Consider the following 57671-nt stretch of genomic DNA (forward strand, 5'->3'; position numbering starts at 1 on the left):
ATCGGGGTAGATGTCCTTGAGGTTCTTCATCACCTGGTCCTTGTCGGGGCTGACGATCACCTGGCCGTTACGGTCGGCGAGGAAGGCGTGGCCGATGCCGCCGAAGTCCACGGCATTGATGATGTCCACCAGGGTATTGAGGCTCAGGTCGCCGCCGACCACGCCGAGCAGTTCGCCGCTGGCCTTGGCCTTGACCGGGATGGCGATGGTCACCACCAGGCCGCCCACCGACGCCTGGTAGGGCGGGGTCAGCAGGGTCTTGTTGGCCGTTACGGCGGCGGTGTACCACGGCCGCTGGCGCGGGTCATAGCCGTCGGGCATCTTGGCGTCCGGCCGCTGGGTGAACACGCCGTTGTTCTGGCCGAAATAGGTGAACTGGAAGTTGTTGGTGTACGACGGCTGGTCGACCAGCCCGGACAGGGTTTCACCGGTACCTTGCTGGGCGATGTCCTGGGCAAGGTTCTCAAGCACCAGGATGCGCCCGCTCATCCAGTTCTGCACGCTGCCGGCGGTCTGCGCCCCGGCCTGGCGTACGGAGGATTCGATGTTCTGGCGGATGGTGTTGCGCTGCAGGTAGTCGTTGTAGAGGGTGAACAAGGCAAATGCCAGGACAACGACGCCGCAGGCACTGAGCAGGATCTTGTGGCGGAATTTCAGGTTCATGTTTCGAGACCTTGGGCCGGTGAAGGGAGGACGCCGCGCGCTCGTGGCACGCATGGCGATACCTGTCACCAGGCTATCGGCCGGTCTTGAAAAATATTGAAAAAACTAGGCTCTGTCTGAAAAGTCTTGAGACGCCGGTCAGGCAAGGCGAAAACAGCCGAGGAAGCGGAGTTTACGGGTTGTAAATGAGCATTCCGAGGCTGTTTTCAACGCGGCATGACCAAGTATCAAGGCTTTTCAGACAGAGCCTAGGGATGACGGGCCAACAGTTCCACCAGGGTCCGAGCTGCCAGGTGCAGCGGCTGCTGCTTGAGCCAGAAGGCGTGCACCGGCAGCTCCAGGGCATTCTGGGTATTGCGAAAGTCCAGGCGCACCAGGCGACCGGCCTCGATCAGTGGCGCCACTCGGGACAAGGGGAAGTTGCCCCAGCCCAGGCCCGCCTCGACCATTTGCAAAGCCAGGTCCAGGCTGTTGCTGCGCCAATGGGTCGCCGCGACCAGCGGGCGCGGGTCGGACAGCGGCACGTCGATGCTGCGGACCAGGACCTGGCGCACGTTGAACAGGTCTTCCAGATAATGGATACGCCCGTTGCCCAGCGCAGGGTGGTGCGGTGAAAGGGTGGCCACCAGCGACTCTATGGCGATGTGCTGGAAACTGCGCCGAGGGTCCACGTGCAGGCCGGCGAAGGCCAGGCACAGGCTGACCCGACCGTCGTCGAGCAATTGCAGGGCTTCCTCCTGGGGCGCGCTGAGCAGTTCGATGTCCAGCAGTGGGTGCCGTTCGCCGAGCACGGCAATGGCCGCGAGCAAGGGGCTTTGGTCGATGTCGGGCACCACGGCGATGGCCAGGCGGCTCTCGAGGCCTCGGGAGAGCTCCAACGCATGGACTTGCAACAGACCCAGCTGTTCGGCGATCAGTCGGGCATGGGGCTCCAGAGCTCGGGCCTGGGCCGTTGGGCGTGCCTCGCGCGCGCCGCGTTCGAACAGTGGGTAGCCCAGTTCCGCCTCGAGATTGCCGATGGCCATGCTCACGGCCGAAGGCACGCGGGACAACGCCCGTGCGGCGGCGGAAAAGGACCCGCGGTCGAGCACGGCGAGAAACAGCTGGATATTGTCGCTGGAAAAATTCATGGATCGGCCTCCTTTCAATAAATCTGAAAGGTGCTGACTTTTTCTGTCAAGAAGATTGATTCATTCTGGCTGCCTTCGTGAAACATCCAGAGATTGAAAGCTGTGCAAGGACTCAAACGCAAACTGGTCTATGTGACCTTCTATGAACTGATCGGCCTGTGCATGTCGACCCTGGGGCTGGCGTACCTGTCCGACACCCAAGCGTCCCATACCGGGCCGCTGGCGGTGATGATCACCACCATCGCCATGCTCTGGAACCTGATCTACAACAGCCTGTTCGAATGGTGGGAAAGCCGCCAGGCCAAGCGTGGCCGTAGCGTGGCTCGGCGTGTTGGGCATGCCATCGGTTTCCAGTTGACCTTGGTGGTCTACTTGATCCCGCTGATCGCCTGGTGGCTGGACATGACCCTGGTGGAAGCGTTCCTGGTGGACCTGGCGTTCATCATCCTGGTGCCGTGCTACACCTTCGTCTACAACTGGGCGTTCGACCGCATCTTCGGCTTGCCGACGTCGGCGATGGCGACTGCCTGAAATGAAGGGGGCGGGTCGGGTGCTATCGCGGGGCAAGCCCGCTCCCACAGAAAAACGCATCACTATTTGAGTTTGCACGCCCTTTGTGGGAGCGGGCTTGCCCCGCGATGGCGTCAGGGCGGCAAACGGATCAACAGCGGCTCCTGCACCTGCTCCTCCGGCTTCGGCTGGCTGCCCAGCAGGCTGTCCTCGACTTGCCCCGACAGGTAGTAGACACCCGACATCGCGCCGCTCTGGCGGTTCTCCATCAGGTCCTGCCATTCTTCGTTCAGTGCCACATTCAGGATCACCCGCAATTGTTCGACCATCTGCGGGTGTTCCTGATCATGGGTGACCATGCCGTACCCCGCCACAGCGACCGAGATCAGCGTCCCGGCGGCCTTGCCCACGGCCGCTGCGACGGCACTGGCGATGCCGCGGGGCGCCAAGGTGGAGCCGAGCTTTTCACTGGCCCGGTTGGCCACCGACGATAGCCCGGCCTGGGTCTGTCCGGGGGCTTTGGCGGCCTGCCGGTGCAGGTGTTGGCGCAGGGCCTGCCAAGCCGGTTGCTGGTCCAGGGACTTGGCCCTGAGCAATTGATAGAGCGTGGCGTCCCGTGCCGCTGGCGGGCCCAGGGCGATGATTCTGATGCGGTTGAGCCGCTGGCTGACCTGGTCGGGTGGGGCGTTGTAGCGCTGGATGATGGTGGGCAATTGCTGGCCGAACAGTTGCAGGTACAGTTCGCTGGCGCGGTCACGGATCCCTTCGGGGTTGATCTGCTCGGCCACAGGTTCGATCACCCGACGGTGATACTGTTCCTGCAGGTACAGCGCCAGGCGCCGTTCGGGCGGCTCGGCGCCATCGCCGCTGTTCATCTTGTACCAGGCCACCTTGAGCGTCAGCCACTGCTGGGTCCAGTAGCCAGTGAACCATGGGATGAAGTCGCTTTCGGTGCGCTGTTGCACCTGGTCCTTCCATACCCGCATGGAGCGCCGGGCATAGTCGTTGGCCGAACCGGTGGCGGCTACCGATGCCTCGATCAGGTCTTGATCGATGCGTTGCCAGATAGCTGGCGTAAGGACCGCCGGTGGCGGCGGGGCAGGCGGGCGCTTGCCGGCGCACCCGGCCAGGGCCAGCGACAGGCAGAACAGCAGAAGCAGGATGCGCCGGTTCACGCGGCTGGCCTTCCTGGGTAGAGAGGGAGCGGTTATCCGAGTATAGGCACGATGTTCCCGCTCCCACAGGGCCTATGCACCTGTACCCTGATCCAGGTCCAGCTTGGCCTCCAGATGATCCAGATGGTCATGCATCAGCGCCAGCGCGGCATCCACGTCGCCGTTTTCCACGGCATCGATGATCGCCGCGTGTTCCTGCCAGGCGCAATGGTCGCAGCAGGGGGATTCGTAGCGGGCGATGATGAGCGACGTCATCGGCACCAGGCCATTGAGAAAGCGGGCCAGGGGCGCGTTGGCGGCCATCTGCGCGAGCTTGAGGTGGAACTCGCCACCCAGGCGGATTGCCGTGCAGCGCTCGCCGCGTTCATGGTGAAGGCGCTCGCGCTCGACCAATTGGCGTAATTGACGGATCTGCGCCGGGCGTGCGCGTTGGGTGGCCAGGCTGATCAGCGTGGTCTCGGCCAGGCGTCGGGCGCTGAGTACCTGGCGGGCCTGTTGCGGGTCAGGGGTGGCCAGGTGCGCGGTGTGGCTGGGACGCTGGACCACCACCTGCTGGTCCGACAGGCGTCCCAACACCCGGCGGATCACCGTGCGGCTGACGCCGAAGGCATTGCCCAGGGCCTGCTCGGGCAGGGCGCTGCCCGGAGGCAGGCGTTGCTCGAGAATGGCATCGAACAGGCGGGGGTAGATCTGCTCGGCCGAAAGGCGGGTCTCGCCGCTGGCGAGCAGGGCAGGCAGGCGAGGGGAGGCGTGGGCACAGGCGGTCATGGTCGCGCTCCTTGGGTCATTGACCCGAATGCTCATCGGGAATGTTCAGTTCGATGCCCATGCGCTGGCCTTCCTCGAGGATATGCCGGCGCATCTGGGCACTGGCCTGGGCGCTGTTCTTGTCGCGGATGGCACGCACCACCGCTTCGTTTTCCTTCAGCCGAGCGGCCAGGTGTTCGGGCGAATTGCGCAGCATCTCGGTGCTCTGCTTGAGGGCATTGCCGGTCTGTTGCACCACGCTCTGGAAGATCGGGTTGGTGGTCAGGCCGAACAGCGCCTCGTGGAAGGCGATATAGGCATTGACCCCGGCCTCGCTGTCGCCGGCCTCCAGCGCTTCGCGCATGTCCATCAGGGTCAGGCGCAGTTGGCCGATGTCCTGGCTGTTGGCCGATTGGGCGACCAGCCCGACGATGAACGGCTCGAGGGTATAGCGCAGCTCCAGCACGTCGGCCAGGCTGGCTGTGGCGACGGTCTCGACGGCCGGTTCCTGGGCAGCGGCCTCCATGTCGAGCACCAGCACGCCCTTGCCCGGCATCGAGCGCACCAGGCCCAGGGTTTCCAGCACGGTCACCGCTTCGCGCAGGCTGGGACGGCTGATCCCCAGTTGTTCTGCCAGCTCACGCTGGCCGGGCAGCATTTCGCCGCTGCGCCACTGGCCGCTGGCCAGGGCCTGGCGGAGTTTTTCCACCACTGAGTTGACGACGGTTGATGAGCTGATCACGGTTCGCTCCATGGTTACAAATTACAGCGTGTGCAGTGCAGCCGACGCATCGCGCCGGCTGCGGATATTTCAGAATTCCTGTTGATGGGCCTGGGGCGGTTGTTTGCGAGGCGTGGTGGTGAAGCCCGGCTTGCCGGACAGCACGTTGTTCGCCCGCTCCATGTCGATGTCCTTTTCCCAGCGGGCGATCGCCACGGTGGCCACGCAGTTGCCGATCAGGTTGGTCAGCGCCCGGCCGATGCCCATGAACCAGTCCACGGCCAGCACCAGCACCAGGCCTACCACCGGAATAGCCGGTACCGCGGTCAGGGTGGCGGCCAGGATCACCAGGGCCGAGCCTGGGATGCCATGGGCACCCTTGGAAGTCACCAGCGACACCAGCAGGATAGTCAGCAGGTCGGTCATGGCCAGCGGCGTACCGGTGGCGTTGGCGATGAAGACGATGGCCAGGGTCAGGTAGATCGAGAAGCCATCGAGGTTGAACGAGTAACCGGTAGGGATCACCAGGCCCACGGTGGAGCTGCCGATGCCCAGGTGTTCGAGCTTGCGCATGATCTGCGGCAACACGGCGTCGGAGGAGGCGGTGCCCAGGACGATGGTCAGTTCTTCACGCAGGTACTTGATGAACGGCAGCAGCTTCAAGCCCGACAGACGCATCACGGTACCCAGGATGATCAGCACGAAGCCTGCGCAGGTCAGATAGAAGAGCGCCACCAGGCCGCCCAAGTGCTGCAGCGACTCCAGGCCGTACTTGCTGGTGGTGAAGGCAATGGCGCCGAATACGCCCAGCGGTGCCAGGCGCACGATCATGCCCATGATGCGGAACACCACATGGCTGAGCTCGTTGATAAGCCGCGAGATGCCGGACGCCGATTCACCCACCAGGTTCAGGGCACTGCCGAACAGCACCGAGAACAGCAGGACCTGGAGAATATTGTTGTCAGCGAAGGCGCCGATCACGGAGGTGGGGATCAGGTCCATGAAGAACGCCGTGGCGCCGTGGATGTGCTGGCCGCGTTCGGCCAGGCTGCTGGCGTCGGCGCTGGAGAGTTGGTCCAGATGGATATTGGCGCCGCTGCCGATGCCGCTGGTGAAGGCGAACACCAGGCCGATCACCAGGGCGATGGTGGTCAGTACTTCGAAGTAGATCACCGATTTCAGGCCGATGCGCCCGACCTTCTTCAGGTCGCCAGCGCCGGAAATGCCACTGACCACCACACAGAACACGATCAGGCCGATGAGCATCTTGATCAGCTTGATGAACCCGTCACCCAGGGGTTTGAGCTGCAAGGACACTTCGGGGAAGCTGAGGCCGCAGGCGATGCCGAGGGCAAGGCCCAGCACCACTTGGAGGAAGATCGAACGCGAGCACCATTTGAGCATGGGAGGGATCTCTGGTCGGTGTCCTTGCTTCGGTGCCGGCGAGGGCGAAAGAGCGCAGGACTTAATTATTGTGGTCTTACCGGTTTGTTCAGCGCCCGTTCATAAAACGCCGATTTTTTACATTTTGCAAGCAATTTTGGCCTTACCGGTCTGACCAGTTGGGTCGCGTCCAGGGAACGGCAGGTTGGCCCTGCCATTGCGGGGGGTGATGGCAAAGGCTTCTCCTTTGATGGCGGGACAAGTCGGGCCGCCGCTTCCCCAGTGATCGTGCTGGATCACAGGGGCGAGCGTGGGCAGGCTTGCCCTGCGAGGGGGGGGCGCGCAACGCCGGGGCGTCACTGGCGCGGCAGATAAGCCTCGGCCATGGCCTCGGTGAGTTGGCGAAGCAAGGCCGCATCGGCTTCATGGCGCGTCGCCAGGAGCAGTTCACCGGCCCGACGATAAAGGGCATCTTCGTTGCGATAGCGGTTCGAGACCAGGTCGATGCGCTGCAGGATGCCGTCGCGCCGCCAGGGGACATCGGGACGTTCCCGTTGCAGGGCTTCGATGAAGGCGTCCGGTACCGCAGGGCCTTCATAGGCGCTGACTTCGCCTGCTTCACTCAGTGCATCGAAATACACACTGGCGCCGTTCCAGGCATCGCCCAGGCGCCTGAAATCCTCGGGATGCAGGCGCTGCAGCCAGGCTTGCCAGAATGGCTGTTCGCCGGCCCATTGAACGATGGCTTGAGCGGTGGCTTGCGCTTCTATCCCTTGGGCCAGGCGCTCCAGGGTGGCCGGGCTCAGGCGCGCCAGGTAATCGAAGCTGATTTCGCTGGGTTGGGGGGGCAGCCCCAGGCGTTGCAGTAGTCGCATCCTGGCATGCAAGGCCATTTCCAGTTCATCGAGCAGGAAGGTCGGTTCGCTCAGCTGCGCGTCGCTGATGTCATCCTCGGCCTGCAGCGGCGGGGCTTCGTCCGCGGCGGTGCCTTCGAGCAGCGCCCTGCGCCTGGCGACGCGGGCGTCATAGACCTTGCCAATGCGCTCATCGAGCAGGCGCTGGCGCAGCAGGGAACTGACGATGACCACGGCCATCGATTCGCTGGCCTCGTCCGGGGCCGCCTGCAGGACTTGCTGCCATACCAGCACTTCGGTCTCGACCTGCTGGAACAAAAGCGTAGCCTGGTCGACGCAACCTTGGGCGGCTTCGTTGATCAGCCCGATCACATGTTCCTGCACTTGGGCCTGGCCCCAGCGTTCGTTACCCACTGCTTGCTCTCGGGCGGTCAGTTGTTCGAGGATCGTTTGCATGCGCCGGCGCATGGTGCCTGGGCTGTTGTGGTAGTCCTGGGTGTCTTCTAGGCGATGGAACAGGTCGTACAGAGGCTGCCATTCAGGCGCTTCGAATGTATCGGAAATATGCGCGCGCAGAGGTTCTGGAAAATCGGTCAGCCAGCCAAGCACATTGGCTTGGGGCGCCGTGGGCAGGCCTGCGTCATTCAAACGCTGCAGGGCAAGGGCATCGAACGGGTTGCTCTGGAACGAATGGTACATGCCGGCTTCGCGCGCCCTTATCGCCGCCGCGAAGGTCGTGTGTTGTAGTGCGGGGGCGTCGTGCAGTTGGTTGTTGCTGAGGTCCACGGCGCGCAGTACCAGGGGCTGTTGGTTCATCAGCTCTGGCAGCCCGACCGGCCAATGGGCGATGCCGGTGCGTTCCAGGTCGAGCCGTTGCAGGTGGGTCCAGCCGGTGAGGTCGGGCTCAAGGTCCAAGGGGTTATCGTGGAGAAACAGGATGCGCAGTCGGTCGAGGCCGGCCAGTGCGGCGCGAGAGGCCGGGGTCAGGGTGATGTCGTTCTGGCCCAGGCTCAACTCCTCCAGGGCTGGCCAGCGCTGCAGCGCCCGGAAGTGTTGCTCCTCGAACAACAGTTCATTCATTTCCGCTTGCAGCGCGCGTAGCTGCGTAAGTTGCGCCAGACGCTCCAGGGCGGTTGCCGGCAGGTCAGCGACCGCAGCGGTGAGGTTCAGGGCGTGCAGGCGCGTCAGGCGGCACAAGATCGCCAGGTTGGACTCGCTGTTCATGTCCAGGTTGTTTTCCGACAGGTCCAACGACCTCAGCTGCTCCAGTTCGCCCAGCTGTGTCGGCAGCAGGGTCAGGCCATTTTCGGTGAGTTCCAGTTCTCGCACCCCGGGGAACGCTGTCAGAAATGCACCGAGGCTTTCATTGCCTGCGCGCCACAGGCCGGTGATGGTGAGTTGGTGCACGTAAGGCAATTGCACGCCAAGGGTTGGCAGGGCGCCGACATGTTCGCCATCGAGACTCAGACTCACCTGGTCCAGGCCGCCGTTGGGATGGTTGTTTTCCCGCCGCCATGCCTGGCGGACCCGTTCTGCCAGGGCCTGACGTGCGGCGCGCTGCTGCTCGACCCGGTCAGCGGCCACCGCTTGCGTATCCTGGACCCAGGCTTGCAATGCCCCGTCGAGCTGGCGGTACTGTTGCTGGAGCTCGTGCATCAGTTGGCTGAAGGCGACAGGGTCGTTACCAGCCTGCTGGCGCAGGCGGGTACGCAGGTTTTCCCGGTCATTGTCCAGATTGGCGGGAAACAGTTGGTCGAACACTTCATCCGGCGTCTGCAAACCCTGGCCTCGACCGCTCAGCCGATAGCCGATGCGTTGGTCGCCGGGCAGGCGTGTCGGCAGGCGGTACATCGGGCGAACTGGAGATAGGCCCAAATCGCGCGCGGCCTGCTGGCGATCCTCGGTCAACCGCTCGAGCAACCGGTCGCGCAGGGCATCGGGTTCATGGATGTTAATGCCGAGCGCATCACGTTCGCTGTCGGGCAAGGCCTGGAGGATGGCCTGGAACAGGTTTGTAGGGCCGGATAGCGCCTCTGCGTTCTGATCCAAGGGCTGATAGCCGCTGTCCAGACGCACCAGGGTCCTGGTCGAAGTACCCGCTTGGCCTGTCTCGCCCAGCAACTGGCCGTTGACACGCTCGGCGTGCAATTGCAGGTGGATTTCTCCGGTCCAGCCAGACAGGCGCTGGAGTGCTGCCAAGACCAACATGTCGCGGTCGGCCATGGCGCCGTTGGCGCGGTAGAAACCCACCAAGGCGCGATTGATGCGAGCCTCACGCAAGTACAGCCGTGCCGTTTCGCTCAAGGACAGCGGCAGGCGGCCGGTGCGTTGCAGCGCTCGCAGGTCTCGAGATTGCGCCCGGTCGAGGATTTCGCGACGCGCATGGCGGCCCAGTGCAGGGAAATCCCGCATCAGCAGTGCCTCGCCAGGGCGACCAGCAGGCACGGCGTGGTCAGCGCCAAATGCTTCGAGGCTGTCGAGCAGCAAGGCGGGCAACGGCAGACGATCGGTGAACACCTGGCGCAAGGTGGCATCGTCGTAGCCGCTGCAACGCAAGGCCTGGGCGAGGGCACTTGTATCCAGGTCGGCAGCGATCGGGCCCAGGCGTCGGAGCAATTGATCCCTCGACCAGGACAGGGGGCGTTCATGGTCCAGTACCCAGGGCCCTTCCATGGTGCCTCGTAGCATGGGTTGATGGCGATGCCCGGCCGCCCGGGCCAATCGCCATTGACCATCCGGCGCAGGTTCGACCGGATAGCTGTGGCCCTCCCGCGCCAGCCATTGGCGCGACCGCCATGCATAGAGGCCGTCGCGCGGTGCGGCCTGCGTCGGGCGGGGCCTGGCAAAGGGTTCAAGGCCGCCATGCCAGAGTCGTTGCTCGTCGCCGTGTCCGATCCTGTGCCAATCGTGCAAGGCGCCTTCGGGCAGGCTGAAATGGACTGCCGCACTCAGCGCCGCCACTTGGGCGAGGTTCTCGAACACCTCGAACAGGTGTCCGATCGCCGCATCTGCATCACCCTCATTGGCGGCATGCACACCTTCGAGGAACTCATCGACCAACTGAGCGCCGCCCACCACCAACATGAGTTCACCCAGCCCCGGCACGAAGAAACCGGCCACATTCAGCACCGACAGGCCCACGCTGAGCCACTGTTCGAGGTGTTCGAGCTGGGCCGCGGCATCCCGTTGCGCGACCGGCACGGCGATGGCGGCCGCATCGGCGAGCATACGTTGGACCTGGATACGTGCGCGTGCCGTGAAACAGTCATCCGACCAGCGCGTGGCCGCCAAAGGTAAGCGTGCATTCTTGTCCAGCGTCGCCTGCCAGAGGTCGCGAGGGCTGGGGAACATGCGCTTGAGCCAGCTGAAGGTGTCGCCTTCCTCGATCACGGGGGGAATGGTCTGCACGCTGGCGTAGGGGTAGTAGGGGTACAGCGCCTTGCGCAGCCGGAAGGCGAGCGCCGGGCGTTGGGTATGGCTTGTGTAACGGCTGAAGAACGCCCGCTCGCTGTCTTTCCAGAGCAATCGTGTCAGGGCTTTACCGGCAGCCTTCAGCGAAGGGTATTGACGCAACGGCTGACGCGGGTGCCCAGGCAGGTAGAGAAGGCAGGGCTCGATGTCCTCCAGTGGCTCCCGGCGGATCAGCAGCGGGCCATTGAGCGGTATTTCGAAGAGGGTCAGGTAGCTGCACGCCAACGGGGCAGGTTTGCCTTCCTCATCGAGCAGAAAACGATCGCCCGCCCGGGCGGCATCGGCCAGCGCACGCCCATGGGCGTCGATATGCCCCTGCAATTGGGCGTGGAGCGTATCGGCAGCGAAGGCTGCGCGGTCCTGCTCGCGCAACAGCCTGTGAAAGTCCGCTGTGGCGACATGGTCGCAGAGGTGATTGCGGTATCGCTGCCCCAGGTCGAGGTTGCGCACGCCTTTCACGAACCGGGTGCTGTCCAGTTGCATTGGGGCCTGGTCAGTGCTGGAAAAGTACAGTTCGACCTGGGCGTCGCTGTCGAAATTCTGCAAGGCCGCCTCTAGCCAGGATTGGCCGCCTTTGTCACGGCTGGTACGCAGCCACCCTTTTTCGACGGTGGGCAGCTCACGGTCGTCGAACCAATGACCCATCGCATCGTCCAGCAGCGGGCGGCAGAAAGCCTCGATCGGCTGCACCTGCGCCAATACTCGTTGGACGTGTCGGGTGGCGCGATGGCTGTCGCGGACCACTTGTTCCAGTTGCTGGCGCTGCGCCGGTGTGGCGGCTTTCAGCCAACGGGGCATGCGGGTGTCGATGAATGCGAGATGGGAAGTGCTCATGGCTGGACCTCGGAGGAAGGAACAGCGAGCCTAGTGAGAGGGAGGAGGGCGGTTGGGTTAGATAGATACCGCAGGGATTGTTGGGGCTACTGTACAGCCCTTTCGCGGCACAAGTCCGCTCCGACATAGGGCGCGTAAGCCCATGCGGGAGCGGCCTTGTGCCGCGTAACAAGGCCGGCAAGCGGCCAATCGCCTTACTTGTGCAGCTCTTCGGCTGCGTAGAGCGTGTTTTCCAGCAGGCAGGCCCGGGTCATCGGGCCGACACCGCCTGGGACCGGCGTGATCCAGCCCGCGCGGGGCAGGGCGGTCTCGAAGACCACATCGCCGACCAGCTTGCCATCTTCCTGGCGGTTGATGCCGACGTCGATGACGATCGCACCTTCCTTGATCCACTCACCCTTGACCAGGCCCGGCTTGCCGGCAGCGACCACCACCAGGTCGGCACGGCCCACATGGCCGGCCAGGTCCTGGGTGAAGCGGTGGCAGACGGTGACCGTGCAACCGCCCAGCAGCAACTCCATGGCCATGGGACGGCCGACGATATTGGAGGCGCCGACGATCACTGCGTTCATGCCGTACAGGTCCTGGCCGGTGCTCTCGAGCAGGGTCATGATGCCCTTCGGGGTGCACGGGCGCAGCAACGGGATGCGCTGGGCCAGGCGGCCGATATTGTAGGGGTGGAAGCCGTCGACGTCCTTGTCCGGACGAATGCGCTCGAGCAACAGCGAGGCATCCAGGTGTTCCGGCAGGGGGAGCTGCAAGAGGATGCCGTCGACGGCCGGGTCGTCGTTGAGGCGGTCGATCAGGTCGGTCAGGGCTTGCTGCGTGGTCTCGCTGGGCAGGTCGTAGGCCTGGGAAATGAAGCCGACCTCTTCGCAGTCCTTGCGCTTGTGCGAGACATAGACTTGGGAGGCGGGGTCGGTGCCGACCAGGATCACCGCCAGGCCCGGCGTACGCAGGCCTTGCTGGCGACGCTCCACGACACGTTGAGCGATCTGCTGGCGCAGGTTGGCGGCGATCGCCTTGCCATCGATTAGGTGTGCAGTCATAGACGCGTGATTAACCATCGAGAAGGGAACATAAATGAGGGCGCATTCTCGCACGACACGGCCCGAGGGCAAAGGCGGGTGGTCGGCCAAATCCTCTAACCCCTTAAATAAACTAAATTTTTTTGAAAAAAGTGTTGACGACCTGCCGGCTCGTCTATAACATTCGTCGCACTTGTCGGGCAGAGCCTAGCACTGGTTAGCAAGGTCAGGCAGAATAAGCGGATTTGTTAGCTTGTTCGGTACGGCTGAAAAGTTGATTTGCAATCGTAACAGAAAGCAGATTGAATATGCGCCCGTAGCTCAGCTGGATAGAGCATCCGCCTTCTAAGCGGATGGTCGCAGGTTCGAGTCCTGCCGGGTGCGCCATTAGGCAGCTTTGGCACAGCAAGTAACGCAATACCGCAATATGGTGGGCGTAGCTCAGTTGGTAGAGCGCTGGATTGTGATTCCAGTTGTCGTGGGTTCGATTCCCATCGTCCACCCCATATTCTCGAAGGCGCCTTGATTGTATAATCTGGCGCCTTTGCTTTAAGTGCTCCACGCGGACGTGGTGAAATTGGTAGACACACTGGATTTAGGTTCCAGCGGCGCAAGCTGTAAGAGTTCGAGTCTCTTCGTCCGCACCATCCATAGTTTCGCCCATTGCGCGAAACGCCCAGAAAAAGCCGCCTAGAGCGGCTTTTTTTGTGCGCGCGTATCGGCGACGCCCCCTCGCTCTGCCAGCTAGCTTGCAATCCACTGGTGGCGCCCCAATAAAAGCTGATAGATTTCAGTCGGTTGAAACACCGGCCAAGGGGTCGGCAGAGGAATCGCCATGATTGCAAAAGAAGCCCGCCAGGCCCTGGCATTGCAACGCTTTGCGCAAGCCAACCCGCAGTTGCTCGAGGAGATCCGCGGGCTGGATGAGCGCGAGCAGGCCCAGCAGATCCAGTGGGCGTTCGAAGATGCGGCCGATGAGCAGGGGGTCGAACCCTGGGAGCTGGCCTTGCAGCTGATCGCTGAGAACCCCGAGCAATTGCAGGCCATGCGCCTTGAGGTGCACCGTGAGGTTGCCGAGGCACTGGGCATGAGCTGGGAGGAGTACTGCCAGTTCAACGAGATCGATGACCAATAAGTGCCGGCTTTTATATAGCTGCATTTGTTTAACAAGTTTTTACAGCCTGCGCGAGGTGCGATTACCGCCGCGCAGTACCGAACCGCAAAGCGCCCGACGGCACGCCGCCTGGGCCTTTCAAGGAAATCGACCGGCGTGCTTTCCCGTCGTCCAGGGTGGGGTGACTTCTGGTGCGTGAGTCACTAGAATGCTTGCCCTTGATTCTGGAGTCGGGCAATCGCCGGCTAACGTCTGTGCAACGAGGAATATCCATGCAAGTTTCTGTTGAAAACACTTCCGCTCTCGAGCGTCGCATGACCATCGCCGTTCCGGCCGAGCGCGTCGAGAACGAAGTCAACAAGCGTCTGCAACAGACTGCCCGTCGCGCCAAGGTTCCAGGCTTCCGTCCTGGCAAAGTGCCGATGAGCGTGATCCGTCAGCGTTATGAAGACGCAGCCCGCCAGGAAGCCTTCGGTGACCTGGTCCAGGCTTCCTTCTACGAAGCCGTGGTCGAGCAGAAGCTGAACCCGGCCGGCGCCCCTGCCGTCGAGCCGAAGTCCTTCGAAAAGGGCAAGGACCTGGAATTCGTCGCGATCTTCGAAGTCTTCCCGGAATTCACCGTTGGCGGCCTGGAGTCGATCAACGTCGAGCGCCTGAGCGCCGAAGTGGCTGACGCCGACCTGGACAACATGCTCGAAGTGCTGCGCAAGCAGAACGTGCGCTTCGAGGCCGTCGAGCGCGCCGCGCAGAACGACGACCAGGTCAACATCGATTTCGTCGGCAAGATCGACGGTGAAGCCTTCGCCGGCGGTTCGGCCAAGGGCACCCAGCTGGTGCTGGGCTCCGGCCGCATGATCCCGGGCTTCGAAGACGGCCTGGTAGGCGCCAAGGCAGGCGAAGAGCGCGTTGTCAACGTGACCTTCCCTGAGGACTACCAGAACCTGGACCTGGCCGGCAAGGCCGCCGAGTTCACCATCACCGTCAACAGCGTCTCGGCTCCTCAGCTGCCTGAGCTGAACGAAGATTTCTTCGCCCAGTTCGGCATCAAGGAATCGACCCTGGAAGGTTTCCGCGCCGAAGTTCGCAAGAACATGGAGCGTGAGCTGCGCCAGGCCATCAAGGCCAAGGTCAAGAACCAGGTCATGGACGGTCTGCTGGCCGCCAACCCGGTCGACGTGCCGAAAGCCCTGCTGGAAAACGAAGTCAACCGTCTGCGCGTGCAGGCTGTCCAGCAGTTCGGTGGCAATATCAAGCCTGAGCAACTGCCGGCCGAACTGTTCGAAGAGCAGGCCAAGCGTCGCGTGGTCCTGGGCCTGATCGTCGCCGAAGTGGTCAAGCAGTTCGAGCTCAAGCCGGACGAAGCCAAGGTCCGCGAAATGATCGAGGAAATGGCCTCGGCCTACCAGGAGCCAGAACAGGTCATCGCCTGGTACTACAAGAACGACCAGCAGATGAACGAAGTCCGTTCGGTTGTGCTGGAAGAACAAGTTGTAGATACTGTCCTGCAGAAAGCGACTGTGACCGACAAGTCGGTCTCGTACGAAGAAGCTGTCAAGCCAGCACAGGCACCTGCCGCCGCTGAGTGATAGGTCTTCTCTCGTAGGAAACCCCCACAAGCCAGCCTTCGAGCTGGCTTGTGCGTATTCAAGCCATGACTATTTGGGAGTGAGTGCAGGACATGTCCCGCAATTCTTATATTCAGCAGAGCTCCGACATCCAGGCCGCGGGCGGCCTGGTCCCGATGGTTATCGAGCAGTCCGCCCGTGGCGAGCGCGCCTACGACATCTACTCCCGCCTGTTGAAGGAGCGAGTGATTTTCCTGGTTGGCCCCGTAGAGGACTACATGGCCAACCTGGTGGTGGCACAACTGCTGTTCCTTGAAGCGGAAAACCCGGACAAGGATATCCATCTGTACATCAATTCGCCGGGTGGCTCGGTGACTGCGGGCATGTCGATCTACGACACCATGCAGTTCATCAAGCCGGACGTCTCGACCATCTGCATCGGCCAGGCCTGCAGCATGGGTGCCTTCCTGCTCGCGGCCGGTGCCGCTGGCAAGCGCCACTGCCTGCCGAACTCGCGCGTGATGATTCACCAACCGCTGGGCGGCTTCCAGGGCCAGGCGACCGATATCGAGATCCATGCCCAGGAAATCCTCAACATCAAGGCGCGCCTGAACGAGCTCTTGGCCTACCACACCGGCCAGGACCTGGAAACCATCAAGCGCGACACCGAACGCGACAACTTCATGAGCGCTGCGCGCGCGGCCGAGTACGGCCTGATCGACTCGGTCTACGACAAGCGGCAACTGGCGTCCTGAACCAAGGTGCCAGAGCGGGTGGGCGCTGAAAGCGCCTACCTGCGGACTTGAAAAAGCCCGCAATTGCCTTCATCTTGTGTTTCATGCCTACCGGATTGGATCGATCGAATGACTGACACCCGTAACGGCGAGGACAGCGGCAAATTGCTCTATTGCTCCTTCTGCGGCAAAAGCCAGCACGAAGTGCGCAAATTGATTGCCGGGCCCTCGGTATTTATCTGCGACGAGTGCGTCGACCTGTGCAACGACATCATCCGTGAGGAGGTGCAGGAAGCTCAGGCCGAAAGCAACGCGCACAAATTGCCATCGCCGAAAGAAATCAGCGGCATCCTGGACCAGTACGTCATTGGCCAGGAGCGCGCGAAGAAGGTGCTGTCCGTAGCGGTGTACAACCACTACAAGCGCCTGAACCAGCGTGACAAGAAGGGCGACGAAGTCGAACTCGGCAAGAGCAACATCCTGCTGATCGGGCCTACCGGCTCGGGCAAGACCTTGCTCGCCGAAACCTTGGCACGCCTGTTGAACGTACCGTTCACCATTGCCGACGCCACCACCCTGACCGAAGCCGGTTATGTGGGTGAGGACGTCGAGAACATCATTCAGAAACTGCTGCAAAAGTGCGACTACGACGTGGAAAAGGCCCAGATGGGCATTGTCTACATCGACGAGATCGACAAGATCTCGCGCAAGTCGGACAACCCATCCATCACCCGTGACGTCTCGGGCGAGGGTGTGCAGCAGGCGCTGTTGAAGCTGATCGAGGGCACCGTGGCCTCCGTACCGCCGCAGGGCGGGCGTAAGCACCCGCAACAGGAATTCCTGCAGGTCGATACCCGCAATATCCTGTTCATTTGCGGTGGTGCATTCTCGGGCCTGGAAAAGGTCATCCAGAATCGCTCCACCAAGGGTGGCATCGGTTTTGGCGCCGAAGTGCGCAGCAAGCAGGAAGGCAAGAAAGTCGGCGAGTCCCTGCGTGAGGTCGAGCCGGACGATCTGGTCAAGTTCGGGCTGATTCCGGAATTCGTCGGCCGTCTGCCGGTGCTGGCGACCCTCGACGAGCTGGACGAGGCGGCGCTGATGCAGATCCTCACCGAGCCGAAGAACGCCTTGACCAAGCAGTATGCCAAGCTGTTCGAGATGGAAGACGTGGACCTGGAGTTCCGCAGCGACGCGCTCAAGGCCGTTGCACGCAAGGCTCTGGAGCGCAAGACCGGCGCCCGTGGCCTGCGTTCGATCCTCGAGGGTGTGTTGCTCGACACCATGTACGAGATCCCTTCGCAGAAGGATGTCAGCAAGGTGGTGATCGACGAGAGCGTCATCGATGGCACGTCGCAGCCGCTGCTGATCTACGAAAACAGCGAGCCGCAAGCCAAGGCCGCACCCGACGCCTGAGTCGGCTAAGCCAAGCGCGCAAGAAAGGGGCCTACGGGCCCCTTTCTGCTTTTCCGATCTCAGCGCTTGTATTTTTGCAGACCTGCCCCCACATTAGGTCCAAGCATCATTTCCACCGGTTTCCGGCCATTAAGGGCCGCTGTAGAGGCGAAATCATGAAGACCACCCTCGACTTGCCTCTCTTGCCATTGCGCGATGTCGTTGTCTATCCGCACATGGTCATCCCACTGTTCGTGGGGCGCGAGAAGTCCATCGAAGCCCTCGAGGCCGCGATGACGGGCGAAAAGCAGATTCTGCTGCTGGCCCAGAAGAATCCTGCCGATGACGATCCAGGCGAAGACGCCCTGTACCGCGTCGGTACCATCGCCACCGTCCTGCAATTGCTCAAGCTTCCCGATGGTACCGTCAAGGTGTTGGTCGAGGGCGAGCAGCGCGGTGCGGTAGAGCGTTTTACCGAAACCCAAGGGCACGTCCGTGCCGAAGTGTCCCTGATCGATGAAGCGGAAGCTGCCGAGCGCGAGTCGGAAGTCTTCGTGCGCACGTTGCTGTCGCAATTCGAGCAGTATGTCCAGCTGGGCAAGAAGGTCCCGGCTGAAGTCCTGTCCTCGCTCAATAGCATCGAGGAGCCGGGGCGCCTGGTCGATACCATGGCGGCCCACATGGCGCTGAAGATCGAGCAGAAACAGGAGATCCTCGAGATCGTCGACCTGCCGACCCGGGTCGAGCACGTTCTGGCGCTGCTGGACGCCGAGATCGACTTGCTGCAGGTCGAGAAGCGTATCCGTGGCCGGGTCAAGAAGCAGATGGAGCGCAGCCAGCGCGAGTACTACCTGAACGAGCAGATGAAGGCCATTCAGAAAGAACTCGGCGATGGCGACGAAGGCCACAACGAAGTCGAGGAGCTGAAAAAGCGCATCGAAGCCGCCGGCCTGCCCAAGGACGCCCTGGCCAAGGCCCAGGCCGAGCTGAACAAGCTCAAGCAGATGTCGCCGATGTCCGCCGAGGCGACCGTGGTGCGCTCCTACCTGGACTGGCTCGTACAGGTGCCGTGGAAGGCCCAGAGCAAGGTACGCCTGGACCTGGCCAAGGCCGAGGAAATCCTCGATGCCGACCACTATGGCCTGGAAGAGGTCAAGGAACGCATCCTGGAGTACCTTGCCGTACAGAAGCGCGTGAAGAAGATCCGCGGCCCGGTGCTGTGCCTGGTCGGCCCGCCTGGGGTGGGCAAGACCTCCCTGGCCGAATCCATCGCTGCCGCCACCAACCGCAAGTTCGTGCGCATGGCCCTCGGTGGTGTGCGTGACGAGGCGGAGATCCGCGGTCACCGCCGTACCTACATCGGCTCCATGCCGGGCCGGCTGATCCAGAAGATGACCAAGGTGGGCGTGCGCAACCCGCTGTTCCTGCTCGACGAAATCGACAAGATGGGCAGCGACATGCGTGGCGACCCGGCCTCGGCATTGCTGGAGGTGCTCGACCCCGAGCAGAACCACAACTTCAACGACCATTACCTGGAGGTCGACTACGACCTTTCGGACGTGATGTTCCTGTGCACCTCGAACTCGATGAACATCCCGCCGGCGCTGCTTGACCGTATGGAAGTCATCCGCCTGCCGGGCTACACCGAGGACGAGAAGATCAACATCGCGGTCAAGTACCTCACGCCCAAGCAGGTCAAGGCCAACGGCCTGAAGAAGGGCGAGCTGGAGATCGACGTCACCGCGATCCGCGATATCATCCGTTACTACACCCGCGAAGCCGGCGTGCGTGGCCTGGAGCGCCAGATCGCCAAGGTCTGCCGCAAGGTGGTCAAGGAACACACCGGCGAGAAGCAGCTCAAGGTCAAGGTCACCGGCGAACAGCTCGAGCATCTGCTCGGCGTGCGCAAGTTCCGCTACGGCCTGGCCGAGCAGCAGGACCAGATCGGCCAGGTCACCGGCCTTGCCTGGACCCAGGTAGGCGGCGAACTGCTGACCATCGAAGCGGTGGTCATCCCCGGCAAGGGCCAGCTGATCAAGACCGGCTCCCTGGGCGACGTCATGGTCGAGTCGATCACCGCCGCGCAGACCGTGGTCCGCAGCCGTGCCCGCAGCCTGGGTATCGCCGCCGATTTCCACGAGAAGCATGACGTGCACATCCACATGCCCGAGGGCGCCACGCCCAAGGACGGCCCGAGCGCGGGCATCGGCATGTGCACCGCGCTGGTCTCGGCCCTGACCCAGATCCCGGTACGCGCCGACGTGGCCATGACCGGTGAAATCACCCTGCGTGGCCAGGTATTGGCCATCGGCGGCCTCAAGGAAAAACTCCTGGCGGCGCATCGGGGCGGGATCAAGACGGTGATCATTCCCGAGGAGAATGTTCGCGATCTGAAGGAGATTCCTGAAAATATCAAACAGGATCTTCAGATCAAACCGGTCAAATGGATTGACGAAGTCCTGCAAATTGCGCTGCAATACGCCCCGGAGCCCTTGCCAGATGTGGCTCCGGAGATTGTCGCGAAAGATGAAAAGCGCGACGGCGATGCTAAGGAAAGAATCAGCACGCACTAGTACGTATTTCGCTGGGGGGGCTTTCCTTGACAGTTTTTTCGGGGCCTTGCTATAAAACGGCACGCCAGTGTCAATAGGCCGCCCAGTGCTCGTTTCATAAGCTTTTCATTACATACTTAGAAACAAACTCAATAGAGATATAAGGGGACTTAGAGTGAACAAGTCGGAACTGATTGACGCTATCGCCGCATCCGCTGACATTCCGAAAGCTGTAGCTGGCCGTGCGCTGGACGCAGTCATCGAATCCGTCACCGGCGCCCTGAAGCAAGGTGACGATGTTGTACTGGTTGGCTTCGGTACCTTCTCGGTCAAGGAGCGCGCCGAGCGCACTGGCCGCAACCCACAAACCGGCAAGGCGATCAAGATCGCTGCCGCCAAGGTTCCAGGTTTCAAGGCTGGCAAGGGCCTGAAAGACGCCGTCAACTAAGTCGTCTCTTTCAGCCGGGCTTGGCCATGCCAGGCCCGACCGCGTGACGGCGGGGCCGCAAACGTTCCCGTTGGCACGCTCGCTTTGAAAAGGCGCATCCCACAGGATGCGCCTTTCTTCTATCAGGACTCTACCCACGCTCCACGGTTGTCGACGCAGTGGTACAACCGTTTCTGGGGGACGCATGCTGCAGAATATCAGGGACAATTCACAAGGTTGGATTGCCAAGACCATCATCGGCCTTATCGTTGTGCTGATGGCGCTGACCGGCTTCGAGGCCATCTTCCAGGCCACCAGCCATAGCCAGGACGCTGCCAAGGTGAACGACGAGACCATCAGCCAGAACGAGCTGAGCCAGGCCGTCGACTTGCAGCGCCGTCAGCTGATGCAACAGCTGGGCAAGGATTTCGACCCCGCGCTGCTGGACGAAAAAATGCTGCGCGAAGCCGCGCTCAAAGGGCTGATCGAGCGCAAGCTGCTGTTGCAGGGCGCCAAGGATGCCAAGTTCTCCTTCTCCGAAGCCGCGCTGGATCAAATGATCCTGCAGATGCCGGAGTTCCAGGTTGACGGCAAGTTCAGCGCCGAACGCTTCGACTCGGTCATCCGCCAGCTGGGCTATGGCCGGATGCAGTTCCGCGAGATGCTGACCGAGGAAATGCTCATCAGCCAGCTGCGCACAGGCCTGGCCGGTAGCAGCTTCGTCACCGACAAGCAGGTCGAGGCCTTTGCCCGACTGGAGAAGCAGACCCGTGACTTCGCCTCGCTGACCTTCAAGGCCGACCCGGCCGCAGTCAAGGTGAGCGACGAGGAGGTCAAGGCGCACTACGACCAGCACGCCAAGGAATTCATGACGCCAGACCAGGTGGTCATCGATTACATCGAGCTGAAAAAGTCGGCCTTCTTCGACCAGGTCGAGGTCAACGAGGACGAGCTCAAGGCCCTGTACGAGAAGGAAGTCGCCAACCTGGCCGAGCAGCGCCATGCCGCGCACATCCTGATCGAAGTCAACGACAAAGTTTCCGATGCCCAGGCCAAGGCCCGCATCGAGGAGATCCAGCAACGCCTGGCCAAGGGCGAGGATTTCGCCGCCCTGGCCAAGGAGTTCTCCCAGGACCCAGGTTCGGCCAACAATGGCGGTGACCTTGGCTTCGCAGGCCCCGGCGTCTATGACCCGGCCTTCGAGCAGGCGCTGTACAAGCTGAACCAGGACCAGGTATCGGCGCCGGTGCGCACCGAGTTCGGTTACCACCTGATCAAGCTGCTGGGTGTCCAGGCGCCGGAAGTGCCGACCTTCGCCAGCCTGAAGGACAAGCTGACCCGCGAACTGAAGACCCAGCAGGTCGAACAGCGCTTCGTGGAAGTGACCAAGCAGCTCGAGGATGCCGCTTTCGAAGCCTCCGACCTGGCCCAGCCGGCCCAGGACCTGGGCCTGAAGGTGCAGACCTCGGCAGCGTTCGGTCGCGAGGGCGGCGAAGGCATCACCGCCAACCGTTCGGTGGTCCAGGCAGCGTTCAGCGAAGAAGTGCTGGACGAAGGCGCCAACAGCAACGCCATCGAGCTGGACCCGGAAACCGTGGTCGTGCTGCGGGTCAAGGAGCACCGCAAGCCGTCGCAGCTGCCGTTGGAGGCCGTGGCCAAGAACATCCACGACCACCTGGCCAAGGAAAAGGCGATCGCCGAACTCAAGGCCAAGGCCGACAAGCTGATCGCTGGCCTGCGTGATGGCTCGGTCGCCGCTGATGCGGCCCATGAGGGCCAGGCGTGGAAGGTTCAGGAAGCGGTCACCCGCGGCCAGGACGGTATCGACCCAGCCGAACTGCAGGCAGTGTTCCGTCTGGCCAAGCCCGAGTCCAAGGACAAGCCGGTATACGGCAGCGTGGTCCTGGGCGATGGCAGCTTGGTGGTCCTGCAGCTCAAGGGGGTCAACGAAGGTGCTGCGGCCACCGACGAGGAGAAGACGCAAATCCGTCGCTACCTCGCCTCCCGTGCCGGCCAGCAGGACTTCGCCGCCTATCGCAAGCAGCTGGAAGCCAACGCCGACGTCACTCGCTACTGAGTGCCCGCCCCGTAACGAAACAGGCCGCTTATGCGGCCTGTTTCGTTTCGAGCTTCGCTTGAACTTGCAAGAGATATCCCAGCCCGCCGGACCGCGCTGTCGCGCAGAGAACAAGCGGCTAGCGCCGCCCCCCTGTGGGAGCGCGGCTTGTCCCGTGATTAAAGGCGAAGCCCTTGCCAGGCGACGGTGATATCCGGCCCGGCCCAATCGCGGGACAAGCCCGCTCCCACAAGGCTCGCAAAATCAAATAGTCATGCGTTGTTCTATGAGAGCGGGCTTGCCCCGCGATCACGGGCGCAGCCTGTGCCATGCATCGCGATGGCGCGCCGGCCAATCGCGGGACGTACGCGTGGCAGTGCAGGGTGAACACCCAGGCACCTAACGCCGCTCGCCTTCATAGTTATCCAGCGTATCCCGCGCGATCTCCCGCCCCAGCGCGATCAGCTCCGGCGCCTTGTAGAACTCGAAGAAGCGGCACACCCGCTTGGGCACGTTGATCAGCACATCCGGCGGATAGCCGGCGATCTTGTACTGGGCCAGGGACGTCTGCATCACCTCGAAGCTCTGGTTGATCAGGTCGAGTAACGAGGCCGGCCCGACGTTGTCGATGATGAACGAACCGGTGGCCGACCTGGGCGCGCCCCCGCGTTCCGGCGCAGCCGCAGGCTGCTGGCTTTCCGGGTCTGCCGACTCCCCGAGCCAAGGGTTATGGGCAGCCAGGCCTTCGGAGACGATTTCCTGCTCGATGCGTATCAGCTGTTCGGCCGGCTTGCGTCGAAAGGGCATGCGCGAGCCAAGCGAACTGATCAAGGAATCGAAACGCATCTTGAACGCCGCCGGGCGTTCGATCACCGGCAACTGGTACTGCTTCTGGTTGGTAGCGTTGAGGTTCACCGCGATGATCAGGTCGCAGTGGCTGGAAACCACCGGAACGATCGGCAGTGGGTTGAGAATGCCGCCATCGACCAGCATCCGGTTACCCTGCATCACCGGCGTGAACAGGCTGGGAATCGCTGCCGAGGCGCGCATGGCCTGGTGCAGGCAGCCTTCCTGGAACCAGATTTCCTGTTGGTTGGTGAGGTCCGCCGCCACGGCTGTGTAGGGAATGGACAATTGCTCGATGTTCACCTCGCCGACGATCTTGCGAATCTGGCCGAACACCTTGTCGCCACGGATCGCGCCGAGACGAAAGCTCACATCCACCAGGCGCAGCACGTCCAGGTAGTCCAGGCTTTCGATCCAGCCGCGGTATTCGTCCAGCTTGCCGGCTGCATAGATGCCGCCGATCACCGCCCCCATCGAGCAGCCGGCGATACAGGCGATTTCGTAGCCTCGTCGTTCGATCTCCTCGATCACGCCGATGTGCGCGTACCCCCGGGCACCGCCGGATCCCAGTACCAATGCCACGCGTTTGCTCATGATCGTCCCCCTCACTGCTGTGCAACCATGGTCCAACAATGCACCCATTGCTGCCTATGCTTCAATGTAGACCGCGCTGGGCTACGCTGAGCAGGGCACTTTTCGCTTGCCTGAGCGTCGAACGGCCACTCAATTCGTTTGTTCAATTTCGAGGTATTACCGATGAAAGCATGGATCTGCCTTCCCCTCCTGGCCCTGGCCCTGGCTGGCTGCGCAGGCAAGACGGCTTATCGTGACAGCTGTGCGAACCAGCTCGATGCCGCCTGGAAGGAACTGGACCTTGCCAAGGCCGAAGGCTTTGCCGGCACCGTCAGCTATTCCAAGGCCCTGTCGCTGCTGACCGGCGCCAAGACCCAGCAACAGTTCGAAGCGTTCGAAGGCTGCTCGCGCAAGGCCGAGAAGGCGCGCTTCTACATCCGTGAATCCCGCGCGGGGCGTTGATGCTGGAGTGACCTATGGCTTCCATGCTCGATCATGTCATTGCCCAGGTGCTGGCCGTTCAGGTGCGTCTGCTGGCGTGTCGTGAACGGTTGGCTGCAGATGTCGACAGCGAAGCGCTGCACGATTTGCGTATCAGCCTGAGGCGCCTGCGCAGCCTGCTGCGGCCCTTGCGCGGGCTGCCGGGTGTGGAACAGCTGGAGGACGCGGCGAAAGCCTTGGGCACCTTGACCACGCCCCTGCGTGATCGCGAGGTGCTGGCAGCGCACCTGATCGGGCAGGGCCATAAACAGGTCGGGCGCCAACGCCTGCAGGGCAGGGCCAAGACCTTTGCCAGCGTGGCCGCCAGCCGCCAGCTCACCCGGGTGCTGGCCATCATCGACAACTTCCCGTTGTTCCTGCGGGTGAGTGCCCGGGAAGGCCTGGTGGACGATCTGGGCAAACGCATCGACAAGCGCCTGCGCAAGCAATGGCGCAAATTGGAAAAGGCCCTGGCCGACCCTGCCCACGATCGTCATCGCCTGCGCCTGCTGATCAAGCGGGCGCGCTACGGCGACGAGGCCTATCCGCAATTGAGGCATGCCGGCAAGAAACTGCAGCGGTTGCTCAAGCGGGCCCAGGGCGACCTGGGCGACTGGCACGACCGCGTCCAGTGGTTGCTGTTGGTGCGCGAGCACGCCGACCTGGCGCCGTTCAAGGCGGCTTGGGAGTGCGAACTGCACGAGGCCGAGGGCAAGGCCGATATCACCCTGCAAGCCCTGCAGGCGGCCCTGGCGCGTCGTTAGCTGCCTCAACGGCGGTGCTTGTGGCGCTCGCGCCAGGCACGCCACCAGGCGCCACTGAAGACGAAGCGCGCAAAGGTGATGAACTGCTCGGTCAGAAGACGCTGCACGGCATCCTTGCGGTTGGCGAACGGCTCCGGTTGTTCGGCTTCCAGGCGGTGCCCCTGACGCTGCAGACCCAGGCCCGCGGCCAGGGCGATCATGCCGACGGCAATCTGGCTCAGGTCGAGGCCGAACAGGCCCGAGAGCACCAACAGCGCGCCCAAGATGAACAACGGCACGGCGATCAGGTGCAGCACCAGGTTGGTCGGGTGACGGTGATTATGGTGGTAGCCACGCCATTGCCAGGCGGGCAGGTTGGGCAGTCGTTTGCTCATGGGCATTTCCTCGTCGGTCATGCCCAAAGCTTAGTGCGGCCCCCTGGCGAGGGCCAATCGAGGCGGGTTATCGACTCTATAGCTTGAGCTGGCCGATGGCCTTGTTCAGCTGCGCGGCCAGGGTCGCCAGTTCGCTGCTGGTGGTGGCCGAGCCGACCGTCTGCTGGACGGTCTGTTCGGTGACATCGCGGATGCTCACCACCGCCCGGTTCATCTCCTCGGCAACCTGGCTCTGCTGTTGCGCGGCCACGGCGATCTGGGTGTTGCTCTCGCGCATCTGCGCCACCGCGCTGGTGATCTCGAGCAGCGCTTCGCCGGCCTCCTGGGCTTGCTTGACGCAGTCATCGGCCTTGTATGAGCTCTCCTGCATGAACTCCACCGCATCCCGGGTACCGGCCTGCAGCGCCGAGACCATGGCGGTGATTTCATCCGTGGAGCTTTGCACGCGCCTGGCCAGGTTGCGCACTTCGTCCGCCACCACCGCGAAGCCGCGGCCCAGGTCGCCGGCCCTGGCGGCCTCGATGGCTGCGTTCAACGCCAGCAGGTTGGTCTGCTCGGCGATGCTGTGGATCACCCCGACCACGCCATTGATGCGCTGGCTGTCCTCGGCCAGCTGGCGAATCATCTCGGCGGTCTGCTGAACCCCGCCGGACAACCCGGCGATCGAGCCCTGTACCCGGCTGACCACGGCCTGGCCGCTGCCGGCCAGGGCGTCGGCGCTCTGGGACAGGTCGCGGGTGGCACCGGCATGCTGGGCGATATGGTGCACGGTGGCGGACATTTCATTGATCGCCGTGGCCGCTTGGTCGGTTTCGCTTTGCTGGCCGATCATGCCGTGGCGTACTTCGTCCATGCTCGCGGCCAGGCGTGCGGCGCCGGCGTCCAGTTGCGCCGCGGTGTGCGCCACGGTGCTGACGATGCGGTGGTAGGTGGTTTGCATGGCATTGAAGGCGCCCGCCATCTGGCCGACTTCATCGCCGCAGGACAGCGGCACACGGGCGGCCAGGTCGCCGGTCTTCTCCACGTGGAGCATCACGTCCTTGAGGGTATTTAGCTGGCTGAGCAGAAAGCGGATCAGCAACTGCGAGGCACAAAGCATCGCCAGCATCAGGATCAGCACGCAGACGGCATAGCGGCTGAAGCGCTCGAGGAACACCTGGCGCAGGCTCGGCGCGTGAGCCAGTACGGCGACTTGCTGGTCGCCATGGCGTACGACCTGGGCGCCGAGCAGTGGGGTGTCGCCCAGGATCCTGGCGTGGGGCAGCGCGACCCAGCCCTGGGCGTTGGCCAAGGCCTCGCGCGGCTGTTCGGCGATGACCGGCACCTGCCCGGCCTGCCAGGCCACCAGGTTGGGCTGCGATGGCAGGGCTTGCCCGGACGGCCAGGCGCCGATCAGCTCGGCCTGGGCGGCCGCCGTGTCGCGGGCTCCTTCGGCACGCGCCTGCTGTTCCAGGTGCACGGCGTAGAGCACCAGCAGCAAGGTGGTGATGAAGGCCACCGCGTTGACGGCCCAGAACTTGTATTTCAGGGAGATATTGCTAAGCCAGGCACCCATGGACAGGTCTTCTCTGAGTTGAGCGGAAACAACATTGGCAAGGTGCCATCATTGTGCCTGCTCACCCCAGAGCATGACTTGATATGCGTCAACAAAGGCTGGGCCTACGCCAGCTGGAAGAACGCCTGCGCCGTGGCGGTGGTATGGGCTGCCGTGTCTTCAGGGCGTTCGCCCCGGTGCAGTGCCACTTCGCGCAATACCTCGGGCAGGAAGGCCGGCTCGTTGCGCCCGTTCTTGGGTTTCGGCCGCAGGCTGCGCGGTAGCAGGTAGGGCGCGTCGCTTTCCAGCATCAGGCGGCCTTTGGGGATGTTGCCGACCAACGGATGCAGGTGGGTGCCGCGGCGCTCGTCACAGATCCAGCCGGTGAGGCCGATGTGCAGGTCGAGGTCCAGGTAGGCGAACAAGGCCTCGCGCTCGCCGGTGAAACAGTGAACCACGGCGGCGGGCAGGTGGTCGCGGTAATCCTTCAGGATCGCCAGCAGCCGTTCGCTGGCGTCGCGCTCGTGGAGGAACGCCGGCAGCTGCAGTTCGGCGGCCAGGGCCAGCTGCGCGTGCAGGGCTTTTTCCTGGAGCGGGCGAGGGGAGAAGTCGCGGTTGAAATCCAGGCCACACTCGCCAACGGCGCGCACGCGCGGCTGCGCCAGGAGCTGGCGCAAGTGGCCCTCGCTGGCGACGTCCCAATGGCTGGCATCGTGTGGGTGGACGCCTGCGGTGGTGAACAGGTGGCGGCTTTCGGGGTCCAGCTGCAAGGCCAGTTCCAGGGCCTGTTCGCTGACACCCAGGCTGGTGCCGGTGAGGACCATCTGTATCACGCCGGCCTGCACGGCGCGTTCGACGATGGCGGCCTGCTGGTCATGGAAGCTGCTGTTGGTCAGGTTGACGCCGATATCGATCAGTTGCATGGTGCTCACTCGTGCCGCGGGTCGGCCAGCATAGCAAAAATCGGGAATTTCCAATAAATCCCAGAACTTCAAGCGGTTGTCGTGGTCTTTTGGCGTCATTTGTCATGGGTGGATGCGCCATGACGCCAGCCCACCGCCCATGGACAGGTTCTCGCATGCTGCGATCGCTGCTGATTTTTCTGCTGATCTTCGGCCTGACCCTGGCCGGGCCGGCCAATGCCCGTTTGCCTGGCCCGCAGCAGCACGTGCCGGCCAGCCAGGTGCGGGACCTGGCGCAGATCCGCAGCAGCAAGGTGCTCAGGGTGCTGGTGAACCAGAGCCGCAACAGCTCGGGCGAGGTCAAGGGCGAGCCGGTGGGCGTCGAGTATCACCGTCTACGAGGCCTGGAACACTACCTCAATGCTCGCGCCCGGGACGGCCAGGAAATCCGCCTCAAGCTCATCCCACGGGCCAAGGAGCAGTTGCTCGCCGCCCTGCAGCGGGGCGAGGGCGACCTGGCGGCGCCGGGCGAACTGCTGGACCCGTCGCTGGTGCGCGGTGTCAGCGGCAGCGCGCCGGTGCGCGACCAGGTGCAACTGATGCTGGTCGGGCGCAAGGGCGAGCGCAGTTTCAGCCGCGTCGAGCAGTTATCCGGGCGTACCGTCGCCCTGACCAGCGCCAGTGCCGCTGGCGCTGTGATCGAACAGCTCAACCAGCAGTTGGCCTTGCGCAAGCGCGCCGCGATCAAGGTGGAATGGGTGGACCCGAGCCTTGCCGTGGAGGATGTGCTGGAAATGGTCCAGGCTGGCATCTACCACCTGACCGTGGTGGAGCGCCCGATCGCCCAGCGCTGGGCGCGGGTGATGCCGCGCCTGCGCCTGGACAGCCGGGTCAACCTGGGTCAGCCCCGGGCGATGCGCTGGTACGTCAGGCGCGATGCCAACATGCTGCTGGCCACCGTGGACCGCTTCCTCCAGGGCTATCGCGCGCCGGCGAACCAGGACGCGGCCTTCGAGCGCATCTACCGGCGCCAGTACCGGGTGCACGACCCGTTGGCACGCAAGAACCGCAAGCGCCTGGAGTCGGTGCGTGCGGTTTTGCAGAAGCATGGCGCGGCGCAGCAGATCGACTGGCTCAACCTGGCGGCGCTGGCCTTCAAGGAGTCGACGCTCAATCCCACGGCGCGGGGCAGCGGTGGCGCCCATGGGCTGATGCAGATCACTCCATCGGCGGCCCGTCGCGTGGGGGTGAGCAATACGGCGACCGTTGATGGCAATGTCCAGGCCGGTGCCCGCTACCTGGCGCTGATCCGACGCAAGTTCTTCGCCAGCCCCCAGCTCAACGAGCGCGAGCGCATGGCATTCGTGCTGGCGGCCTACAACCTCGGGCCGGAGCGGGTCCAGGCCATGCGGGCCGAAGCACGGCGCCGTGGGCTCAACGGCAACCAGTGGTTCTTCCAGACCGAGCGCATCGCCATGGAACAGGTGGGCATGGGGCCGGTCAATTTCGTCAACAGCGTCAACAAGTACTTCCTGGCGTTCAATCGCCAGCGGCAATCGTTGGAGCGTGTGGCCAAGCGCTGAATCCTTCACAGGTGGCTTGTAAGTTGCAGCTCGAGCCTCTAGCATACCGTCTGCGCCGATTTAAACAGCTACTTGCGGGGCGCGGGAGAAGCCCCACGGGGTCATCCGAAATACCGCTAAAGCGCTGGTTCGGTGACGCCTCCCACCGCTGCCCAGCGGGATTCGCGAGGCAGAGATATCTCCATGAGTTGTCCACGTACCAGTGTCTGCTTGAGCCCATTGCCTGCCAACCAGGCTTCCCGTACACCGCGCATCCTGCTCGGCGGCCAGCATCAACCCACGCTTTTACGTAACCTTGATGGCCTGTCACGGCGCAAGGGCCAGGCGCGTGCGTTCCTGGTCCAGTTCGCCGAAACCTGCGACGGCCTGGCCGAATTCGCCAATGACCGTTTCGATCTGGCGGTTATCCAGGCGCCTCTGGCCGACGAGGCCGCCGACGTGATCGGCCAGCTCACCCGCATCGCCCGCCAGGGCTTGATCACCCGCCGTTGAGGCGCGTGTGGCGCCTGGCGTTTTTCGTTAAGCTCGGTGTCTCGGCAGGTTCGCGCCTGCCGGGGATGCACTGAGGAGAATACGGCTTGAGCACCAACATCATCACCATCGAAGGTCACGAGGCCCTGAAGAAGGAGCTCGACCACCTGTGGCGGGTCTATCGCCCCGAGATCACGCAAAAGGTCACCTGGGCGGCGTCCTTGGGCGATCGTAGCGAGAATGCCGACTACCAGTACAACAAGAAGCTGCTGCGCGAGATCGACCGCCGGGTTCGCTACCTGCGCAAGCGCTTGGAAGACGTCAAGGTCGTTGCTTATTCACCCGAGCAGGAAGGCAAGGTGTTCTTCGGGGCGTGGGTGGAGATCGAGAACGACGACGGCGAGGTGTTGACGTTCCGCATCGTCGGTTATGACGAGATCCATGGCCGCAACGACTACATCTCGATCGACTCGCCCATGGCCCGGGCGCTGCTGAAGAAGGAAGAGGGCGACGAGGTGGTGGTGAACACGCCTACCGGCGAGGTCACCTGGTATGTCAATCGTATTCACTATGGCCAGTAGTGGCGCTGGATCCGGAAAGCTCCACAGGCATGAATGCCATAAAGGCCTGAAGATGGCCTGATCGCCCTCTTGGATGACTTTTCCAAACGTTGCCGCCCCAGCGCCCCTTGCCGAAAATGAACCTTCATTTTCCACGCAGGCCCCGGCCGCCATGTCGCAGCAGATCTTCTTCGCCCACGCCAACGGCTTCCCCTCGGCCACCTATGGCAAGTTGTTCGCTGCCCTGGCGCCGGACTACCAGGTCCGGCACCTGGCCCAGCATGCCCATGACCCGCGCTTTCCGGTGAACGACAACTGGCAGAACCTGGTCGATGAACTGCTGCACCATCTTGCCCGGCAGGGCCAGCCGGTGTGGGGCGTCGGCCATTCCCTGGGTGGCGTGCTGCACCTGCATGCGGCCTTGCGTTGCCCACAGTACTACCGTGGTGTGGTGATGCTCGACTCCCCGGTGCTGACCCGTGCCGACCAGTGGCTGATCCGCGCGGCCAAGCGTTTCGGCTTCATCGACCGCATCACCCCCGCCGGGCGCACCTTGGGGCGGCGCGAAGCCTTCCCTGACCGCGACAGCGCACGGGCCTACTTCGCCAGCAAGACCTTGTTCCGCCATTTCGACCCCGAATGCCTGGAGGCCTACCTCGAGCATGGCCTGCGGTCGGCCGGGGAGGGCTTGCGCCTTTGCTTCGACCCGGACACCGAAATCCGTATCTACCGCAGCATTCCCCATGTCAGCCCGGCGCCCGCGCGCCAGTTGCAGGTGCCGTTGGCCATGGTGCGGGGCGATCGCAGCGGGGTGGTCCGCCGGCACCATGCCCTGGCCGTGCGCAATATGCCCAAGGGTGAATACCACAGCATTTCGGGCGGGCACATGTTCCCGCTGGAGCGCCCGGGCGATACCGCCAGGCTGCTCAAGGGCCTGTTCGACCGCTGGAGCCGCCCATGAACACGCAAGTCGAGGAGGTCCGCCTCGCCCTAGGCCACATCGAGCTGGCGGCGCACCTGTTCGGCCCGGCCGATGGCCTGCCGGTGATCGCGCTGCATGGTTGGCTGGACAACGCCAACAGCTTCATCCGCCTGGCGCCGCGCTTGAAAGGCCTGCGCATCGTCGCCCTGGACCTGGCCGGGCATGGGTATTCCGAACACCGTCCCCCGGGCGCCGGCTATGCCTTGGCCGACTACGCCCATGACGTGCTGCGGGTGGCCGAGCAGTTGGGCTGGCAGCGCTTTGCTCTGCTCGGGCATTCCCTGGGGGCGATCATTTCGGTGCAGTTGGCCGGTGCCTTGCCAGACCGCATCAGCCACCTGGCACTGATCGACGGCGTGGTGCCGCCCACCGGGCGCGAGCAGGACGCTGCCGAGCGCCTGGGCATGGCCCTGCAGGCGCAACTGCGCCTGGACGGCAAGCGCAAGTCGGTGTATGCGACCCTGGAGGAGGGCGTGCAGGCACGCATGAAAGGTATGGTCGCGGTCAGCCGCGAAGCCGCCGAGCTGCTCGCCCAGCGCGGCCTGATGCCGGTACCGGGTGGCTACAGCTGGCGCAGCGACAGCCGCCTGACCCTGCCATCACCGGTGCGCCTGAACGAGGCCCAGGCCATGGCCTTCGTGCAGCGCGTCGCGTGCCCGGCCTGCCTGGTGATCGCCGCCGACGGCATGCTCGCCCGCCACACGGCCTTGCTGGAGCAGCTACCCTTCGAGACGGTCACCTTGCCCGGTGGCCATCACCTGCACTTGAACGACGACCAAGGCGCAACCCTTGTTGCAGACTGTTTCAATCGCTTCTTCGGCTTTTCTTGACTTGCACCGGACAAGTGTCGAGGCTTGGCGGGTTGAACAGGGAGACAACCATGCACATGCCAGACATCCTGGAGAGTTTCACCGTCGCCCCGGGCGTGAAGGGTGGCCGATGAGCGCACGTATTCTTATCGCCGCATGCCTGGGCCTGGCCAGCCCGTTATCGTGGGCCGGCAGCCTGCCGGTGCCGGTGGACGCCAAGGTGGTCGATCAGCGCCCGGCCGTGGAGCAGGAACGGGTCTACCCCATGGGCCCACTGCGCAAGATCAGCGGCCGGTTGCGGGTCGAGGAGAAAGTCGAAAGCCGCGGGCAGGTGAGTTCCGTCACCTACGAGCTGCCCGTGGAGCGCACTGCCCGTGAAGCCTTCACCAGCGCCCGCGAAGCCTTGCAGCGCGATGGCGGCTATCCGCTGTTCTGGTGCCAAGGCCGCGATTGCGGCGAAGCCAGCCTGTGGGCCAACGAGGTGTTCGCCAATGCGCGGCTCAACGGCGGCGACGAGCAGCAAGCGTTCATCCTCCTGCGCCGTTCTGCCGACGAAGCCGACACCCTGGTGTCGCTCTACAGCGTCACCCGTGGCAATCGCCGTGCGTACCTGCATGTCGAGGAGTTCGTCTCCGCCACCCCTCTGGGCGAGCTGCTGCCGACCCCGGCCACGGTGCTGCGCGAGCTGCGCGACACCGGCAAGCTGGACTACCCTGATCTGGCCACGCCGCAACCGGCCTGGGTGGCTTTGCTCGGGCGCAGCCTGAACCTGGACAGCACCTTGCGCGCCAGCCTCAGCGGAGCCCAGGCCGAAGCCTGGCGCGAGCAGCTGGTGCAGGCCGGAGTACGCGCCGCGCGCCTGGAAGTGGGGGCTGCAGCCACCGATGGCCTGCACCTGGAATTGATCCGTTGAGCGAGAGCCATGATGGCCAACAATGACCGGCTGTTGATCCAGATCCTCCTCCTGGCCTTGCTCGGCGCTGGCCTGTGGGTCATGGCTCCGTTCATCTCGGCGTTGCTGTGGGGGGCGATCCTGGCCTTCGCCAGCTGGCCATTGATGCGCCTGCTCACGCGTGCCCTGGGCGGGCGGGAAACCCTCGCTGCAGGCCTGCTCACTGCCGTGTGGATTCTGCTGGTGGCCTTGCCCTTGGTGTGGCTGGGCTTCAACCTGGCCGACCATATCCGCGACGCCACGGCTTTCGTGCGTGACGTGCAGGTCGATGGCCTGCCCGATGCGCCGGCCTGGCTGGGCAACATACCCTTCGTGGGGGAGCGCCTGGTTGCCTGGTGGGCCTCCCTGGACCAGCAGGGCGCCGCGCTGATGGCGTCGATCAAGCCGTATCTGGGGCAGGTGGGCAACTGGTTGCTGGCGCGCAGCGCGCAGATCGGCAGCGGCGTGCTCGAGCTGACCCTGAGCCTGGTGTTCGTGTTCTTCTTCTACCGCGACGGGCCGCGCCTGGCAGCCTTCGTCCTGCGCCTGCTGCAGCGGTTGATGGGCGAGCGCGCCGAGTACTATCTGGACCTGGTGGCCGGCACTGTGCAGCGTGTGGTCAACGGCGTGATCGGCACCGCCGCCGCCCAGGGCCTGCTGGCCATGATCGGTTTCCTGATCGCCGGCGTTCCGGGCGCCATCGTGCTGGGGCTGGTCACCTTCATGCTCAGCCTGATCCCCATGGGGCCGCCGTTGGCCTGGATACCTGCCACCGGCTGGCTGGTGTGGAAGGGCGAGTATGGCATGGCGGTGTTCCTTGGCCTGTGGGGCACCTTCATCATCAGTGGCGTGGACAACGTGCTCAAACCCTACCTGATCAGCCGTGGCGGCAACCTGCCGCTGGTGATCGTGCTGCTCGGGGTGTTCGGCGGGTTGATCGCCTTTGGCTTCATCGGCCTGTTCATCGGCCCGACGTTGTTGGCAGTGGGCTACAGCCTGCTGCTGGACTGGAGCCGCAACGCCGGGGCGCAAACGCCGCAGCCCCCACAGGCGTAGCCGTCACGATCACCCAACGCCTTTCCCTGTAGGAGCGGCCTTGCGCCGCGAAAGGGCCGCGCAGCGGTCCTAGGATTTCGATGAGAACGCCATGATAGCCGGGGCCGCCTTGCGGCCCTTTCGCGGCACAAGGCCGCTCCTACAGGTGAGGGTAGGGGATTCAGAGGCCTGATCTTTACGCATTCTTTATCCCCTGGGCGCCCCCTCGGCCTCGTCCCTTTACGCTCCACCCTCCGACAATCTTCCTGACGCGGCAGGCGCCGTAAAAAGGGAGACAAGCGCATGAACATGCTCGAAGGGGTGTCACTGCTTTTGGCAGTGGCGTTGGCGGTCTATCTGCTGGTGGCGCTGCTGCGCGCCGATCGCGGCTAGGGAGCGGCCATGCACAGTTACGACTACGTCTTGCTGGCGGCTTTCTTCGCCATCGTGCTGTTGCCGGCACCTTGGCTTGGGCGCTTCTGCTTCAGGGTGATGGAAGGCCGGCGTACCTGGCTGTCACCGATACGCGGGCCGGTAGAGCAAGGCTGCTACCGCCTGGCCGGCGTGCGCGCCGAGCAGGAACAGGGCTGGAAGCAGTACACCCTGGCGCTGCTGGCGTTCAACTTGGCGGGCTTCGTGAGCCTGTTCGCGGTGTTGTTGCTGCAAGGCCACCTGCCGCTCAACCCGCAACACCTTCCAGGCCAGGAATGGTCGCTGGCGTTCAACACCGCGGTCAGCTTCATGACCAACACCAACTGGCAGGCGTACAGCGGCGAGGCCTCGGTCAGCTACCTGAGCCAAATGATCGGCCTGACCGTGCAGAACTTCGTCAGTGCCGCCACCGGCTTGGCCGTGCTGGTGGCCTTGTGCCGTGGCATCGCCCGGCGTTCAGCCGCCACCCTGGGCAACTTCTGGGTGGACCTGACCCGCGCCACCCTCTACGTGCTGCTACCGCTGTGCCTGATGCTGGCACTGCTGCTGGTATGGCAGGGGGTGCCGCAGACCTTCGCCGACTACGCCCATGCCCTGACCCTGCAAGGCAACGACCAGACCATCCCCTTGGGCCCGGTCGCCAGCCAGGTCGCCATCAAGCAACTGGGCACCAACGGCGGCGGCTTCTTCGGCGTCAATTCGGCCCACCCGTTCGAAAACCCGACGGCCTGGAGCAACCTGTTCGAAGTGGCGTCGATCATCCTCATTCCAGCCGCGCTGGTGTTCACCTTCGGCCATTACGTCAAGGACCTGCGCCAGAGCCGCGCTATCCTCGCCTGCATGCTCGCTCTGTTCCTGATCGGCGGCGCCGTGGCGCTCTGGTCCGAGCAACAGCCCAACCCGGCCCTGCAAGGCGCCCAGGTGCAACAAGCGGCACCGCTGGAGGGCAAGGAGAGCCGTTTCGGCACCACTGCCTCGGTGTTGTGGACGGTCACCACCACGGCCGCCTCCAACGGTTCGGTCAATGCCATGCATGACAGCCTCAACCCCCTCACCGGCATGGTTGCCATGGTCAATATGATGGTGGGCGAAGTCATCTTCGGCGGCGTGGGGGCCGGCTTGTACGGCATGCTGCTGTTCGTGCTGGTCGCCGTGTTCCTGGCGGGGCTGATGATCGGACGCACGCCGGAGTATCTGGGCAAGAAACTCCAGGCGCGGGAGGTGCAGTTGCTGGTGGCGACCTTGCTGGTGATGCCGGTCGGAGTACTGGTGCTCGGTGCCGTCACCGCCAGCCTGCCGGGGCCTGCCAGCGCGGTGACCAATCCGGGCGCCCATGGCTTCAGCCAGCTGCTCTATGCGTACACCTCGGGCGCGGCCAACAACGGCTCGGCGTTCGCCGGCTTCGGTGCCAACACGCCATACCACAACCTGATGATCGGCTTGGCCATGCTCATTGGCCGCTTCGGCTACATCCTGCCGGTGCTGGCCCTGGCCGGCAGCTTGGCGGCGAAGCAACGCGCACCCCAGGGGCTGAACAGTTTCCCCACCCACGGCCCCCTGTTCACCGTCCTGCTGCTGGTGACCATCCTGCTGGTCGGTGGCCTGACCTTCCTGCCAACCCTGGCCCTGGGGCCGGTCGCCGAATACCTGAGCCTGGGTTTCTGAGGAATCCTCCATGAACATGCCCATTTCCAATGTGAAAACCCAGCATCCAGCCAAGGACCAGACCCGCCTCGCCGCCCTGTGGCGCCCGGCCCTGGTGCAAGCCTTCGTCAAGCTCGACCCGCGCCAGCTCAAGCGCTCGCCGGTGATGCTGGTGGTGGCGCTCACCGCTGTGCTGACCACAGTGCTGTGCTTCGTGCCGGGCAGCGACGTCAGCCCTGGCGTGGCAGTGCAGGTCGCCCTGTGGCTATGGTTCACCGTGCTGTTCGCCAACTTCGCCGAAGCCCTGGCCGAGGGCCGTGGCAAGGCCCGTGCCGACAGCCTCAAGGCCGGCAGCCAGGGCCTGACCGCGAAACGGCGCAAACGCGACGGCACCTTCGAAACCGTCCCTGCAACGCAACTGCGCAAGGACGACGTGGTGAAGGTGGTCGCCGGCGAGTTGATTCCTGGCGATGGCGAGGTGATCGAAGGGATCGCCGCGGTCAACGAAGCAGCCATCACAGGTGAGTCAGCGCCGGTGATCCGCGAGTCCGGCGGCGACCGCTCCGCTGTCACCGGCAACACCCGCCTGGTCTCGGACTGGCTGCTGGTGCGCATCACCAGCAACCCTGGCGAGTCGACCCTGGACCGCATGATCGCCCTGGTCGAAGGCGCCAAGCGGCAGAAAACCCCCAACGAAACCGCCCTGGACATCCTGCTGATCGGTCTGACCCTGATCTTCCTGATCGTGGTGGTGACCCTGCAGCCCTTCGCCCGCTTTGCCGGCGGCAGCCTGCCGCTGATCTTCCTCGCGGCGCTGCTGGTGACTTTGATCCCTACCACCATCGGCGGTTTGCTCTCGGCCATCGGCATCGCCGGCATGGACCGCCTCGTGCGCCTGAACGTCATCGCCCGCTCCGGCCGCGCGGTGGAGGCCGCCGGCGACGTGCACACGTTGATGCTCGACAAGACCGGCACCATCACCTTCGGCAACCGCCGTTGCAGCGCCCTGCACGCAGCACCGGGCATCACTGCGCGCGAGCTGGGGGAGGGGGCATTGCTTGCCTCGCTGGCCGATGACACCGCCGAGGGCAAGTCGATCGTCGAATACCTGCGCCAGCAGTACGACTTCGACGAACCCACTGCCAGCGAGGTCGAGCCGATCGCCTTCAGCGCCGAAACCCGGTTGTCCGGCGTCGACTTCCAACAGCGCCGCTACCGCAAGGGCGCGGTGGATGCGGTGCTGGCTTTCGTCGGCATGCAGCGCCTGGACATGCCGGCGCCCCTGGCCCGCGACGTGGAGCGCATCGCCCAGGGGGGCGGCACGCCGCTGCTGGTGTGCCTGGACCAACGCCTGCTTGGGGTCATCCACCTCAAGGACGTGGTCAAGCCCGGCATCCGCGAGCGCTTCGCCGAATTGCGCAAGCTGGGCATCCGCACGGTGATGGTCACCGGCGACAACCCGCTCACCGCCGCCGCCATCGCCGCCGAAGCCGGCGTGGACGACGTGCTTGCCGAAGCCACCCCGGAGAAGAAGCTGGCGCGCATCCGCCAGGAGCAAGGCGATGGTCGCCTGGTGGCCATGTGCGGCGATGGGGCCAACGATGCCCCGGCCCTGGCTCAGGCTGATGTCGGCATGGCCATGAACGATGGCACCCAGGCCGCGCGCGAGGCGGCCAACATGGTCGATTTGGACAGCGACCCGACCAAGTTGCTGGACGTGGTGCAGGTGGGCAAGGAGCTGCTGGTCACCCGCGGTGCGCTGACCACCTTTTCCATCGCCAACGACGTGGCCAAGTACTTCGCCATCCTGCCGGCACTGTTCGCGTCCATCTACCCGCAGTTGGGCGTGCTCAACCTCATGCAGTTGCAGAGCCCGCAGAGCGCCATCCTTTCGGCGATCGTGTTCAACGCACTGATCATCATCGTGCTGATCCCCCTGGCCTTGCGCGGTGTGAGGGTGCAAGCGGCGAGTGCCGCGCAACTGCTGCGGCGCAACCTGCTGATTTATGGCGTGGGCGGGATCATCGTGCCGTTTGCCGGAATCAAGCTGATCGACCTGCTGCTCAACGCCCTGCATTTGGTTTGAAGGAGACGAACATGACGACCTACCTGCGCCCGGCCCTGAGCCTGGTCTTGCTGATGACCTTGGTCACCGGCGCCTTGTATCCCCTGGCGGTGACCGGTATCGCCCAACTGGCCTTCCCTGAACAGGCCAACGGCAGCCTGGTTCGTGATGCGCAAGGGCGAGTCCGCGGCTCGGCGCTGATCGCCCAGGATTTCAAAGGCGATGCCTGGTTCCATCCACGCCCCTCGGCGGCGGACTACGCCACCGTGGCCAGCGGTGCCAGCAACCTGGCACCGAGCAACCCGGCGTTGGCCGAGCGGATCAAGAGGGAGGCCAACGCGCTGTATCAAGCGCAGCAAGGGCCCGTGCCCCAGGCTTTGTTGACCACCTCTGGCAGCGGTCTGGACCCGCACCTGCCGCCTGAGGCTGTGGCCTACCAACTACCGCGCGTGGCGGCGGCGCGTCAGGTGCCGGTGGAGCGCTTGCAAGCGCTGATAGAAGCGTCCACCCTGCACCCGTTGGTTGGCCCGCCCGTGGTGAATGTGCTGGCGCTGAACCAGGCGCTGGAGCGCTGATAGTGGGGCCGTTTTGCGGCCCATCGCCGGGGGGGCCCCCCCCCCCCCCCCCCCCCCCGGGGGGGGGGGGGGGGGCGGGGCGGGGGGGGGGGGGGGGGGGCCCGGCGTGGGGGGGTGTGTTGGCGCCCGTGGGGGGGCCAGCCCCGGCCCCCCGGACCGGGGTGTGTGGGGGGGGGGGGCGGGGCCCGTGGGGCGGGGGGGGCCCCCCGCGATGGGCTGCAAAGCAGCCCCCAGGATCGACCATTCACCGCATGACTGAAGGATGAAACATGAGTAACGCCACCCGCGCCGATGCGCTTCTGGCAACCCTGCCGCGCGAAGGCCGTGGCAAGCTCAAGGTGTTCCTCGGCGCCGCTCCAGGCGTGGGCAAGACCTACGCCATGCTCCAGGCGGCGCACGCCCAGCAGCGCCAGGGCGTGCGCGTGCTGGCCGGGGTGGTGGAAACCCACGGGCGCGCCGAGACCGAGGCATTGCTCGGTGGCCTGCCGCAACAACCCCTGGTGCGCAGCGAATACCGCGGGGTCACCCTCGAGGAAATGGACCTGGACGGCGTGCTGGCCGCGAGGCCTGGCCTGGCCCTGGTCGACGAACTGGCCCACACCAATGCCCCCGGCAGCCGCCACGCCAAGCGCTGGCAGGACGTCCAGGAACTGCTGGCCGCCGGCATCGACGTGTACACCACGGTCAACGTCCAGCACCTGGAGAGCCTCAACGACAAGGTCCGCGACATCACCGGCGTGCAGGTGCGCGAAACCCTGCCCGACTGGGTGTTGCAGGAAGCCTTCGAGCTGGTGCTGATCGACCTTCCGCCCCGCGAGCTGCTCATGCGCCTGCGCGAAGGCAAGGTCTATGTGCCGGAGCAGGCGAGGGCGGCCATCGATGCCTTCTTCTCCCAGACCAACCTCACCGCTCTGCGCGAGCTGGCCATGCAGACTGCCGCCGCCCAGGTCGATGCCGACCTTGCCCATGGTTATCGCCAGCGCGGCGAGGAAGCTCCCGCCCTGCGGGGGCGATTGCTGGTCGGCGTGGACGGCGACGACCAGGCCGAGCGCCTGGTGCGCCATGCCAGCCGGGTCGCCCAGCGCCGGCATTTGCCCTGGAGCTTGGTGCATGTGGACAACGGCCGGCTGCGCGAAGAAACCGCCCGCCAGCGCCTGCAGGCGGCCCAGCAGTTGGCTGAACGTCTGGGTGGCGAAGTGGTGGTGCTGCGCGCAGGTGAAGTGACGCGCACCTTGATCCAGCACGCCAACGAGCGCCGGGCCAGCTTGGTGTTGGTGGGCCAGTCCCGTGATCGCCTGCGTCGACGCCTGTTCGGCGGCGGTGTGGCGATGCGCCTGCTGCGCGAAAGCCACGGCCTGGAAATCAACGTGCTCGATCGAGACGCCCAGCCACAAAAAACAGGTGCGGCGGCCAAGCGAGTCTGGGTATGGCGCCATTATCTCCTGGCGTTGCTGGCGACCGTGCTGGCTGCTGGCGTGTCGTGGGCGGTATCGAGCCTGTTACCGCTGCCCAACATGTCCCTGGTATTTCTCGTCGCGGTGCTGCTGGTGGCGGTGCGCAGCAGCCTGGGGCCGGCCCTGGCCTGCGCGGCGCTGTCGTTCCTGAGCTACGACTTCCTGTTCATTCCGCCCACCTTTTCCTTCAGCATCCAGCGCGAAGAAGACGTGCTAACCCTGGTGTTCTTCCTGCTCATGGCCGCGCTCACCGGCAACCTGGCCACGCGCCAGCGCCGGCAGTTGCAGGCCTTGAAGGAAACCCAGGCCGAAACCACGCAGCTGCTCGACCTGTCGCGCCGGCTCACTGTGGCCACCGACCGTCAGGCCGTGTTCAGTGCCGCCGGCCAGCACCTGGGTGCCTGGCAGGACCTGCAGGCCTGCCTGCTCGAACGCGACAGCGAAGGCGGGCTGCAGGCTGCCAGCGGCCACGCCCCGCAACTCACCGACAACGAACGCGCCGCCGCCGAATGGGCCTGGCAGCACGGCCAGGCTGCCGGCCACGGCAGCGACACCTTGCCCCAGGGCCGCTGGTGGTGGTGGCCGTTGTCAGCGGAGGGCCAACCCCTGGCCTTGCTCGGCGTGCGGCCACGCACCCGCGAGCCGCTTGGCGCCCAACGCCGCCGCCTGTTGATGGCCCTCGGCCAACCCCTGGCCCAGGCCCTGGCCCGTGCCCGGCTGGGCGAGCAACTGGAGGCTGCGCGTCTGCACGGCGAAACCGAACAGTTGCGCAGCGCCTTGCTGGCCTCGGTCTCCCACGACCTGCGCACCCCCCTGACCGCCATGCGCGGCAGCATCGACAGCCTGCTGGCCTTGGGCGATGCCATCCCTGCGCACGACCGCCAGGAGCTGCTCGAGGGCACCCGCAACGAGGCCGAACGCCTCGATCGCTACATCCAGAACCTGCTGGACATGACCCGCCTGGGCCATGGCGGCCTCACGCTGGCGCGCGACTGGGTCGCCCCGGCGGACATCGTTGGCAGCGCCCTCAACCGCCTGCGTGTGGTGCTGGCGCCCTTGCGTGTGCACACCGAAGTCCCTGCCACCTTGCCGCTGTTGTACGTGCATGCCGCCCTGATCGAGCAGGCGCTGGTGAATGTATTGGAAAACGCCGCGCGCTTCTCGCCCGCCAACGGACGCCTGGAGCTGCGCGTTGACCTTCAGGGCGAGCAACTGTGCTTCGCCGTCAGTGACCAGGGCCCAGGCATCCCGGTGGCCGAGCGCGAGATGATCTTCGACATGTTCTACACTGCCGCCCGCGGCGACCGTGGCGGGCAGGGCACCGGCCTGGGCCTGGCGATCTGCCAGGGCATGATCGGCGCCCATGGCGGCAAGATCCTGGTCGACGACGGCATCGATGGCCAGGGCACCTGCATCACTCTATGCTTGCCGCTGCCCCCACAACCCGAACCTGAAAGCGAAGCCCCATGAGTCAGCCCGCCACCCTGCTGGTCATCGACGATGAACCACAGATCCGCAAGTTCCTGCGCATCAGCCTAGCCTCCCAGGGCTACAAGGTGCTCGAAGCCGCCACCGGCAGCGAAGGCCTGGCCCAGGCGGCACTGGCCAAGCCGGACCTGGTGGTGCTCGACCTCGGCCTGCCGGACATGGACGGCCAACAGGTGCTGCGTGAGCTGCGCGAATGGAGCGCCGTGCCGGTGTTGGTGCTGTCGGTACGCGCCAGCGAAGTGCAAAAAGTCGATGCACTCGACGGCGGTGCCAACGACTACGTGACCAAGCCCTTTGGCATCCAGGAGTTCCTCGCCCGCGTGCGCGCGCTGCTGCGCCAGGCGCCCCAGGCCGGCAGCGCGGTGTCTTCGGTGAGCTTCGGGCCGCTGGTGGTGGATTTCGCGTTTCGCAAAGTGACGCTCGACGGTGCCGAAGTGGCGCTGACGCGCAAGGAATATGCCTTCCTGGCCCAACTGGCCGGCCATCCGGGGCGGGTGATCACCCAGCAGCAGTTGCTCAAGGATATCTGGGGCCCGACCCACGTGGACGACACCCATTACCTGCGCATCGTCGTGGCCCATGTGCGGCAGAAGCTCGGCGATGACCCGACTGCACCGCGGTTCATCATCACCGAGGCGGGTGTGGGCTATCGCCTGGTTGCGCCGGCATCATGACGGATTGGCGCTACGCATACCTGTAGGAGCGGCCTTGCGCCGCGAAAGGGCTGCAAAGCAGCCCCAAAAATAGGCCAAGCCACGCCGCGCCCAAGCATCAGGAATATTTATAAAAACCATTGCCGCTGAGATGGGCAGTGAGCTCTTCTATGCTTTTGAGCCTGAACTTTCTCAGGGCCTTGTTGACGATGGAGATGATATCCACCAAGGGCAGCCCTGTATCCCTTCCGATGTCTTCGAGTATGTGGCTTTCAGTCAGTTTGTTGAAAACCGCGATCTCGGGTTTGGTGAAGATCGTGATGTGTTTCCCTTTCGCCAAGCCTGCATTCACCAGTAAATCGAAAAAACTGGCGTCCAGGTATTTTTCATTCAGGCTGGCCTTCAACAATGCTTGGGGTAACGTCTCTATCGCGTTGCCCTTGGACACCACGCCCATTACGTTCAGCCCCAGGATCGCGGAAAGCACGATTGGGTTGTCCAGCGTACTCAGCACGATGATCGGAAGGTCGGGGTAGCGCATGCGAATGGTGCTGAGCATGCTCAGGCCGTCCTTGGCCAAGGGATCGGGCATGTTGAAATCAGTGATGAGGATGTCGCACTGAACCCGGCTCAAGGCAATCATAAGTTCTGTCGGCGTCTTGGCCTCGGCTGAAATATGGTATTCGCTCGAACTTTGCAGGATCGTTCTGATGCCCGTCAGGATGATATCGTGATCATCAGCAATCACGACGTGCGTCTTGTTTCTGTTGTACTTCATGTTGGTGCTCTTGATTTGCCTTGTGTCACGGCAAAATGGAATGCGTAAGCGCCTCATGAACCCGGCTGTTCGATGTCAGGCGGGCAATGAGTAATTCATATAGTCGTAATCATGACCTGACCATGCCAGCCACCCAGCAGGGTGTGCCGCCACTGCGCGTGCGTGGCGAATGGCATAGTCGAAGGAATCACAGATGATCAGGCGGGCTACCGATTCGAACGGCTTCGTTTGGCCGGGCCGCCTTGTTGTTGGGTGGCGCGATGGTACCAGAAGTGGCAATCGAATGCCGCCGGTGTGGCGCTCGGGCCGGTGGAGCGGTAGGGAGCGGTCGTCCAGCCCCCACAGCTTTACACAAAATTATTCAAGGCCAGGAAATCTGGCGAGAGCGCCAGGAACTGTTGGGCAAGCGCTGAGGCCAAGACGCGAAATCTCCACCTCTTCTGTAGGAGCGGCCTCGCGCCGCGAAAGGGGCGCAAAGCGCCCCCAGGATTCAAGAGTCAGCCAAATGGCTCGAACCTTGTCCGCTGAAGGGACGAGAATCGCTCCGCAGCCGTCACGCCATCCATCCCTACACTCGGCGCATCATCCCCAACTCCGCGTCATCCATCAACGCCTTGGCCAGCGCCGCCAGGTAATGCGATGCCCACACCAGCTGAGGCTTGTCTTCCATCACCCCGGTGAGGGTCATATCCCGCACGTAGCCCATCAACTCCGAAGCCTGTTCCCGCGCGTATTGGCAGGGAATGCCAGGCTCGATGCAAAACATCGGGTCGGTCATGCCCGGGCCTTGGTAGAACTTCGTCTTGCCAACGGTGGTTTTGACCTCGATGTCATCTGTGGTCATTTTGCTCATCTCCCTGGAATGCTCGCTGCCCAACCGGGCCTTATCGCTGGCAAGCCAGCTCCCACACGTACGGCGGTGTCTCTGATCACAGCGCAGGACAAGTGGGAGCCGGCTTGCCAGCGATAGGGCCAGCCCAGACAACAACTCGATCTGTTAATGCAGCGTTCGCGGCTCCGCCGGCACCTGCATCTGGTTCAACGCCGACTCAAGCAATACACGCAGCGCTTCAAGCTCATGCATCGACGCCATCATCAGCATCGAGACGGGTGACTTGGGCAGCAGCTGAATCGCCTGATGCGCCACGGTCTGCGCGCACAGGGCGTACTCCGAGGCCTGGATGATCGTGTCTTCGAGGGAGGGGTGGTTCTGGGGGGGATCGGGGACGATCTTCGACATAGCAGATTTCCTTTCAAGATGCGGCCACCTACCTGCTGTCAAACAGAGGGTGGCAACTGTACGTGGGTTGACAGACCGGCGGAAATTGCAAAGTTCCGGCGCACGCAAGCGTGCCCGCACGTACAGTCGCCATAAGGGCTGCTGCATGCAATTTACCGTTGCGGCCTGTCAAAGCCGATCGCTGATTTCAGCGACACGCCGAGACTAGAGCGCTGCCAGAGCGACCGCAACGGAAAAAAAGCGACAGGAGTATGTTTGGGAAATGGACTACAGGGAAGGGGTGAAATCTGATTTTTACCGTCAGGACCGACCCGGAACTGACCCGGGTGGCAGGACCGTAGCTTCATCGGAATGGCTGCTTACGATCCAAAGCTGTCCTTGGTGGAGGGCAACAAACGGCAAATATCAGCCTGTCACCTGACAGAAGCTCGAGTCTGTTGTCCGCAGCCGACAAAGCCATTGCCAGCTCGCTACGTTTGGCCCCAGACACCACGTGGACTGCCAGGGCTGAGGGCCTGCGCAGAACCATCTCTGCCAGCAAACGTTCACGACAGGCTTGCGGCATCCGACCGCGCAATCATGCGGATTTACTTACGCAGAAATGCACACACGAGACCCCATCGTCGTTCTTACACTGTGCAGCGACCATCTAGCCGCGAAGGCTTGTGGAGACTGGAATCATGTATGAGGAGATTGTTTGTGACCATTACTGCATCCGCTAAACCCGCCCGGACCCTTCTCAGCCCTAACGATCACGCAATGGTCTTGATCGATCACCAATCACAGATGGCTTTCAACACTAAATCCATCGACATCACCAGCTTACGGGCCAATACCGCGATCCTGGCCCAGGCAGCCAAGGGCTTTAAAGTCCCCACGGTGATCTCCACGATCTCGCGGGATAGCTTTGCCGGCCCGCTTTTTCCAGAAGTCAGCGAGGCATTTCCCGACACTGAAATTATTGACCGCACCACCTCCAATGCCTGGGAGGATGAGCGATTTATCGCAGGTATCAATGCCACCGATAAAACCCGTCTGGTGATGTGTGGGCTATGGACCTCGGTGTGCTGCAATGGCCCGGTACTGTCTGCACTGGAGCAGGGTTTTGAAGTGTACGTCGTGACCGATGCCTGCGGTGACTGCACGGCTGAGGCTCATGAACGCGCGGTACAACGCATGGTTCAAGCAGGCGCTCGTCCAATTACCGCACTGACCTATTTGTTGGAGCTGCAACGTGACTGGGCGCGCGTTGAGACCTACGACCTGACCACTGGCATTTCAATGAAGTTTGGCGGTGCTTTCGGTATCGGTATCCAGTACGCGAAGGCTGTACTGGGTGGGCATTCCGCTTGATATCAATACGAGCCTCCAAACGGCTAAGGCCAAGCTCGCCTTTCACCCAGCAAACCCTACGGAACAGCCAACTACTGCATACCGGTAATTGACGGCCAATCTGTAGGAATCGGGGTCGAAGCACGAACTCATATAGATATCAGTTGAGGCTATCGGGGTCGCAGAGGCGGCCCTAATAGCCCTGAATACGGTCGTCTCTACACCAGTCGGCGTACTTATCTACCAAGAGGAAAACTTTCTTGATCGACAATACAAAGACGTGCCCCGTAACACATTTGACCACTGACTTCGGCGCACCGGTTTCCACGAACCGCGACAGTCTCACCGCTGGCCCCCGTGGCCCGCTCCTGGCGCAAGATGTTTGGCTGAACGAACGCCTTGCCAATTTCGTACGAGAAGTCATTCCCGAGCGCCGCATGCATGCCAAGGGCTCGGGTGCTTTCGGTACCTTCACGGTCACCAAGGACATCACCCGATACACCCGCGCGGCCATCTTCAGCCAGGTTGGCAAAAAGACCGAGATGTTTGCCCGCTTCACCACCGTCGCCGGTGAGCGCGGCGCGGCTGATGCCGAGCGCGACATCCGGGGCTTCGCCCTCAAGTTCTACACGGAAGAAGGCAACTGGGACATGGTGGGTAACAACACACCTGTGTTCTTCATCCGTGACCCACGTCAGTTCCCGGACCTGAACAAGGCAGTCAAGCGCGATCCGCGGACGAACGTGCGCAGTGCTACCCACAACTGGGATTACTGGACGCTACTGCCTGAGGCCTTGCACCAGATCACCGTAGTGATGAGTGACCGCGGTATTCCCGCCAGTTATCGCCATATGCACGGCTTCGGCTCGCATACCTACAGTTTCTGGAACCAGGCTGGCGAGCGCTTCTGGGTCAAGATGCACTTCCACACCCAGCAGGGCATCAAGAACCTCACCGATACCGAGGCCACCGAACTGATTGGCAAAGACCGTGAAAGCCACCAGCGCGATCTGTACGAAGCCATTGAGCGCGGTGACTATCCCAAGTGGACGATGTTCATCCAAGTCATGCCCGAGGCAGATGCCGAACGGTACGCTCTGCATCCGTTCGACCTAACCAAGGTCTGGTACAAGGACGACTATCCGCTTATCGAAGTCGGTGAGATCGAGTTGAACAAAAACCCCGAGAACTTCTACGCCGACGTCGAGCAGGTGGCCTTCGCCCCGAGCAACCTGGTACCCGGCATCGGCGCCAGCCCTGACCGGATGTTGCAAGCGCGCCTCTTCAACTACGCCGATGCACAGCGCTACCGCCTGGGCACGAACTACCACCAAATCCCAGTCAACCAGGCCCGCTGCCCGGTGCAAAGCAACCACCGCGATGGTGCCGGTCGTGTCGACGGTAACTACGGTAGTCTGCCGCACTACGAGCCCAACAGCTTCGGCCAGTGGCAAAGTCAGCCGGAGTTCATGGAGCCTCCGCTCAAGCTCACCGGCACTGCCGCTCATTGGAGCTTCGATAAGGATGACCACAACTACTTTGAGCAGCCCGGCAAGCTGTTCCGCTTGATGACCGTCGAGCAGAAAGAAGCGCTATTTGGTAACACCGGGCGAGGCATGGGTGACGCCCCCGAGTTCGTCAAATTCCGCCACATCCGCAACTGCCACGCAGCTGATCCGGCATACGGTGCCGGGGTGGCCAAGGCATTGGGCATCGATCTAGACAAGGCCTTGGCTTCGCAGAAAGACGATCCCATGTATGGTAACCCGCTGACGGCGCTGCCGGTGTAATGAAATAGCCCCTGCCGCTCCGGATTTTTCTTTTCACCGCCCCAGGACAGCATAACCTGGGTGCGGTGCTGGCCCGACCGCCTATATCGCTCCCATGCCGTGCTCGAGCGGCCATGGCCTCTCGTAGAGCTCGCTGGCGCCCCGCGAGCTTCACCATCGTATTCGTGCGATGCTTCAAGGCATAACGTCACGGATTGCCAAGCCCGCTACGCCCCCCATTTGAGGCTCAGATCTCACCAACCCGTCAAATGGAAATGGGCGCGAAGTGCTCCACTGCCTGTCGACACACCTCCAATTTTTCAACCCATGCTAGACCTCATAGCGCTCTCCAGTTTCGTATGGTCAAGCAAGAGGCGAAGTTCCCGAGTATTCTCTGGTGCCTTCCCTGCGCTTCTGCTCAAGCAATAGCGGCCGGAGCTGCAGGAACCGCAGGACTAATGTCTCGTCAAAATGCGTTTTACTGGTTTTCAGAACAAACATGAGCAATCCCCATCTTCAAATCTCGTGGGATGACCTACGGATCATCAAGGCCATCGAGAAGGGCGGCAGTCTTGTAGGTGCGGCTGCCACGCTCGGCGTGAACCACTCCACCGTTTCCAGGCGCCTGGCAGCTCTGGAAGCACTACTTGGCGTCGCGCTCTTCGATCGACGGCGAGCCCGCTATGTCGCCACAACAGCAGGCGCGGAGCTGATTGTCGTGGCCGAGCGAATGGAACAGGAGGTGGTGAGCGTAACGCGACGAATCTCGAGTGACACTCAGGGGCACGACGGCGACTTGCGTATCACCACGAGCGATGCACTGCTGCTGGATTTCCTCACCCCCGTGATCGCGAGCTTCCAACGGGCCAACCCACGGATTCGCATCGAGGTTCTGGTTGGGAACCAGCCGCTGAATCTGACCCGGGGCGATTCGGATATTGCGCTTCGCGCGACCTTGGCTCCGCCTGAGAACCTATTTGGACGCAAAGTGGCCACCATCGCCTGGGCGGTCTATGGGTGCAATGGCGATTGTGCTGACACCATGCCCGACCCCGAAGCGCTCTGGGCAAAGCAATGGGTATCGTTCAGCCATGGTCTGTCAGGCCTCAAGGCATTCGAGTTCGTGCGGGCCAACGTCAGTGAGCCAAGGATTGTATACCGCAGTGATTCGGTCGCAGGCGTTGCTGCGGCGATTGCTGCGGGCATAGGGATCGGCCTGCTGCCTTGTATGCATGGGGACCTGGTGCCAGAATTGAAGAGGCTCAGCCCTGTACAACCCGAGGTCTATGACGAACTGTGGGTGTTGACGCATCCCGATATGCGCAAATCAGATCGGGTGTACGCGTTTCTCTGCCACTGTGCGCAGGAAATTGCCCGGGACCGCGAACTCATAGAAGGAAAAAAGCTGCGACAGTAAGCCTGCGTGCGGGTTTGGATGAAGCGGTCTTTGGCTCGTGCAAGACGCAGACAAAGTGCCAAAAACCTACCCCAGTGGAGATACTTCCAAAAACGCCGCTTCCAACAACTGCCGCGTGTACGGATGCTGTGGGGCATGGAAGATCGCCTGCGCATCTCCTTGTTCCACCACATGCCCATGCTTGATCACCATCAACTGGTGACTGAGTGCCTTGACCACCGCCAGGTCATGGCTGATGAACAAGTAGGTCAGGTTGTACTTGTGCTGCAGATTGCGCAGCAACTCCACCACCTGCCGCTGCACGGTTCGGTCCAGCGCCGAGGTCGGCTCATCCAGCAGAATCAACGCAGGTTTCAATACCAGCGCTCGGGCAATGGCGATACGTTGGCGCTGGCCACCCGAGAACTCATGCGGATACCGATGCCGAGTCCGTGGGTCCAGCCCCACTTCCTCAAGCGCTGCAATGATCGCGGCTTCCTGCTCGGCAGGCGTGCCGATGCGGTGAATCCGCAAGCCTTCGCCGACGATATCGGCCACGCACATGCGCGGGCTGAGGCTGCCGAAGGGGTCCTGGAAGACCACCTGCATTTCCCGCCGTAGCGGCCGTACGTCCTTCTGGCTGAGGCCTTCGAGGTTCTGCCCGTGGAAGCGGATGCCACCGCGGCTGGCGATCAGGCGAAGGATGGCAAGGCCCAGGGTAGACTTGCCCGAACCGCTTTCACCCACGATACCGAGGGTCTGCCCCTGGGGCAGGCTGAAGTCGATGCCGTCCACGGCTTTGACGTGGTCGACGGTGCGCCGCAGCAGGCCTTTCTTGATCGGGAACCACACACGTAGGTCCTCGACCTCCAGCAACGGCGAGCCCACGGGGTTATCGGCTGGCGCGCCACTGGGCTCGGCATTGATCAGCATCTTGGTGTAGTGATGCTGTGGCGAGCGGAACAGCGTCGCGCAATCGGCCTGTTCGACGATCTTCCCGCACTGCATCACGCACACCCGATGGGCAACGCGCCGCACCAGGTTCAGGTCATGGCTGATCAGCAGCAGGGCCATCCCCAGCCGCGCCTGCAGTTCCTTGAGCAGGTCGAGGATCTTCAATTGCACGGTCACATCGAGCGCGGTGGTGGGCTCGTCGGCGATCAACAGCTCCGGCTCGTTGGCCAACGCCATGGCGATCATCACGCGCTGGCGCTGGCCGCCGGACAGCTCGTGGGGCAGGGCCTTGAGGCGTTTGTGCGGCTCGGGGATGCCGACCATCTCCAGCAGCTCGAGGGTCCGCGCGGTGGCTTGCTTGCCGGTCAGGCCCTTGTGCAGCAGGAGAATCTCGTTGATCTGCTTCTCGATGGTGTGCAGCGGGTTCAGCGAGGTCATCGGTTCCTGGAAGATCATCGCGATGCGGTCGCCACGAATGCGTTGCATGGGTTTTTCGCCCAGTCGCAGCAGGTCCTTGTCGCCATAGCGGATGCTGCCGTTGGGGTGTCGGGCCAGGGGGTAGGGCAGCAGCCGCAGGATGGAATGGGCGGTGACGGATTTGCCCGACCCGCTCTCGCCGACCAGCGCCAGGGTCTCGCCCTTGCGGATATCGAAGCTGATGCCATCGACCACACGGTTGACCTGCTCGCCGGTCACGAACTCCACCGCCAGGTCACGCACTTCGATCAGGTTCTGTTCGCTCATGTCATTTCCTCGGGTCGAAGGCATCGCGGGCGGATTCGCCGATGAACACCAGCAGGCTCAGCATGATCGCCAGTACGGCGAAGGCACTGATGCCGAGCCACGGCGCCTGCAGGTTGGACTTGCCCTGGGCCACCAGCTCGCCCAGCGAGGGCGCGCCGGGCGGCAGGCCGAAGCCGAGGAAGTCCAAGGCGGTGAGGGTGCCGATGGCCCCGGTGAGGATGAACGGCATGAAGGTCATGGTGGAGATCATGGCATTGGGCAGAATGTGCCGGTACATGATCGCGCCGTTGCGCATGCCCAGGGCGCGGGCGGCGCGCACGTACTCGAGGTTGCGCCCGCGCAGGAACTCGGCGCGCACCACGTCCACCAGGCTCATCCAGGAGAACAGCAGCATGATGCCCAGCAGCCACCAGAAGTTGGGCTGCACGAAGCTTGCGAGGATGATCAGCAGGTACAGCACCGGCAGGCCCGACCAGATTTCCAGGAAACGCTGGCCGGCCAGGTCCACCCAGCCGCCGTAATAGCCCTGCAGGGCACCGGCGATCACGCCGACGATGGAACTGAGTACGGTGAGCGTCAGGGCGAACAGCACCGACACACGGAAGCCATAGATCACCCGCGCCAGCACGTCGCGGCCCTGGTCGTCGGTGCCCAGCCAGTTGTCCGCCGAAGGCGGGGCGGGGGCCGGGACCTTGAGGTCGTAGTTGATGCTCTGGTAGCTGAACGGGATCGGTGCCCACAGCACGAAGCTGTCCTTCGTGGCCAGCAGCTCGCGGATGTAGGGGCTCTTGTAGTTGGCCTCCAGGGGGAACTCGCCGCCGAAGGTGGTCTCCGGGTAGCGCTTGAAGGCCGGGAAGTACCATTGGCCGTCGTAGCGCACGGCGATGGGCTTGTCATTGGCGATCAGCTCGGCGCCCAGGCTCAGGCCGAACAGCACGATGAAGATCCACAGCGACCACCAGCCGCGGCGGTTGGCCTTGAAGCGCTCGAAGCGCCGGCGATTGAGAGGGGAGAGTGCCATGTCATTGCTCCCGGCTGGCGAAGTCGATGCGGGGGTCGACCAGGGTGTAGGTCAGGTCGCCGATCAGCTTCACCACCAGCCCCAGCAGGGTGAAGATGAACAGGGTGCCGAAAACCACCGGGTAGTCGCGGTTGATCGCCGCCTCGAAGCTCATCAGGCCTAGGCCGTCGAGGGAGAAGATCACCTCGATGAGCAGGGACCCTGTGAAGAAGATGCCGATGAATGCCGAAGGAAAGCCCGCGATCACCAGCAGCATGGCATTGCGGAACACATGGCCGTACAGCACCCGTGGCCGGCTCAGGCCCTTGGCCTTGGCGGTGATGACGTACTGCTTGTTGATTTCGTCGAGGAAGCTGTTCTTGGTCAGCAGGGTCATGGTGGCGAAGTTGCCGATGACCAGCGCGGTGATCGGCAACACCAGGTGCCAGAAATAATCCAGGACCTTGCCGGTGGTGGAAAGCTCGTCGAAGTTGTTGGACGTCAGGCCGCGCAGGGGGAACCAGTCGAAGTAGCTGCCGCCGGCGAACAGCACGATCAGCAGGATGGCGAACAGGAACGCCGGGATGGCGTAGCCGACGATGATCGCCGAGCTGGTCCAGACGTCGAAATGGCTGCCGTGACGCACGGCCTTGGCGACCCCCAGGGGGATCGACACCAGGTACATGATCAGCGTGCTCCATAACCCGAGCGAGATGGACACGGGCATCTTCTCGATGATCAGGTCGATGACTTTGGCATCGCGGAAGAAGCTCTCGCCGAAGTCCAGCTGGGCGTAGTTCTTGATCATGATCCACAAGCGTTCAGGCGCCGACTTGTCGAAGCCATACATGCGCTCGATCTCGGCGATCAGGGCCGGGTCCAGGCCCTGGGCACCGCGGTAGTTGGAGCCGGCCACGGCCACTTCGGCACCGCCGCCGGCGATGCGGCTGGTGGCGCCCTCGAAGCCTTCGAGCTTGGCGATCATCTGCTCCACCGGGCCGCCGGGGGCGGCCTGGACGATGATGAAGTTGATGATCAAGATGCCGAACAGGGTCGGGACGATCAGCAGCAGGCGGCGCAGGATGTAGGCGAGCATGTCAGTTCGCCTCGTCCTGCGGCGCGGCAGGCTCGGCCACCGCTGGGGTTACTTCGGGCTTGATCCACCAGGTATTGATGCCGATGTCGTACTTGGGCGACACCTTCGGGTGGCCGATGTGGTTCCAGTAGGCCACGCGCCAGGTCTTGATGTGCCAGTTGGGGATCACGTAGTAGCCCCACAGCAGCACGCGGTCCAGGGCACGGGTATGGGCGATCAGGCTCTGGCGCGAGTCGGCGTTGATCAACTGCTCCACCAGCTGGTCGATGGCCGGGTCGCGCAGGCCGATGAAGTTGCGGCTGCCGGGGTTGTCGGCGGCGGCACTGCTCCAGAACTCGCGCTGCTCGTTACCCGGGGAGCTCGATTGCGGGTAGCCGCCGACGATCATGTCGAAGTCGCGCGAGCGCAGGCGGTTGATGTATTGCGAGACATCGACGCGGCGGATGTTCAGCTCGATGCCGAGGTCGGCGAGGTTGCGCTTGAACGGCAGCAGGATGCGCTCGAACTCGGTCTGGGCCAGCAGGAACTCGATGACCACCGGCTTGCCCTGGGCATCGACCATTTTGTCGTCGGCGATCTTCCAGCCGGCTTCCTGCAGCAGCTTGTAGGCCTTGCGTTGCTGGTCGCGAATCATGCCGCTGCCGTCGCTGACCGGGTTGTGGAATGGCTCGGTGAAGACCTGTTCGGGGATCTTGCCGCGCAGCGGTTCGAGAATCTTCAGCTCATCGGGCCCCGGCAGGCCCTCGGCAGCCATCTCGGAGTTCTCGAAATAGCTGCCGGTGCGGGTGTAGGCGCCGTTGAACAGCTGCTTGTTGGTCCATTCGTAGTCCAGCAGCAGGCTCAGGGCTTGGCGGATGCGCACGTCCTGGAACACCGGGCGACGCAGGTTGAAGATGAAGCCCTGCATGCCGGTGGGGTTGCCGTTGGCCAGTTCCTCGCGGACCAACCGGCCTTCCTGCACGGCGGGCACGTTGTAGGCGGTGGCCCAGTTCTTCGCGCTGGTTTCCAGCCAGTAGTCGAACTGCCCGGCCTTGAGCGCTTCCAGGGCGACAGTGTTGTCGCGGTAGGAATCGTAGGTCATCTGGTCGAAGTTGTAGTAGCCGCGGTTGATCGGCAAATCCTTGGCCCAGTAGTCCTTGACCCGCTCGTAGCGCACCGAGCGGCCGGCCTTGACCTCGGCGACCTTGTACGGGCCGCTGCCCAGCGGGATCTCCAGGTTGCCACGGTCGAAATCACGGCCTTGCCACCAGTGCTTGGGCAGTACCGGCAACTGGCCGAGAATCAGCGGCAGCTCGCGGTTGTTCTTGTGCTTGAACTTGAACAGGACGCGCAGCGGGTCTTCGGCGACCACTTCGGCAACGTCGGCATAGTAGCCGCGAAACAGTGGGGCGCCCTTGCTCATCAGGGTGTTGAAGGTGAACACCACGTCCTCGGCACGCATCGGGTGGCCGTCGTGGAAGCGCGCTTCGGGGCGCAGGTAGAAGCGCACCCAGCTGTTGTCGGGGGCCGTCTCGATCTGGCCGGCGACCAGGCCGTATTCGGTGAAGGGTTCGTCCAGGCTCTGGCGCATCAGGGTGTCGTAGATGATGCTCACGTCGTCGGCCGGCACGCCCTTGTTGATGAAGGGGTTGAGGCTGTCGAAGCTGCCGAAGCTGGATTGGCGGAAGGTGCCGCCCTTGGGCGCATCGGGGTTGACGTAGTCGAAGTGCTTGAAGTCGGCCGGGTACTTGGGCGGCTCGTCGTACAGGGTCAGGGCGTGTTGCGGTGCGGCCATCGCCGGGAGGCTCAGGCAGGCCAGCAGCAGGCTGCCGGCCAGCCGGCGCAAAGGGTGCGTTGGCATCATTGGGCTTTCTCCGAGGTCTTGAGCCACCAGCTGTTCAGGCCCAGGGTATAGGGCGGCGTGGCGACGAAGGCGAACCGGTTGCGGTAGGCCAGGCGGTGATTGTCGAGATACCAGTTGGGGATCATGTAGTACTGCCACGACAGCACCCGGTCCAGGGCGCGGGCAGCGGCGACCTGGTCGTCACGGGTGCGGGCGGCGAGCAGGGTGTCGAGTAGGTGGTCGACCACCGGGTCCTTCACCCCTGCGTAGTTCTTGCTGCCCTTGACCGAGGCTTGGCTGGAATGGAAGTACAGCCATTGTTCCAGGCCCGGGCTCAAGGTCTGGGCCAGGGTCATGAGGATCATGTCGAAGTCGAACTGGTCCAGCCGCTGCTTGTACTGGGCGCGATCGACCGTGCGCAGGCGCGCGTCGATGCCCATGTTGGCCAGGTTCTCCACGTAGGGTTGGAGGATGCGTTCCAGGTTCGGGTTGACCAGCAGCAGCTCCAAACGGAACTGTTGGCCCTTGGCGTTGACCAGGCGTTGGCCGTCGAGTTTCCAGCCGGCCTTGGCGAACAGCTCCAAGGCCTGGCGCAAGGTCTTGCGGTCGATGCCGCGGCCGTCGGTGTGGCTGACGCTGTAGGGCTGGGTGAACAGCTTGGCCGGCAGCTCGTCACGGAACGGTGCCAGCAGCAACCATTCCTTGCCGGTGGGCAAGCCGGTGGCCGCGAACTCGCTGTTGGGGTAGTAACTGGTCGAACGGCGGTAGGCGCTGCTGAACAGGGCGCGGTTGGTCCATTCGAAGTCGAGCATCAACCCCAGGGCCTGACGCACCCGTGGGTCGCTGAAGGCTGCCCGGCGGCTGTTCATGAACAGCCCCTGGGTCTGGGTGGGGATGCGGTGCGGGATCTGCGCCTTGATCACATCACCCCGGCGGATGGCCGGGAAGTTGTAGCCGTTGGCCCAGTTCTTGGCCTGGTGCTCGATATAGATGTCGAACTCGCCGGCCTTGAACGCTTCGAAGGCCACCGTGGCGTCACGGTAGAACTCGTACTCGACGCGGTCGAAGTTGTACTTGCCGCGATTGACCGCCAGGTCCTTGCCCCAGTAGTTCTTCACCCGCTCGAACACCAGGCGCCGGCCAGGCTCCACCTGGGTGATGCGGTAGGGGCCGCTGCCCAGTGGCGGCTCGAAGGTGGTGGCCTTGAAGTCGCGGCCTTTCCAGTAGTGCTTGGGCAGCACCGGCATTTCGCCCAGGCGCAGGATCAGCAACGGGTTGCCGGCGCGTTTGAAGACGAAGCGGATGCGCTTGGGGCCGAGGATGTCCACCCGTCGCACTTCCTGCAGGTTGGTGCGGTACATCGGGTGGCCTTCCTTGAGCAGGGTGCGGTAGGAGAACGCCACGTCTGCCGAGGTGATCGGGTGGCCATCGTGGAAGCGTGCCTCCGGGCGCAGGTTGAACACCACCCAGCTGCGATCCTCGCTGTACTCCACCGAGCGGGCGATCAGGCCGTAGCTGGAGGTGGGCTCGTCGCCAGAGGGGGCGTACTGGCCGGTGCCGACCATCAGCGGCTCGTTCAGCTCGTTGATGCCGTATTGCAGGAAGTTCGGCGTGCTGACCGGGCTTGAACCCTTGAAGGTATAGGGGTTGAGGGTGTCGAAGGTTCCGAATGCCATGGCCCGCAAGGTACCGCCCTTGGGCGCTTGCGGGTTGACCCAGTCGAAATGGGTGAAGGTGGCTGGATACTTGAGCGTGCCGAACTGCGCGTAACCGTGGCTTTCGCTCACCGTCGCGACTGCGGGAAAGCTCAAGGCCAGGCTGAGAGACAGCAGGAGGGGACGTATCAAGTCGGCATCCGATCCAGGGGCGTTGGGCTTTGATCGGGCTACAGTAACAGCTTGTCTGGGATGGAAAAAGAGTGTGTGGCGGGGGTTTTGGCGGTGGGGTTTGTGATGGGTTTTTTCCCGGGGGCTGCTTGGCAGCCCAATCGCGGCACAAGCCCCGCTCTCATAGAACAACGCATAACTATTTGATTGTGCAGGTCCTTGTGGGAGCGGGCTTGTCCCGCGATTGGGCCGGGCCCGATATCACCGTCGCGTGGCAAGGGCTTCGCCCTTGATCGCGGGACAAGCCCGCTCCCACAGGCGGCGCTAGCCGCTTGTTCTTTGTGCGACAGCGCAGCCCGGGGCGCCCGGATCAGTGCGACAGGTAGACGGTCAACGTTTGCCCAGGCTTGAGGGCATGCCCGCTGCGTGGGTTCCAGCGCTTGAGGTGCTTCATCTCCACATTGAAGCGCTTGGCCACCGCATAGAGCGAGTCGCCCTTGCGTACCTTGTATTGGGTAGAGCGCTGCTTGGACGATGCGACACGGTTCGCGGCGCCGCTCGAACTGCCGCCACGCAGGGCGAGTACCTGGCCGGCCTTGACGCGGTTGCCGGAGAGGCGGTTCCAGCGCTGCAGGTCACGTACCGAGACGCGGTGGGCCTTGGCGATGCTGCTCAGGTTGTCGCCACGCTTGACCCGATAACTGCGCGCCTTCACCGGCGCCTTGGCTTCGGCCAGGGCGGCCTGGAACACGGCCTTGTTCGGTTGCAGGCTGACCAGCTCCTCGGGTTTGAGGTTGGACAGGCTGTCGGACAGCAACTGGGCCTTGGCGGTAGGCACCAGCAGTTGCTTGGGGCCGTCTACGGTCATGCGTTTCTTGAAGGCTGGGTTAAGCTGGATCAGCTCGTCTTCGTCGATATCGGCGAACGCGGCGACCCGGGACAGGTCCAGGCGTTCGTTGATGGCGACAGCTTCGAAGTAGGGCTCGTTGGCGATCGGGTTGAGGTTCACGCCATAGGCATCGGGAGTCAGCACCACCTGCGACAGGGCCAGCAGCTTGGGCACGTAGTCGCGGGTCTCCTGGGGCAGGGGCAGGTTCCAGTAGTCGGTCGGCAGGCCCAGGCGCTCGTTGCGCTCGATGGCCCGGCTGACCGTGCCTTCACCGGCATTGTAGGCCGCCAGGGCCAACAGCCAGTCGCCGTTGA

The 57671-nt window shown here is 63.5% G+C and carries 47 protein-coding genes and 3 tRNA genes (1 of these 50 running past the window's edge); 29 read left to right on the forward strand and 21 right to left on the reverse strand.

The window, feature by feature from the left end; translation table 11 throughout:
* The coding region (locus ACNFG0_RS10235; protein ID WP_416764693.1) for a cache domain-containing protein at positions 1 to 663 on the reverse strand (663 nt) is incomplete at its 3' end.
* A 248-nt stretch (positions 664 to 911) separates the two neighbouring features.
* Positions 912 to 1793, reverse strand: coding sequence for a LysR family transcriptional regulator (locus ACNFG0_RS10240; RefSeq protein ID WP_196147023.1), 882 nt, complete (start codon positions 1791 to 1793; stop codon positions 912 to 914).
* Positions 1794 to 1895: 102 nt separating this feature from the next.
* Here ACNFG0_RS10240 and ACNFG0_RS10245 point away from each other — a divergent pair, with 102 nt between their 5' ends.
* A complete protein-coding gene (locus ACNFG0_RS10245) occupies positions 1896 to 2324 on the forward strand; it encodes a PACE efflux transporter (RefSeq protein ID WP_196155062.1) in 429 nt (142 codons plus the stop codon).
* A gap of 113 nt (positions 2325 to 2437) precedes the next feature.
* Here ACNFG0_RS10245 and ACNFG0_RS10250 read toward each other — a convergent pair whose 3' ends face one another.
* From ACNFG0_RS10250 to folD, 6 genes are all read right to left on the reverse strand, one after another.
* Positions 2438 to 3478: a hypothetical protein gene (locus tag ACNFG0_RS10250; protein ID WP_196155063.1), complete on the reverse strand. Its 1041-nt coding sequence runs from the start codon at positions 3476 to 3478 to the stop codon at positions 2438 to 2440.
* A 72-nt stretch (positions 3479 to 3550) separates the two neighbouring features.
* Complete coding sequence (locus ACNFG0_RS10255) at positions 3551 to 4246, reverse strand: GntR family transcriptional regulator (protein WP_196155064.1); 696 nt, start codon at positions 4244 to 4246, stop codon at positions 3551 to 3553.
* A 16-nt stretch (positions 4247 to 4262) separates the two neighbouring features.
* Entirely contained in the window at positions 4263 to 4967 is a 705-nt protein-coding gene (locus ACNFG0_RS10260) for a FadR/GntR family transcriptional regulator (RefSeq protein ID WP_416764696.1), read from the reverse strand.
* Between the two features lie 69 nt (positions 4968 to 5036).
* The gene (locus ACNFG0_RS10265) at positions 5037 to 6350 is read right to left on the reverse strand and encodes a C4-dicarboxylate transporter DctA (protein ID WP_196146927.1); all 1314 of its coding nucleotides are present in this window, start codon (positions 6348 to 6350) and stop codon (positions 5037 to 5039) included.
* A 335-nt stretch (positions 6351 to 6685) separates the two neighbouring features.
* Positions 6686 to 11488: a dermonecrotic toxin domain-containing protein gene (locus ACNFG0_RS10270; RefSeq protein ID WP_416764698.1), complete on the reverse strand. Its 4803-nt coding sequence runs from the start codon at positions 11486 to 11488 to the stop codon at positions 6686 to 6688.
* 194 nt (positions 11489 to 11682) lie between these two features.
* Positions 11683 to 12537, reverse strand: coding sequence for a bifunctional methylenetetrahydrofolate dehydrogenase/methenyltetrahydrofolate cyclohydrolase FolD (gene folD / locus ACNFG0_RS10275; protein WP_196146925.1), 855 nt, complete (start codon positions 12535 to 12537; stop codon positions 11683 to 11685).
* 289 nt (positions 12538 to 12826) lie between these two features.
* Between folD and ACNFG0_RS10280 the strand changes: the two genes are divergently transcribed.
* The 10 genes from ACNFG0_RS10280 to ACNFG0_RS10325 all read left to right on the forward strand — a co-directional run bounded on the left by ACNFG0_RS10280 (position 12827) and on the right by ACNFG0_RS10325 (position 22377).
* Positions 12827 to 12903, forward strand: a tRNA-Arg gene (locus tag ACNFG0_RS10280).
* A gap of 43 nt (positions 12904 to 12946) precedes the next feature.
* A tRNA-His gene (locus ACNFG0_RS10285) sits at positions 12947 to 13022 on the forward strand.
* Between the two features lie 56 nt (positions 13023 to 13078).
* Positions 13079 to 13163 (forward strand) — tRNA-Leu (locus ACNFG0_RS10290).
* 188 nt (positions 13164 to 13351) lie between these two features.
* Positions 13352 to 13651, forward strand: a complete 300-nt coding sequence (locus ACNFG0_RS10295) for a DUF6388 family protein (protein WP_416764700.1) — start codon at positions 13352 to 13354, stop codon at positions 13649 to 13651.
* A 251-nt stretch (positions 13652 to 13902) separates the two neighbouring features.
* Positions 13903 to 15216 (forward strand): trigger factor, encoded by a 1314-nt coding sequence (gene tig, locus ACNFG0_RS10300; RefSeq protein ID WP_196146923.1) that lies wholly within the window; start codon positions 13903 to 13905, stop codon positions 15214 to 15216.
* Between the two features lie 92 nt (positions 15217 to 15308).
* Entirely contained in the window at positions 15309 to 15950 is a 642-nt protein-coding gene (gene clpP, locus ACNFG0_RS10305) for an ATP-dependent Clp endopeptidase proteolytic subunit ClpP (RefSeq protein ID WP_084854802.1), read from the forward strand.
* Between the two features lie 108 nt (positions 15951 to 16058).
* A complete protein-coding gene (gene clpX, locus ACNFG0_RS10310) occupies positions 16059 to 17342 on the forward strand; it encodes an ATP-dependent Clp protease ATP-binding subunit ClpX (RefSeq protein ID WP_043213487.1) in 1284 nt (427 codons plus the stop codon).
* Positions 17343 to 17497: 155 nt separating this feature from the next.
* Positions 17498 to 19894 carry an endopeptidase La gene (gene lon, locus ACNFG0_RS10315; RefSeq protein WP_196146594.1) on the forward strand — a complete coding sequence of 799 codons (2397 nt, stop codon included), beginning with the start codon at positions 17498 to 17500 and terminating at the stop codon, positions 19892 to 19894.
* A gap of 154 nt (positions 19895 to 20048) precedes the next feature.
* A complete protein-coding gene (gene hupB / locus ACNFG0_RS10320; protein WP_011533117.1) occupies positions 20049 to 20321 on the forward strand; it encodes a nucleoid-associated protein HU-beta in 273 nt (90 codons plus the stop codon).
* 184 nt (positions 20322 to 20505) lie between these two features.
* Positions 20506 to 22377, forward strand: coding sequence for a SurA N-terminal domain-containing protein (locus tag ACNFG0_RS10325; protein ID WP_196155067.1), 1872 nt, complete (start codon positions 20506 to 20508; stop codon positions 22375 to 22377).
* Between the two features lie 378 nt (positions 22378 to 22755).
* Here ACNFG0_RS10325 and ACNFG0_RS10330 read toward each other — a convergent pair whose 3' ends face one another.
* The gene (locus ACNFG0_RS10330) at positions 22756 to 23796 is read right to left on the reverse strand and encodes a patatin-like phospholipase family protein (protein WP_196155068.1); all 1041 of its coding nucleotides are present in this window, start codon (positions 23794 to 23796) and stop codon (positions 22756 to 22758) included.
* A gap of 162 nt (positions 23797 to 23958) precedes the next feature.
* Here ACNFG0_RS10330 and ACNFG0_RS10335 point away from each other — a divergent pair, with 162 nt between their 5' ends.
* Complete coding sequence (locus ACNFG0_RS10335; RefSeq protein ID WP_084854798.1) at positions 23959 to 24237, forward strand: hypothetical protein; 279 nt, start codon at positions 23959 to 23961, stop codon at positions 24235 to 24237.
* A gap of 14 nt (positions 24238 to 24251) precedes the next feature.
* Complete coding sequence (locus ACNFG0_RS10340) at positions 24252 to 25019, forward strand: CHAD domain-containing protein (protein ID WP_416764704.1); 768 nt, start codon at positions 24252 to 24254, stop codon at positions 25017 to 25019.
* Between the two features lie 5 nt (positions 25020 to 25024).
* Here the strand turns inward: ACNFG0_RS10340 and ACNFG0_RS10345 are convergent, their stop codons facing one another.
* The 3 genes from ACNFG0_RS10345 to ACNFG0_RS10355 form a co-directional block, all read right to left on the reverse strand.
* On the reverse strand, positions 25025 to 25393 hold the full coding sequence (locus ACNFG0_RS10345; protein WP_416764706.1) for an Mpo1-like protein: 369 nt from the start codon (positions 25391 to 25393) through the stop codon (positions 25025 to 25027).
* 76 nt (positions 25394 to 25469) lie between these two features.
* Positions 25470 to 26948, reverse strand: a complete 1479-nt coding sequence (locus ACNFG0_RS10350; protein WP_416764708.1) for a methyl-accepting chemotaxis protein — start codon at positions 26946 to 26948, stop codon at positions 25470 to 25472.
* Between the two features lie 104 nt (positions 26949 to 27052).
* Entirely contained in the window at positions 27053 to 27850 is a 798-nt protein-coding gene (locus tag ACNFG0_RS10355) for a TatD family hydrolase (protein WP_416764710.1), read from the reverse strand.
* Positions 27851 to 28005: 155 nt separating this feature from the next.
* Between ACNFG0_RS10355 and ACNFG0_RS10360 the strand changes: the two genes are divergently transcribed.
* The 13 genes from ACNFG0_RS10360 (at position 28006) to ACNFG0_RS10420 (ending at position 42532) form a co-directional block, all read left to right on the forward strand.
* Positions 28006 to 29412 carry a transglycosylase SLT domain-containing protein gene (locus ACNFG0_RS10360; protein ID WP_416764712.1) on the forward strand — a complete coding sequence of 469 codons (1407 nt, stop codon included), beginning with the start codon at positions 28006 to 28008 and terminating at the stop codon, positions 29410 to 29412.
* 183 nt (positions 29413 to 29595) lie between these two features.
* Positions 29596 to 29904 (forward strand): hypothetical protein, encoded by a 309-nt coding sequence (locus ACNFG0_RS10365; RefSeq protein WP_196146586.1) that lies wholly within the window; start codon positions 29596 to 29598, stop codon positions 29902 to 29904.
* Positions 29905 to 29990: 86 nt separating this feature from the next.
* Positions 29991 to 30464, forward strand: a complete 474-nt coding sequence (gene greB, locus ACNFG0_RS10370; protein ID WP_416764714.1) for a transcription elongation factor GreB — start codon at positions 29991 to 29993, stop codon at positions 30462 to 30464.
* Between the two features lie 151 nt (positions 30465 to 30615).
* Entirely contained in the window at positions 30616 to 31404 is a 789-nt protein-coding gene (locus tag ACNFG0_RS10375) for an alpha/beta fold hydrolase (RefSeq protein WP_416764716.1), read from the forward strand.
* Positions 31401 to 32255, forward strand: coding sequence for an alpha/beta hydrolase (locus tag ACNFG0_RS10380; RefSeq protein ID WP_196146583.1), 855 nt, complete (start codon positions 31401 to 31403; stop codon positions 32253 to 32255). Before ACNFG0_RS10375 ends, ACNFG0_RS10380 begins: the two co-directional genes overlap by 4 nt.
* A 109-nt stretch (positions 32256 to 32364) precedes the next feature.
* Positions 32365 to 33147: a DUF4892 domain-containing protein gene (locus ACNFG0_RS10385; RefSeq protein ID WP_196146582.1), complete on the forward strand. Its 783-nt coding sequence runs from the start codon at positions 32365 to 32367 to the stop codon at positions 33145 to 33147.
* Between the two features lie 12 nt (positions 33148 to 33159).
* Positions 33160 to 34221 carry an AI-2E family transporter gene (locus ACNFG0_RS10390; RefSeq protein WP_196146581.1) on the forward strand — a complete coding sequence of 354 codons (1062 nt, stop codon included), beginning with the start codon at positions 33160 to 33162 and terminating at the stop codon, positions 34219 to 34221.
* A gap of 282 nt (positions 34222 to 34503) precedes the next feature.
* The gene (kdpF, locus tag ACNFG0_RS10395) at positions 34504 to 34593 is read left to right on the forward strand and encodes a K(+)-transporting ATPase subunit F (protein WP_196146580.1); all 90 of its coding nucleotides are present in this window, start codon (positions 34504 to 34506) and stop codon (positions 34591 to 34593) included.
* Between the two features lie 9 nt (positions 34594 to 34602).
* The gene (gene kdpA, locus ACNFG0_RS10400; RefSeq protein WP_416764720.1) at positions 34603 to 36297 is read left to right on the forward strand and encodes a potassium-transporting ATPase subunit KdpA; all 1695 of its coding nucleotides are present in this window, start codon (positions 34603 to 34605) and stop codon (positions 36295 to 36297) included.
* 10 nt (positions 36298 to 36307) lie between these two features.
* Entirely contained in the window at positions 36308 to 38362 is a 2055-nt protein-coding gene (gene kdpB, locus ACNFG0_RS10405) for a potassium-transporting ATPase subunit KdpB (protein ID WP_416764722.1), read from the forward strand.
* Positions 38363 to 38373: 11 nt separating this feature from the next.
* Positions 38374 to 38916, forward strand: a complete 543-nt coding sequence (kdpC, locus tag ACNFG0_RS10410; protein WP_416764724.1) for a potassium-transporting ATPase subunit KdpC — start codon at positions 38374 to 38376, stop codon at positions 38914 to 38916.
* Positions 38917 to 39185: 269 nt separating this feature from the next.
* The gene (locus ACNFG0_RS10415) at positions 39186 to 41840 is read left to right on the forward strand and encodes a DUF4118 domain-containing protein (RefSeq protein ID WP_416764726.1); all 2655 of its coding nucleotides are present in this window, start codon (positions 39186 to 39188) and stop codon (positions 41838 to 41840) included.
* Entirely contained in the window at positions 41837 to 42532 is a 696-nt protein-coding gene (locus tag ACNFG0_RS10420; RefSeq protein WP_196155078.1) for a response regulator, read from the forward strand. Before ACNFG0_RS10415 ends, ACNFG0_RS10420 begins: the two co-directional genes overlap by 4 nt.
* 97 nt (positions 42533 to 42629) lie before the next feature.
* Here the strand turns inward: ACNFG0_RS10420 and ACNFG0_RS10425 are convergent, their stop codons facing one another.
* The 3 genes from ACNFG0_RS10425 to ACNFG0_RS10435 form a co-directional block, all read right to left on the reverse strand.
* Complete coding sequence (locus ACNFG0_RS10425; protein ID WP_196155079.1) at positions 42630 to 43289, reverse strand: response regulator; 660 nt, start codon at positions 43287 to 43289, stop codon at positions 42630 to 42632.
* A 568-nt stretch (positions 43290 to 43857) separates the two neighbouring features.
* Complete coding sequence (locus ACNFG0_RS10430) at positions 43858 to 44133, reverse strand: DUF3077 domain-containing protein (protein ID WP_416764729.1); 276 nt, start codon at positions 44131 to 44133, stop codon at positions 43858 to 43860.
* A gap of 153 nt (positions 44134 to 44286) precedes the next feature.
* Positions 44287 to 44529, reverse strand: a complete 243-nt coding sequence (locus ACNFG0_RS10435) for a hypothetical protein (protein ID WP_196155081.1) — start codon at positions 44527 to 44529, stop codon at positions 44287 to 44289.
* Between the two features lie 684 nt (positions 44530 to 45213).
* Between ACNFG0_RS10435 and ACNFG0_RS10440 the strand changes: the two genes are divergently transcribed.
* From ACNFG0_RS10440 to ACNFG0_RS10450, 3 genes are all read left to right on the forward strand, one after another.
* Complete coding sequence (locus tag ACNFG0_RS10440) at positions 45214 to 45882, forward strand: hydrolase (RefSeq protein WP_416764731.1); 669 nt, start codon at positions 45214 to 45216, stop codon at positions 45880 to 45882.
* 239 nt (positions 45883 to 46121) lie between these two features.
* Positions 46122 to 47651 (forward strand): catalase, encoded by a 1530-nt coding sequence (locus ACNFG0_RS10445; RefSeq protein ID WP_416764733.1) that lies wholly within the window; start codon positions 46122 to 46124, stop codon positions 47649 to 47651.
* A gap of 478 nt (positions 47652 to 48129) precedes the next feature.
* Complete coding sequence (locus ACNFG0_RS10450) at positions 48130 to 49047, forward strand: LysR family transcriptional regulator (protein WP_416764735.1); 918 nt, start codon at positions 48130 to 48132, stop codon at positions 49045 to 49047.
* 66 nt (positions 49048 to 49113) lie between these two features.
* On the opposite strand, the gene ACNFG0_RS10455 is transcribed toward ACNFG0_RS10450, so the two are convergent.
* The 6 genes from ACNFG0_RS10455 to ACNFG0_RS10480 all read right to left on the reverse strand — a co-directional run.
* Positions 49114 to 50724 (reverse strand): ABC transporter ATP-binding protein, encoded by a 1611-nt coding sequence (locus ACNFG0_RS10455; RefSeq protein ID WP_416764737.1) that lies wholly within the window; start codon positions 50722 to 50724, stop codon positions 49114 to 49116.
* A 1-nt stretch (position 50725) separates the two neighbouring features.
* Positions 50726 to 51745, reverse strand: a complete 1020-nt coding sequence (locus tag ACNFG0_RS10460) for an ABC transporter permease (protein WP_196146565.1) — start codon at positions 51743 to 51745, stop codon at positions 50726 to 50728.
* Position 51746: 1 nt separating this feature from the next.
* Entirely contained in the window at positions 51747 to 52820 is a 1074-nt protein-coding gene (locus ACNFG0_RS10465) for a microcin C ABC transporter permease YejB (protein WP_196146564.1), read from the reverse strand.
* 1 nt (position 52821) lies between these two features.
* Positions 52822 to 54663, reverse strand: coding sequence for an extracellular solute-binding protein (locus tag ACNFG0_RS10470; RefSeq protein ID WP_416764743.1), 1842 nt, complete (start codon positions 54661 to 54663; stop codon positions 52822 to 52824).
* Positions 54660 to 56489, reverse strand: coding sequence for an extracellular solute-binding protein (locus tag ACNFG0_RS10475; protein WP_196146562.1), 1830 nt, complete (start codon positions 56487 to 56489; stop codon positions 54660 to 54662). The genes ACNFG0_RS10470 and ACNFG0_RS10475 overlap by 4 nt, the downstream gene beginning before the upstream one ends.
* Positions 56490 to 56838: 349 nt before the next feature.
* A protein-coding gene (locus ACNFG0_RS10480; protein ID WP_196145732.1) for a lytic transglycosylase domain-containing protein crosses the window boundary here: on the reverse strand, positions 56839 to 57671 show its 3' portion. It continues 592 nt past the right edge of the window; the window shows 833 of its 1425 coding nt (coding positions 593-1425); the start codon falls outside the window, past its right edge; its stop codon occupies positions 56839 to 56841.

This window comes from Pseudomonas sp. NY15372, from assembly GCF_048068215.1.
Lineage (GTDB): Bacteria > Pseudomonadota > Gammaproteobacteria > Pseudomonadales > Pseudomonadaceae > Aquipseudomonas > Aquipseudomonas guariconensis_A.

Bases quoted from the DNA above. Each gene is read 5' to 3' on its own strand.
- lon (WP_196146594.1), top strand. From the start codon at position 17,498: ATGAAGACCACCCTCGACTTGCCTCTCTTGCCATTGCGCGATGTCGTT.
- kdpA (WP_416764720.1), top strand. From the start codon at position 34,603: ATGCACAGTTACGACTACGTCTTGCTGGCGGCTTTCTTCGCCATCGTG.
- ACNFG0_RS10415 (WP_416764726.1), top strand. From the start codon at position 39,186: ATGAGTAACGCCACCCGCGCCGATGCGCTTCTGGCAACCCTGCCGCGC.
- ACNFG0_RS10430 (WP_416764729.1), bottom strand. From the start codon at position 44,133: ATGACCACAGATGACATCGAGGTCAAAACCACCGTTGGCAAGACGAAG.
- ACNFG0_RS10450 (WP_416764735.1), top strand. From the start codon at position 48,130: ATGAGCAATCCCCATCTTCAAATCTCGTGGGATGACCTACGGATCATC.
- ACNFG0_RS10380 (WP_196146583.1), top strand. From the start codon at position 31,401: ATGAACACGCAAGTCGAGGAGGTCCGCCTCGCCCTAGGCCACATCGAG.
- clpP (WP_084854802.1), top strand. From the start codon at position 15,309: ATGTCCCGCAATTCTTATATTCAGCAGAGCTCCGACATCCAGGCCGCG.
- ACNFG0_RS10460 (WP_196146565.1), bottom strand. From the start codon at position 51,745: ATGGCACTCTCCCCTCTCAATCGCCGGCGCTTCGAGCGCTTCAAGGCC.
- ACNFG0_RS10385 (WP_196146582.1), top strand. From the start codon at position 32,365: ATGAGCGCACGTATTCTTATCGCCGCATGCCTGGGCCTGGCCAGCCCG.
- ACNFG0_RS10425 (WP_196155079.1), bottom strand. From the start codon at position 43,289: ATGAAGTACAACAGAAACAAGACGCACGTCGTGATTGCTGATGATCAC.
- clpX (WP_043213487.1), top strand. From the start codon at position 16,059: ATGACTGACACCCGTAACGGCGAGGACAGCGGCAAATTGCTCTATTGC.
- ACNFG0_RS10325 (WP_196155067.1), top strand. From the start codon at position 20,506: ATGCTGCAGAATATCAGGGACAATTCACAAGGTTGGATTGCCAAGACC.
- ACNFG0_RS10350 (WP_416764708.1), bottom strand. From the start codon at position 26,948: ATGGGTGCCTGGCTTAGCAATATCTCCCTGAAATACAAGTTCTGGGCC.
- ACNFG0_RS10340 (WP_416764704.1), top strand. From the start codon at position 24,252: ATGGCTTCCATGCTCGATCATGTCATTGCCCAGGTGCTGGCCGTTCAG.
- kdpB (WP_416764722.1), top strand. From the start codon at position 36,308: ATGAACATGCCCATTTCCAATGTGAAAACCCAGCATCCAGCCAAGGAC.
- ACNFG0_RS10330 (WP_196155068.1), bottom strand. From the start codon at position 23,796: ATGAGCAAACGCGTGGCATTGGTACTGGGATCCGGCGGTGCCCGGGGG.
- ACNFG0_RS10345 (WP_416764706.1), bottom strand. From the start codon at position 25,393: ATGAGCAAACGACTGCCCAACCTGCCCGCCTGGCAATGGCGTGGCTAC.
- ACNFG0_RS10270 (WP_416764698.1), bottom strand. From the start codon at position 11,488: ATGAGCACTTCCCATCTCGCATTCATCGACACCCGCATGCCCCGTTGG.
- ACNFG0_RS10295 (WP_416764700.1), top strand. From the start codon at position 13,352: ATGATTGCAAAAGAAGCCCGCCAGGCCCTGGCATTGCAACGCTTTGCG.
- ACNFG0_RS10390 (WP_196146581.1), top strand. From the start codon at position 33,160: ATGGCCAACAATGACCGGCTGTTGATCCAGATCCTCCTCCTGGCCTTG.
- ACNFG0_RS10365 (WP_196146586.1), top strand. From the start codon at position 29,596: ATGAGTTGTCCACGTACCAGTGTCTGCTTGAGCCCATTGCCTGCCAAC.
- ACNFG0_RS10240 (WP_196147023.1), bottom strand. From the start codon at position 1,793: ATGAATTTTTCCAGCGACAATATCCAGCTGTTTCTCGCCGTGCTCGAC.
- tig (WP_196146923.1), top strand. From the start codon at position 13,903: ATGCAAGTTTCTGTTGAAAACACTTCCGCTCTCGAGCGTCGCATGACC.
- ACNFG0_RS10360 (WP_416764712.1), top strand. From the start codon at position 28,006: ATGCTGCGATCGCTGCTGATTTTTCTGCTGATCTTCGGCCTGACCCTG.
- ACNFG0_RS10335 (WP_084854798.1), top strand. From the start codon at position 23,959: ATGAAAGCATGGATCTGCCTTCCCCTCCTGGCCCTGGCCCTGGCTGGC.
- ACNFG0_RS10435 (WP_196155081.1), bottom strand. From the start codon at position 44,529: ATGTCGAAGATCGTCCCCGATCCCCCCCAGAACCACCCCTCCCTCGAA.
- ACNFG0_RS10375 (WP_416764716.1), top strand. From the start codon at position 30,616: ATGTCGCAGCAGATCTTCTTCGCCCACGCCAACGGCTTCCCCTCGGCC.
- ACNFG0_RS10255 (WP_196155064.1), bottom strand. From the start codon at position 4,246: ATGACCGCCTGTGCCCACGCCTCCCCTCGCCTGCCTGCCCTGCTCGCC.
- ACNFG0_RS10355 (WP_416764710.1), bottom strand. From the start codon at position 27,850: ATGCAACTGATCGATATCGGCGTCAACCTGACCAACAGCAGCTTCCAT.
- ACNFG0_RS10470 (WP_416764743.1), bottom strand. From the start codon at position 54,663: ATGATGCCAACGCACCCTTTGCGCCGGCTGGCCGGCAGCCTGCTGCTG.
- ACNFG0_RS10420 (WP_196155078.1), top strand. From the start codon at position 41,837: ATGAGTCAGCCCGCCACCCTGCTGGTCATCGACGATGAACCACAGATC.
- ACNFG0_RS10440 (WP_416764731.1), top strand. From the start codon at position 45,214: ATGAGGAGATTGTTTGTGACCATTACTGCATCCGCTAAACCCGCCCGG.
- ACNFG0_RS10465 (WP_196146564.1), bottom strand. From the start codon at position 52,820: ATGCTCGCCTACATCCTGCGCCGCCTGCTGCTGATCGTCCCGACCCTG.
- folD (WP_196146925.1), bottom strand. From the start codon at position 12,537: ATGACTGCACACCTAATCGATGGCAAGGCGATCGCCGCCAACCTGCGC.
- kdpF (WP_196146580.1), top strand. From the start codon at position 34,504: ATGAACATGCTCGAAGGGGTGTCACTGCTTTTGGCAGTGGCGTTGGCG.
- ACNFG0_RS10265 (WP_196146927.1), bottom strand. From the start codon at position 6,350: ATGCTCAAATGGTGCTCGCGTTCGATCTTCCTCCAAGTGGTGCTGGGC.
- ACNFG0_RS10455 (WP_416764737.1), bottom strand. From the start codon at position 50,724: ATGAGCGAACAGAACCTGATCGAAGTGCGTGACCTGGCGGTGGAGTTC.
- kdpC (WP_416764724.1), top strand. From the start codon at position 38,374: ATGACGACCTACCTGCGCCCGGCCCTGAGCCTGGTCTTGCTGATGACC.